This window comes from uncultured Stenotrophomonas sp., from assembly GCF_913778665.1.
In the GTDB taxonomy this organism is placed as follows: Bacteria; Pseudomonadota; Gammaproteobacteria; order Xanthomonadales; family Xanthomonadaceae; genus Stenotrophomonas.
On the sequence record NZ_CAJYVQ010000005.1, the window covers coordinates 1 to 55,020 of the forward strand.

Here is a 55,020-nt window from a genome sequence, read left to right on the forward strand (position 1 = left end):
ATCAGCTTTGCCGCCACACAACAGAAATCTGCGACATACGGTGGGATCGGGTACTGACGCCGGAACTTGGCACCTTGCAACTGTCCGCTTCTCAGACAACGCCATAGTGCGCGCTCGGCGTCGGTCATGGTGCGACGTAGGTGGCGTGCGTGTGCCAGTGTCGATGTGGGTAGTGGCGGTTTGATCGTCATGACCCCACCGTACCCTCACCCCAACCCCTCTCTCCCACAGGGACTTCCTTCGGTCGCCGATGGGAGAGGGGCTAATGCCGCTGTTCGAACTCTCCGCGCTGCGCTGTCAGCATCTGCCCTCAGAGCACGCCGCGCTTCATCTGGTCGCGCTCGATGCTCTCGAACAGCGCCTGGAAGTTGCCTTCGCCGAAGCCCTCGTTGCCCTTGCGCTGGATGATCTCGAAGAAGATCGGGCCGATGCAGTTCTGGGTGAAGATCTGCAGCAGCTTGCGCTGGTGGGTTTCCGGGTCGGCGTCGATCAGGATCTTGTTCTTCGCCAGGCGCGCCACGTCTTCACCGTGGTTGGGCACGCGCTGGTCGATCACGTCGAAGTAGGTCTCCGGCGTGTCGAGGAAGTCCACGCCCTGCGCGCGCATCGCTTCGACGGTCTCGTAGATGTTCTCGGTGAAGCAGGCGATGTGCTGGATGCCCTCGCCCTTGTACGCATCCAGGTACTCGTTGATCTGGCTCTTCGGGTCGGACGATTCGTTCAGCGGGATGCGCACGATGCCATCCGGCGCGGTCATCGCCTTGGACACCAGGCCGGTCTTCAGGCCCTTGATGTCGAAGTAGCGGATCTCGCGGAAGTTGAACAGGCGCTCGTAGTAGTCCGACCACTGCTGCATGTTGCCGAAGTACAGGTTGTGGGTCAGGTGGTCGATGAAGGTCAGGCCGAAGCCGAACGGATGCAGGTCGGCGCCGGCGATCGGCTCGTAGTCGCCATCGAAGATGCTGCCGGCCGCACCGTAGCGGTCGACCAGGTACAGCATGCAATCGCCGATGCCCTTGATGACCGGCGCGCTGACCGCCTTGCTGTCCGGCTTGAAGGCGATGGCTTCGGCACCGTTGCCCAGCGCGGTCTGGTAGACCTCCTGGCCCGGCTTCTTGAAGCGGATGGCGAAGCCGCAGGCGCACGGACCGTGCTTTTCGGCGAAGTCGGCGGCGAAGGAATCCGGGTCTTCATTGACCAGGAAGTTGACGTCGCCCTGGCGATAGACGGTAATCGGACGCTGCTTGTGCTTGAGCACCGCGCTGAAGCCCATCTTCCGGAAGTACTCGTGCAGCTCCTGGCCACGGCCGGCCGGGGCGGCAAATTCGACGAACTCGAAGCCGTCGATGCCCATCGGGTTCTCGAAGGTGGTGACCTGCATGCCGGGGTTGGGGTGCGAGGCGGTCGGGACTGCGGTATTCATGGCGTGGCTCCGAATCGGTACCGCATCGGTACAAACCAGGTGCGGGCAGGTAGGGACCCGGCGAGAATGCAGGGTCTGGACCTACTCCTTATAGTTACACTTGAAACCACCAGCAAGGTGCACCGCAACATGAGCCCCGCCGATCCTGCCTCGACCCGCCTGCGTGCCTCGCACGTCCTGCTCGACCTGGAACAGTTCCTGCCCTACCGGCTGAGCGTGCTGTCCAACCGGGTCAGCGGCAACATTGCCAAGCTGTACGGCGATCGTTACGGCCTGGCGATTCCCGAGTGGCGGGTCATCACCATCCTGGCCCTCTACCCGGGCTCATCGGCCAGCGAGGTGTCCGACCGCACGGCGATGGACAAAGTGGCGGTCAGCCGCGCCGTGGCCCGCCTGCTGGAGCGCGGCTTCATCAAGCGCGAGACCCACGGCGACGACCGCCGCCGCTCGGTGCTGGCATTGTCGGCCGCCGGTTTCGAGGTGTACGAGACCATCGCACCGATGGTGATCGAGATCACCCGAAAGCTGATGTCGGTGCTGAGCGAGGAGGAGGAGCAGCTGCTTGAAAAGCTGATCCTGCGCCTGGCCGGCGACGGCCTGGAGCGGATGGGCGAAGGGGTGTAACCATACCGAGCGCGGCGATGGGTAGATCCACGCCGTGCGTGGATGGCGACGCGCCAGCGCGGCTTCGGTGGGGTCAGCGCCCTTTCCTGCGGAAAGGGACCCGCCCCGGGGGCGCGCTGGGTCAGCTCAGATGCTTGCGACGTGCATGGATCCACGGCACCGCCAGCGCCGCGATGGCGCCACCGGCAAAGCCGAGCGAGGCGGCGACGGTCGCCGCTTCGACCGCCCCCGGCAACGCCAGCGCAGCAGCCACCAGCAGCAGCGACGGCAGGCCGACGAAGGTGCCCAGGAAGAAGTGCCAGCGCGGCGACCAGGTGTTGAGTTGCAGCAGGCTGACCGGCTGCCAGGCTTCGGAGGCGGCATCCTCGGCAATCTTTGCCACCGCTTTGGCCAGATCCACTTCGGGCAGCGCGCGCCCCAGCCGTGCGGTGGCCAGCAACTCGGCCACCGCATCCACCGGCGGGAAACTGGACGGCCACGCGACCGGTGCCGGCACGCCGTAGGCGGTCAGCAGCGGCACGCTCAGCCAAGGCGCCACCAGCGGGCGCATGCGGCGGCGGCCATGCACGCACCAGATCTGTGGCTGGCCATGCGCGGTAACGCTGTACAGCGCCAGCTCGTTGGCCGGCGGGTAGCCGAGCATGGTCACGCGTGCGGCCAGGCTGTCCTGGCCCATCGCGCGCAGGAAGCCCGGGCGGCTGCGCCCTTCCTGCATCCACGCCAGGCCGAGCGCCCCCACCAGGCAGGCTTCTGCCACGTCCTTGCTACCGGCGGTGGCGCGCTCGTCGCTGGCCAGGTACCACGCCAGCGATTTCGGTTCGGACACATCCTCCAAGCCCCAGCGGCTGTCGTCGCCCAGCACATGGCGAACCGGCAGGCGCGCCGGAGCGGTTTCACCACGCTCGCCCGGCTGCAGGAACGGCAACACCCCCTGGATGAAGGTGGACAGCTCGATCGCACGCACGCCGTGGCCCTGCCATTCCTGCGGCAGCAGCCCGGCCAGCTGGCCCTCGGCGGCCAGCGAGTCCAGTCGCGATTTCTGCTCGACCAGCGTCTGCACCGCGCCCTTCAGCACCACGTTGTCGGGCAGCGCGATCTGCGGCAGGCGGTGGCGTGGCGGCGCCAGTTCAACGGTATCCGCGCCGGTGCCGGCGTCGTCCAGCAACGCTTCCTGCGGCGGCAGGGTCACGCCCTCGCCGGCTCCGCCCTCGGCCAGCTCGCTGGCGGGTTCGGGCAATCGTTCGGCGTGGTCGCTGTGCATGGGCATTCCGGTAGGGTGCGTCGACGGAATGTCGACTTAGGTCCTTGCCGGTAGCGGCGAGCGCGCCGCGAAATTGAGCCACCGATTCAGGGAATGTGACCACGCGCAATAGATCCACGCGATGCGTGGATGCGACTGGGCATCAGTGCCGACCAGCGGCCGGCACCGCCCCCAGTTGCCGGCCAGCGGCTGGCACTACCGGGCGGGCGCCCATTTCTTGAGGAAGGCGCTGACCCGCGAGGCCTGGAACGCTTCGCCCCGGCGCAGCGCGTCGCTGGCCTGCGAGACCAGCAGGCTGCTGTCGGCGTCCAGCACCAGCAGGTGCGGGTAGTCGCGGTCCATCACCGGGAACTGGGCGAAGAAGGCGCTGTTGGGCTGCTCGTCGCTCGCGTTGATCTTCACCCATACGTAGTGGGCATCGCGGAAACGGCGCAGGTCACCGTCACCCTCTACGGTCTCGTCCAGCGACTGGCAGCGATCGCAGGCGGCATTGCCGACCTCCAGCAGGATGCGCTTCTTGCCGCGCTGGGCTTCCACCTTGGCGGTGGCCAGATCATCGGCGGGGTCGCGGGCCGGGTCGAACTGTGCGCCTAGCCCGGCGATGGCGGCGATATCCGCCGCCACCGGGGTGTTGCCCGAGGCCACCGGTTCGCTGGGGTCAGCGACCGGTGGCTCGGTGGGTCGGGTATCCAGAGGCTGCGTGGGCTCGGCGGCGGCAGGCGGTTGCGGTTGGGAACAGGCGCCGATCAGCGCCGCACAGACCACCACCACTGCACCCCCGAGCTTCATGCGCATGCCTTCTACCCTCTCATCGTTACTTGACGCCGTGCATCAGCTTGTTGATCAGCGGGGCGATCAGGAACAGCACCACGCCGGAGCCGATCAGGGCCCAGAACCCGAAGGTATACCCCTTCAGGGCCGACTCGACCGTCATGCCACCTTCACCACTGACCACGCCGGCGAAGATGCCCGACAGGTTGTTGCCGATGCCGGTGGACAGGAACCAGCCACCCATGCCGAAGCCGACCAGGCGCACCGGGGCCAGCTTGGTCACCATCGACAGGCCGATCGGCGACAGGCACAGCTCACCCACCGACTGGATGACATAGACCATGAACAGGGTCCAGAACGGGATCTTGCCGTCCACGACCATCTGCGACAGGGCGAACATCAGCAGCGCGAAGGCGGCGCCGTTGAACAGCAGGCCCAGGCCGAACTTGCGCGGGATGGACGGATTTGCACGGCCCATGGCCACCCAGATCCAGGCGATGATCGGCGCCAGGGTGATGATCGCGACCGAGTTGACCGACTGGAACCACGCGGTCGGGAAGGTCCAGTCACCGAACTGGCGGTTGACGATGTTCTCGGCCAGGAAGGTGAACGAGCTGCCGGCCTGTTCGAAGAACATCCAGAACATCACGTTGAACGCGAAGATGATCAGCATGGCGATCACGCGGTCGCGCTGCACCTTGCCCTCGCGGATGCCCTCGATCAGCAGCACCACGGCCAGCGCGGTGAACATCGCGCCCAGGATCCAGGCCAGCGCAGTGGCGCCGGTGGCCAGCAGGAAGTAAGCGATCGGAATCGCGACCAGGGCACCGATCAGCACCATGACAATGCGGCCGAAACCTTCAGCGCCGGCCGGCGGTGCACCGATGCCCTTCAGGCCGGCGCGACCGATGTAGAACCATACCAGCGAGATCAGCATGCCCACGCCCGAGGCGATGAACACGACCTTGTACGACGGCATCTCCGAGGTACCGAACACCTTGCGGGCCAGGTACTCGGTCAGCACCGGGGCGATCATCGCGCCGATGTTGATGCCCATGTAGAAGATGGTGAAGCCCGAATCGCGGCGCTCGTCCTTCAGGCCGTACAGCTTGCCGACCATGGTCGAGATGTTCGGCTTGAACATGCCATTGCCGACGATGATCGTGGCCAGGCCGAGCTTGAAGATGTGCTCCTGCGGCAACGAGATCATGAACAGGCCGGCGGCCATGATGATCGCGCCGGTCAGGATCGAGCGCTGGTAGCCCAGCACCCGGTCGGCCACGTAGCCACCGAAGATCGCCGCGGCGTACACCAGGGCCAGGTAGGCGCCATAGATGCGGCTGGCATCGCCTTCACCGGAAGCGTTGCCGTTGTAGAACTGGGCGACGATGTACAGCACCAAGGCCCAGCGGATGCCGTAGAACGCAAAGCGTTCCCAGAACTCGGTCATGAACAGCATCCACAGCGGGCGCGGATGGCCCAGCGTGGTCTTGAAGTCCGGCAGGGCCGGCTCTGGGGTGTTCGCAGTGGCGTTTACGCTCATGCGGGTTTCCTGGTTCGGTGGATGACGAGCACGTCCGCTGTGCAGTTGGAGCAACGCGCGAGGATCACCGACTTCTGGCGTTCACGTCAAATACACGCCGTTTGAGGCAGGTGCCAGCCTGCTCGCTGAACTTGCATCTGAAACGATCCAGCCAATGGCCGGGGTCCAAGCTGAATACGGATCAGCCCTGTACTGGCGGGGGCCCGGCCTGCAGGCTGGTGCGCACCTGGAACAGTTCGGGGAAGAAGGTCAGTTCCAGCGCCTTGGCCAGGAAGCCGACCCCGGACGAGCCGCCGGTGCCGCGCTTGAAGCCGATCACCCGCATCACGGTGCGCATGTGGCGGAAGCGCCAGAGCTGGAAGGCGGTCTCCAGGTCCACCAGGTCCTCGCACAGCGCGTACTCGCGCCAGTAGCGGTCGGTGTCCTGGTAGATGCGCTCGAAGACCGGCTGCAATGCGTCGTCGGCTACATGCGGCTGGGTCCAGTCGTGGTTTTCATACACGGCCGGTACGGCGTGGCCGAAACGGGCCAGGTACTTCAGGAATTCCTCGTACAGGCTGGGCGCTTCCAGCACGGTGCGCAGCTGCGCCTGCCCCCCCGCGTCGTGCTCGAACACCTGCAGCATCTGCGCGTTCTTGTTGCCCAGCAGGAACTCGATGTAGCGGTACTGCAGCGACTGGAAGCCCGACGAAGGACCCAGCACGTCGCGGAAGCCCATGTACTCGGACGGGGTCAGCGTTTCCAGCACCGACCACTGCTCGGTCAGCTGGCGCAGCACCTGCTTGCTGCGCGCCAGCACCTTGCGGCACTGCCAGACTTCATCGCGCTGCAGGAAACCGATCGCGGCCCGCAGTTCGTGGCCCAGCAGCTTCAGCCACAGCTCCGAGGTCTGGTGCTGGATGATGAAGAGCATCTCGTCGTGGTGCGGCGGGTTGGACAGCGGCTGCTGCGCGCTGAGCAGCTGGTCCAACCGCAGGTAGCCGCCGTAGGTCAGGCGTCCCTGCAGGTCGGTGTGGATGCCGGCTTCGAGATCGCGTTGGTTGTTGTCGACGGACATGGGTGCGGCCAGATCGGGGGCGGCAAGGGTAACGCGTTGCCGCCAGGCTGGCAGCCGCCACGTCCATACCGGGGCGTCCGGTTGGCCGTGGAGCATCGGCCGATACCGGGCCTGCGCGTGGAACCGCCCATGCCGTTGTACTGGCGGTCAGCCAGAGGCGTATTCTGATGCTTTGCAGCAACGACTGAATACGTTGTTGTTATTGGCCCCCCACCCGCCGGCAGGGGTAAAACGGGGAGTCGCCGTGTTGCGGCGCAGGAAGGCTATTCCGTACGCGTTCCTTAACATGGCGATTCATATCATTTGTAACTTCTCTGTCGAAGGTGCAGTACGCAATGACGGTTGCCGCTGAATTCAAGATCGAATACCTGCAGTACCTGGACGCGGACGGCAAGCTCGTCCGCGATGACCTGCCCGCGTCGCTGCGCGACCCCAAGGTCCTGGTACCGCTGTTCAAGCAGATGCTGTACGTACGCACGTTCGACAGCAAATCCATCGCGCTGCAGCGCACCGGCAAGCTCGGCACCTATGCCGCCTGCCTGGGCCATGAAGCCGCGCACGTGGGCATCGGTGCCGCAATGCAGAAGGACGACGTGTTCGCCCCGTCGTACCGCGAGTATGGCGCAATGTTCATGCGTGGCGTGCGTCCGCACGACGTGCTGATGTACTGGGGCGGCGACGAGCGCGGCAACGACTACGGCGGCAACGCGGCCAAGGACTTCCCGTTCTGCGTGCCGATCTCCACCCAGTGCCTGCATGCCGCAGGTGCCGCGCTGAAGTTCAAGCTCAACAAGGAACCGCAGATCGCCGTGGCCGTGTGCGGCGACGGCGGCAGCTCCAAGACCGACTTCTACGCAGCCCTGAACTCGGCCGGCGCCTACAAGCTGCCGCTGATCCTGTGCATCGTCAACAACGGCTGGGCCATCTCGGTCCCGCGTTCGGCCCAGACCGGCGCCGAGACGCTGGCGCAGAAGGGCCTGGCCGGCGGCCTGCACTGCCTGCAGGTGGACGGCAACGATCTGATCGCGGTGCTGGCGGCGATGGAGCAGGCGCGCGAACGTGCGCTGGCCGGCGACGGTGGCACCGTGCTGGAACTGATGACCTACCGCCTGTCCGACCACACCACCGCCGATGACGCGCGCCGCTACCGCGACGACGCCGAAGTGAAGGATGCCTGGCAGCGCGAGCCGATGCTGCGCCTGCGCAAGTACCTGACCGCCGCCGGCGTGTGGAGCGAAGAAGAAGAAACCGCTTGGATCGCCGAGTGCGGCACGCGCGTGGACGAGGAAGTGAACCTGTACCTCAACACGCCGGTGCAGCCGGTCGAGGCGATGTTCGACTTCCTGTATGCCGATCCGCCGCCGGACCTGCTGGCCCAGCGTGCCCAGGCGATCGCCCTGGAGAAGCGCCATGGATGAGATCAAGAACGGCGCGCCCGGCGCGCACACCAACGCCGCCGACAGCGCTGCTGTCGCGCGCGGAGAAGAGAGCATGACCACCACGCCGATCACCCTCATCGAAGCCATCACCCAGGCGCTGGCCTGGGAGCTGGAGCACGACCCGTCGGTGCTGGTGCTGGGCGAGGACGTGGGCGTCAACGGCGGCGTCTTCCGCGCCACCGCCGGCCTGCAGCAGCGCTTCGGCTCCGAACGCATCCTCGACACCCCGCTGGATGAAACCACCATCGCCGGCCTGACCATCGGCCTGGCCGCGCAGGGCATGAAGCCGGTGGCCGAAGCCCAGTTCGACGGCTTCATGTACCCGATGGTCGACCATATCGTCTGCCACGCCGCACGCCTGCGCTACCGCACCCGTGGCCGCCTGCACTGCCCGATGGTGCTGCGCGTGCCGTGGGGCGGTGGCATCCGCGCGCCGGAACACCACAGCGAAGCCAACGAGGCGATCTTCACCAACGTGCCGGGCCTGCGCGTGGTGCTGCCGTCGTCGCCGCAGCGTGCGTACGGCCTGCTGCTGGCCGCGATCCGCGAACCGGATCCGGTGATCTACATGGAGCCCAAGCGCATCTATCGCCAGTACAAGGAAGTGGTCGTCAACGACGGCGAAGCCTTGCCGCTGGACGTCTGCTTCGTGCTGCGCGACGGCACCGACGTGACCCTGGTGACCTGGGGCGCGCAGGTGAAGGAAGCGCTGGAGGCGGCCGACAAGCTGGCCGGCGAAGGCATCAGTGCCGAAGTCATCGACGTGGCCACGCTGCGTCCGCTGGACTTCGCCACCATTGCCGAGTCGGTGGCCAAGACCGGCCGCTGCGTGATCGTGCAGGAGGCCCCGAAGACGGCGGGCTTCGGCGCCGAGATCGCCGCGCGCCTGGCCGAGGAATCGATCTACGACCTGCTGGCCCCGGTCGAGCGCGTCACTGGCTACGACACCCACATTCCGCTGTTCCGCCTGGAAATGAAATACCTGCCGAGCGTTGAGCGGATCGTGGCGGCGGCCAAGCGCGCGGTGGCGGCCGGCTGACATGCGGGCCCGCCTTCTGGGGGCTTACCGCAGCCAGTATCCCAACCCGCTCCGGTTCCACACCGGCCAGATCGTCGAAGTAGGTGTCCGTGACGAGGAATGGCCGGCGTTTGCCTGGGTACGCACCAACGATGGGCGCGCTGGATGGGCGCCCATCGCCTGGTTGCAGCTGCTGGACGAGAGTCGCGCCGAAGCCTTGTGCGACTACGATGCCCGCGAGCTGGATGTGGAAAGTGGCGAGATGGTGAAGCTTCATCACGAACACGGTGGGTGGTGGTGGTCCGAGCGCGCCAATGGCGCGACGGGCTGGCTGCCGGCCCGCGAACTGGAACTGCTGGAAGAGAACTGCAAATGAGCCAGACCAAGAATTTCAACCTGCCCGACCTGGGCGAAGGCCTGCCGGACGCGACCATCGTCGAGTGGTTCGTCAAGGAAGGCGATGTGATCAAGCTGGACGAGCCGCTGGTCTCGATGGAGACCGCCAAGGCCGTGGTGGAAGTGCCCTCGCCGTTCTCCGGCAAGGTGCTGAAGCTGTCCGGCGGCGCCGGCGACATCATCCCGACCGGCTCGGTGCTGGCCAGCTTCGAACTGGACCCGAACCTGCCGCAGCGTGCCGATGGCCAGGACACCGGCCACAGCCATGGTCACGCCGCACCGGCGGCGCCGGCTGCCGCACCGACCCCGCCGCCGCTGCCGGCTGCGCCGGTCGCTGCGGAAGAAGCCAAGCCCGCCGCTGCCGAGCGTGATGACGCCGGTACCGTGGTCGGCGCGATGCAGAGCTCCAACACCGTGCATGCCGAACAGGCGCTGGCCGTCGGTGGCGTCAAGGCCGTGCCGGCCGTGCGCGCGATGGCGCGCAAGCTGGGCGTGGACTTGAGCCGCGTGCCGGCCACCGGCACCGATGGCGCCGTGACCATGGCCGACGTCAAGCAGGCCGCCGCCAATGGCACCGCCAAGCTCGGCGCTGCTCCGGCACCGGTCGCTGCCGCCGCCTATGCCGCGCCTGCCCCGGCGCAGGTGTCGGCCCCGGTGCAGAGCCAAGCGCGCACCCCGCTGTCCGCCGCCGGCAAGCCGATGCGTACCCAACCGCCGGGCGTGGTCGCCAAGGGCCAGCCGGAACCGCTGAAGGGCGTGCGCCGCAACATGGCCCGCGTCATGGCCGACGCGCACAGCAAGGTCGTTCCGACCACGCTGAACGACGACGCCGACATCCACGCCTGGCTGCCGGGCAACGACGTCACCGCGCGCCTGGTGCGTTCGATCGTGGTCGCCGCGCAGAAGGTGCCAGCGATGAACGCCTGGTTCGACGGTGAGGCGCTGACCCGCACCCTGCACGCACAGGTCGACATCGGCATCGCTGTGGACACCGACGACGGCCTGTTCGTGCCAGCGCTGCGCAATGCGGACATGCTCGACGCGCGCGGCATCCGCGAGGGCGTCAACCGCCTGCGCGAGCAGGTCGAATCGCGTTCGATCGCCGCTTCGGAACTGAGCGGCTACACCATCTCGCTGTCCAACTTCGGCATGTTCGCCGGCCGCTACGCCACCCCGGTCGTGGTGCCGCCGTGCGTGGCCATCGTCGGTGCCGGCCGTGCCCGCCACCAGATGACCCCGGTGATGGGCGGCGTGGAAGCGCACAAGGTGATTCCGCTGTCGGTCACCTTCGACCACCGCGCGGCCACCGGCGGCGAAGCCGCCCGCTTCCTGCGCGCGATGATGGACGACCTGGCGCTGGCCAGCTGATCGACCACCTGACCAGTGGGTGCCACCCTTGGTTGGCACGTGAATGGGAGAAACGCCGGGCACTGCCCGGCGTTTTTTTTGTTCCCGCATCCACGCATGGCGTGGATGTAACCCAATGCGGGCGATCAATCGCGCGCCACCATGCCTTCGGCGCGGCTGTAGACACGCAGGCGGTGGCCATCGGGATCGATGCCGACGAAGGTGTGGCCGAACTCCAGCGTCACCGGCGTCTGCAGGATCTGCACACCGAGTGCGCGCCAGGCATCGTGCATCTGCTGAACGGCATCAGGGCTGGCCACCACCATTGCAAGTTCAGCGGCACCGGCCTGTGCGGACACCGGCGGTTGAACGTCATCGCGCTGCCACAGGCCCAGCGCGGCACCATCGCCGAGCAGGAACAGGGCAAAGCCCGGCGACTGCTCGACCGGCGGTTTGCCGAGGATGCCGCTGTAGAAGGAGGCGCTGGCGGCGACGTCGCGCACGTACTGCAGCAGGGTGCTGGGCGTGAACATGGGGGAAGCTCCGTTGTCGGGAGCGTTCATGGTGGTACGGGCCTACTGACAGATTCTGTCAGCAGAGTCGACTGTCGGTAGAGTCGACTGCCAGTCGACTGCTCTTCCTTCAGCCTGCATAAAACACCGCGCTGCGCGCGATTGTCGGCTAACAGTCGACTCTCCCCCCCCCCGCTCCACGCTTCCCGCTGTTGCTGTGGTTATGAGCGATCCAGCCAGTCCGGTGCGATGCCCTGCGCTTTCTGCCAGCGCCGCAGCAGGGTCGCGCGTGGCACCCGATAGTGATCATCCAGAACGCGCACCTGGCGGATGCGGTCCAGCCTGAAATGGCGGAAGTCCTCGCGGCCCTCGCACCACGCCGCCAGCATCGGCACTTCATCGAAGTAGCCCAGCGCAAACGGCCAGACGATCCGTTCGCTGCGCTGGCCCTGCGCGTCCTGGTAGCCGAATTGCAGGCGCTGCTGTGAACCCACGGCTTCGCGCACGGCCTGCAGGCGTGCAGCCGGCACCTTGGCCGCAGCACGCGATGGGCCAACGCGCAGGCCGCTGTCACGCAGGGCCTCGCGGCGCGCCACGGGCAATACGTGCGCGATGCGCGCCAGGGCGTCACGTGCAGCCTCGGCCAGCGCCGGCTCGGTGCGCGCCGCGACCCAACGCAGTCCCAGCACCAGCGCATCGATCTCGGCCGGGGGCAGGGTCATCGGCGGCAGGGTATCGCCCGGCGCCAGCAGGTAGCCGATACCGGCCTCACCACGCAGGTCAGCGCCCTGCTCGCGCAGGGTCTCGATATCGCGGTACAGCGTGCGCAGGCTGATGCCCAGCGCGTCGGCCAGCACCTGCCCCGCCACTGGCCGCCGATGGCGGCGCAGCAGCTGCAGCAACTGGGTCAGGCGCAGCGCACGGGACATCAACCCACCAGATCCCGCGATGGCACCACGTGCTCGCCCGGTGCCGGCGCCAGCGCGGCATCCACCAGTGCTCTGGCGATACGCTCGGCGGGGTTGATCCGCCAGGCCCGGGGCAGCACCGGGTCCAACGCACCCAACACCTTCAGCGCGAACGCTTCGCCACGGCGCACCTGCTGCCGATGCCCGCCAATCAAGCCGGGCCGCACCAGGGTGAGCGAGGCGAACGCCAGCGTGCGCAGGTCGCGCTCCAGCTCGCCTTTCACCCGGCTGTAGAACACCGCCGAACGCGGGTTGGCCCCGGCCGCAGAGTTCAGCACGAATGCGCGCGCGCCCTGGGTGCGGGCCACGTTGGCGAAGGCCAGCGGGTAGTCGTGGTCAATCCGGTAGAACGCCTCGCGGCTGCCGGCCTGGGCCATGGTGCTGCCCAGTGCGCAGATGACCGCGTCCACCTGCGCCCAGTCCGGCGCCTCGGGCAAGGCGTCGAAGGACAGCACGGGCGCGTGCAGCTTGGCGTCGCGCAGGCCCAGCGGCCGCCGGGTGGGTGCCACCACTGTGCGGCAGCGCGGGTCGTCCAGCAGCATCGGCAGGGCCAGCCCACCCACCAGCCCGGTCGCCCCCAGCAACATCACGCGCATAACCACCTCCACTGCGGCATCCTGTCGCCCATCGTAGCCGTTCAAGCCATCGGCAGCCGCGCCGATATGCTGGAACCTGCCCCTGCCAGCCCCAGGATTCGCTCCATGACGGACCAGCCCGACCACCGCCCTGCTCCCGGTACCGCCCTTGGGCCGCCGGCACGCGTGCGCGCGGTGGTGGACGATGGGCTGGGCGACCGCGTGGTGCTGCAGGGCGGCGGCGGCGTGGCGCTGCAGCAGCTGTTCGCCGGTGCGGACGCGCCGGAGCCGCTGCTGGCGGCGTTCGCCAACGGCATGGCCACCCTGCCCGGCGAGCTGGGCGACATGGGCGACCGCCTGCAGTCGGCGCAGGCCAGCGCCGATTGGCCGCGCTACGGCCGCGCGATGCGGCAGCTGATCGACAAGTACATCCGCACCATCGAGCAGCATTCGCCGGACGGGCAGCCGGAAAGCCTGCGCCTGTCCGAGCACCTGCGGCTGCTGCTGAGCGGCGCGGTGGTGGCCCTGCTGCAGCATGACCCGGACCTGCGCGAGCAGGCACAGGCGCTGGCCATGCGCTTGCGCCAGTGGCAGCCGGGTACGGCGCTGGAACCGATCGAACAAGGGGTGCGCGAGCTCGGCCACCAGGTTGGCGTGCGCGCCGAAAGCTGGCAGGAGCAGCAGGCGCTGCTGCTGGAGCTGTTCGCGCTGCTGCTGGAAAACGTGAGCGAACTGCTGGACGACCGCAGCTGGCTGCAGGGCCAGATCGCCGCGGTACGGCAATTGCTGGATGGTCCGCTGGAAGCCGAAGCGGTCGAACGCACCCGCGCCGAGCTGCGCGAAGTGATCTACAAGCAGGGCCTGCTGCGCCAGGGCATCGACGATTCGAAGGCCGCGATGCGCGGGTTGATGGGCGAGTTCATCGAGCGCATGGATGGCATGGCCACCAGCACCGGTGAGTACCACGACCGCATCGGCAGTTACGCGCTGCAGCTGCGCGAGGCGCGCAGCATCGCCGACCTCAACCAGCTGCTGCAGGAGGTGATGCGCGATACCGGCAAGGTGCAGCAGCAGGCCGCGCAGGCCCGCGATCATCTGGCCAGCGCGCGGCAGGAAGTGGAACGCGCCGAACAGCGCATCGCCGAGCTGGAGCGGGAGCTGCGTGCTGCCGGTGATCTGGCGCGCATCGATCCGTTGACCCAGGCACTGAACCGTCGCGGCCTGGACGAACTGCTGCAGCGCGAGCTGGCGCGTGCCGCGCGCAACGACTCACCGCTGGGCGTGGCGGTGATCGACCTGGATGATTTCCACCTGACCAACGAGGCGCACGGCCACGCCGGTGGTGATGCTTTGCTGCAGCACCTGGTGGCCGTGTGCAAGCTGCTGCTGCGCGCCACCGACGGCATCGCACGGCTGGGCGGCGACGAGTTCGTACTGGTGCTGCCGGAAACCCAGGGCGCCGACAGCATGGCCACCGTGCAGCGCCTGCAGCGCTCGCTGGCGCACCGCGTGCTGACCGTGCAGGACCGGCGCGTGCCGGTGCACTTCAGCGCCGGGCTGGCGCAATGGCAGCCGGGCGACGATACCGAGACCCTGCTGCGGCGCGCCGACGACGCCCTGTATGCCGCCAAGCGACAGGGCAAGAACCGGGTGCAGGCGGGGTGATGATCCAGCATGCGGACGCTGTAGCGCCGTAGAACAGCCGAGCGTGGGCTCGGCTCTACAGATTACTTCCCGCGCAGCTTCTGGAAGCCGGTCACCGCCGCCAGTACGATGGCACCGGCGATGATGCCCACCACCATGTTGGCCGCGGCACTGATCAGCCAGCCCCACGCCCCTTCGCCTCCCAGCGCCTGCACCGCGTGGTGCAGCGCCGGCACGTTGTGCACCAGGATGCCGCCGCCGACCAGGAACATGGCGATGGTGCCGGCCACCGACAGGAACTTCATCAGCCACGGCGCCGACGCCACCAGGCCACGACCGAAAGCCGCAAGCGCGCCGCCCTTGCGCGACAGGTACAGGCCGACGTCGTCCAGCTTGACGATGCCGGCCACCAGGCCGTAGACGAAGATCGTCATCGCCAGCGCCACCACGCTCAGGGTCAGGATCTGGTTGGTGAACGAGGCGGTCGCCACCACGCCCAGGGTCAGCACAATGATCTCGGCCGAAAGGATGAAGTCGGTGCGGATCGCGCCCTTCACCTTGTCCTTCTCCCACGCCACCATGTCCACCTGTGCATCGGCCAATGCCTTGCGGCGCTCGGCCTGGCGCTCAGCATCGTTGTCGGCGGAATGCAGGTAGCGATGCGCCAGCTTTTCCACGCCCTCGAAGCACAGGAAGGCACCGCCGATCATCATCAGCGGCACGATCAGCGGCACGTTCCAGCCACGGCTGTGCAGCCAGGCCTCCAGCGCGCTGATCGCCAGCGCCGCCGGCACCAGGATCACCTTGTTCAACAGTGAGCCCTTGGCCACCGCCCACACCACCGGCAGCTCGCGGTTGGCGTCGACCCCGGTGACCTGCTGCGCGTTCAACGCCAGGTCGTCGCCCAGCACGCCGGCAGTCTTCTTCGCGGCGACCTTGGTCAGTACCGAGACATCGTCCAGCAGGGAGGCGATATCGTCGAGCAGGGCAAACAGGCTGGCACCGGCCATGGCACATCCAGAGAGGGAATAAGCGGATTCTGACCGATCCGCCGGTCCCTGCGATAGCTGCGGGTTCACTGCGCGCCTACCGTGACCCGGCGACACTGCCGAACCCGGACAGTGTCGGCCAGGGGCCGGCACTACCGTCCTTGCCGCATGGGAGTCCCGCTTGAGCAATCCGCCCACCGCCAATGGCAATCCTCCGCTGGTCAAAGGCATGAACCGGCGCAGCCAGATCCTGCGCCTGCTGATGCGCTACCGCCATTCGGGCGTGTTCTCGGGCATGAACCTGGACGCCGCCGGCAGCCCGGGCGAAGTGCCCCCCGACGGCAATCCGGAACAGTTCGTCAGCGACCTGGAAGCGTTGGGGCCGACCTTTGTCAAGCTGGGCCAGATGCTGTCCACCCGTCCGGACATGGTGCCGGTGGAGTTCGCCACCGCACTGGAACGCATGCAGGAAAAGGTGGCCGAGGTACCGGTCGAACGCATCCACGCCATCGTCGAGCAGGAACTGGGCGCGCCGGTGAACAAGCTGTTCGCCTCGTTCGATCCCGAGCCCCTGGGCTGCGCGTCACTGGCGCAGGTGCATCGCGCGGTCCTGCACGATGGCCGCCAGGTCGCGGTTAAAGTCCAGAAACCCGAGGTCGCCGCACAGGTCCGTTCGGACCTGGAGGCGCTGCGCAGCTTTGCCCTGGCCGCCGACCACCTGACCCAGGTGGGCCGCCGCGTGCGCCTGCGCGACTGGCTCAACGAGTTCGCCAAGACCCTGATGCAGGAGCTGGACTACCACGCCGAGGCCGAGAACCTGTCCCGCTTCGGGCGCCACCTCAAGCCGTTCCGCCGGCTGTGGGTGCCGCAGCCAATCTGGGATTACAGCAGCCAGCGCGTGCTGACCATGGAGCTGGCCACCGGCGTGCGCGTGGATGCAATACCCGGCGTGCGCCGCACCGAGCAGTCGATGGACCCGCTGGCGGCAGCGCTGATCCGCGGCTATCTCGACCAGATCTTCGTGCACGGCGAGATCCATGCCGACCCGCACCCGGGCAACCTGCGGGTGATGCCCGACGGGCGTTTGGCGATCTTCGACCTGGGCATGGTCGCGCACATGCCGCCACGCCTGCGCGAGCGGCTGCTGAAGATCCTGTTCGCCGCCGTTGATGGCCGCGGCGAGGAAGTGGCCGATGACCTGATCAGCATCAGCACGCGGCTGGAAGCCTTCGACGAGGAGCGCTACCTGCGCGAGACCGGCCAGCTGATTGCACGCTACGCCGCCAGTGGCAGCTTCTCCGAAGGCCGCGTGGTGCTGGACATGGTGCGCATCGCCACCGCCTGCGGGCTGCGCACACCGCCAGAGCTGAGCCTGGTCGGCAAGGCCCTGCTCAACCTGGAAGCCGTGTGCCGCCTGCTGGCGCCCGACCTGGACACACGCCGCATTGTCGAGCGTCAGCTGCAGCACGTGATGCGCGCACGCCTGAAGAAATCCCTGTCGGCAGCCAACATCGCCAGCGAAGCAATGGAGCTGCAGCAACTGCTGCGCGATGGGCCGCGCAAGCTGTCGGACATCATGGCGCTGATGGCCGAGAACCGCCTGCAGATGAAGGTGACCGGCCTGGAAGAATCGCGGCTGATGGAGAACCTGCAGAAGATCGCCAACCGCGTGGCCGCCGGCATCATCAGTGCGGCACTGATCATGGCCTCGTCGCTGATGATGAAGCTGGAAACCGGCTGGCACGTGTTCGGCTATCCGGCGATCGCGCTCGTACTGATGCTGATCGGCGTAGTGCTCGGTCTGGGGATTGTCACCAGCGCGCTGCTGTTCGACCGTCGTGCACGCGCACGCGAGGAACGCGGCCATCGCTGAATGACGGCGGCAAAGCCGTCGCATTCATGCGGCTTTTAATGCAATCAAGCCAACCCTTTCACGCTCGTTTTACCTTCTGGGCGTGATTTCGCACGCGTCATTTCAACAAACATTTCAGTCAGGTTCGTGCATGCATCATCGGGTCATCGGCCTGTCATGTGCATGTGTTTGGGGCAGCGTCGGTCGGATGGACACGCGTCGGTACGACGTCCATCACCACCACCCCATCACTGCCGAAGCTGCCTATGCTCTGGATACTGCTGCTGTCGTTGTTGCTGCTGTGCTGGTTGTTCCTCGCGTCCGCAAGGTGGGTGTGGTGGAAGGCCGCGGCGCTCTCGCTGCTGCTGCTCTCGCTCAGTGCGTGGTGGCTGATCGACAAGCTGTCCGGTGATGGGCTCAATGCCGCCACCCTGTATCACCTGGGCGCGGACATGGAAGGCGCCGGTGTCTCCGACTTCAAGGGCTACATCGCGGGCTTCATCGTGCTGGCGCTGGTCTCGCTGCTGCCGCTGTTCGCTACGCGTGTAAAGCGCTGGCGTCGGCCCGGCCATGGCGGTGCCTGGTTTGCCGGCTTCGCGGTAGTGTGGGTGACTGCGATCATGGTCAGCCCGCTGGCCCGTGATGGCCAGCGTCTCTACCAGCAGCTGCGCCCGGTCGATTTCGCGCGCATCGCGCCCGAGTACCAGGTACCGACGCAGCCGCTGCAACGCCCGCGCAACATCGTATGGATCTACGGTGAAAGCCTGGAGCGCACCTACCTGGATGAAACCGCCTTCCCCGGCCTGATGCCCAACCTCAATCGTCTGGCGACGAAATCGCTGGACGTGCGTGGCCTGGCCTCGGCCGAAGGCAGTGGCTGGACCATCGCCGGCCTGGTGTCGTCGATGTGCGGCGTGCCGCTGACCACCTCGCAGGGCGACGAGAACAGCATGGATCGCATGGGCAGCTTCCTGCCCAAGGCCGTGTGCCTGGGCGATTACCTCAAGCAGCAGGGCTACACCAACCACTACCTGGGCGGTGCCAACGGCCAGTTCGCCGGCAAGGGCCAGTTCCTGGCCAGTCACGGCTTCGATGAAGTGCACGACCTGGCCTGGTTCAAGCAGCAGAAGAAGATCGGCCGCATCCACTACTCGGCATGGGGCGTGCACGACGACGTGCTGCTGGACACCGCCTACCAGCGCTTCGAGCAGCTCTCGCGCGCCGGTGCGCCGTTCATGCTGACCACGCTGACCATGGACACCCACCACCCCGCCGGTCATCTGCCGGTCTCGTGCAAGGGCGAGCGTTACCAGAGCCAGTACGGCAACATCGGGCTGCTCAACGCGCTCAAGTGCAGCGACCGCCTGATCTCGCAGCTGGTTCAGCGCATCCAGGCCAGCCCGTACGGCAAGGACACGCTGATCGTGATCGCCTCCGACCATCTGGCGATGCCCAACGACCTCAGCCACATCCTGGCCAAGCAGAAGCGCGAAAACCTGCTGCTGTTCCTCGGCGATGGCGTGGCACCGCAGCAGCTGGCGGTGGAGGACGGTTCGACGCTGGATTCGGGCGCGACCCTGCTCAGCCTGCTTGATCCGGGACTGCAGACCCTGGGCTTCGGCCGTTCGCTGCTGGACGAGAAGCGCGCACCGAGCGCCAGCATGGCTGCACAGCGCGACGGTGGCCGCGACTATCCGCAATACCTCGCCTTCGCCCGTTCGCTGTGGCTGGGCGAACCGACCCGCGAACTGAAGATCGATGGCGACGACCAGGTGGTGGTCGGCATGCAGCACGTGCAGCCGCCAGTGCTGCTTGAGTACGACAAGGACTGGGGCCTGAAGTCGGTGTACCTGGAGAACACCTCCCGTCAGTTCGATGATGCCGACCCGGACAACACCCTGGCCTATGTCGATCGCTGTACCGCGTTCGAGGACGGCTCCGCCGACGGCGACTGGTGCGCGTTGCTGGTCAACCGCGATAACGGCATCAAGCTCTACCGCGACGACGACCTGCGCGGCGGCATTGCCGTGGATGCGCCGCTGGACGCCTTCCAAGGCCCGCGCCCGAGCGTGCGCCAGGCGCACATGATCACCCAGAAGGGCCGCCGCACCCGCGCCGGCCAGTACATGCTGCAGCTGGTGGCGAGCACGCGCCCGGACCGCGGCTTCTGGATCGAGGCAGTGTCCTCTCAGCGCAAGGTGGTGCTGGCCCAGCAGTGGGTGCAGCCCGATGCCAACGGCAAGATCAACGTGTCGTTCGGACTGGACCACGAAGTGGACGATCTGGAGATCCGCGCCTGGTTGAACCATGCCGAGAAGCTGGCGGTGGATACGTTCGCACTGGTGCCCTCGCGCAGCCGACCGCGAGGGTAGGGTTCTTTGCAGGGCTGCGCCCTGCACCCGTGGTAGTGCCGGCCGCTGGCCGGCAACCTCAGAAGCAACGGCAACAGCGTGCATTCCGTGGTTGGGCGGGGCGGTGTCGGAGTGCGGGGACGCCGTAAATCCGTCCATGGAGGCTTGTCAGCCGCATCCATGCGGCTGACACCCCGCACTCCGACACCGCCCCACCTCTGACAGATTCCTGCGGCTGTCGGTAGGTGTCGACCTTGGTCGACACTTCTGTCAGATATCGAAATCAATCTGGGGTCAGATCCGTTTTCCGCAGGAAAACGGATCTGACCCCAATAGTATTTCCAACAGATCGCGGAAAACTGTCGAAGGCGGGGTGGGTCCGGTTGCGGGAGTGTCCGCGGCATGGATGCCGCGGACAAGCCCCCATGGATGGGTTTACGGCGTCTCCCGCAACCGGACCCACCCCGCCATCCCACGGAATGCACGCTGTTGCCGTTGCTGTTGCTTCGGCCGTTGCTTCGGCGGGTGCAGGGCGCAGCCCTGCAAATAAACCCCTACTCCTGCGGATCGCGGGTGATGTGGATATCGGTCGGGGTCGACAGCGGGATGTTCCGCTCGGCCAGGATCTGCAGCAGGCTGAAGTACAGATCGCTGCGGGTGGCGTAGACCTGCCGCGGGCTGGCCACGTACGCGAAACTGTTGATGGTGATCTGGCCACCGGCAATGCTGTCGATGTAGACCGTCGGTGCCGGCTGCTCCAGCACGTTGGTGTGCGCAGTGTACGCATCCAGCAGCGCCTGCCGCAGGTTGCCGACGTCGGTACTGGGCGGCACCGCGAACTGGATCTGGATGCGGCCCTGGTTGTTGCCCATCGTCATGTTGCGCACGGTCTTGGTGACCAGTTCGGAGTTGGGCACGATCAGGGTCGACTTGTCACCCACTTGGATCTCGGTCGAGCGCAGGCTGATGCGGCGGATGTCACCCTCCTGATCGCCCAGCTTCACCCAGTCGCCGATCTTCACCGGGCGCTCGGCCAGCAGGATCAGGCCGGAGACAAAGTTCTGGGTGATCACCTGCAGGCCGAAGCCGATACCCACCGACAGCGCGCTGACCAGCAATGCCAGCTTGCTCAGCTGCAGGCCCATCGCGCTCAGCGCCCAGATCACCGCGATGATGATGCCCACATAGCGGGCAACCGTACTCACCGAATTGCGTGCCCCCAGGTCCAGTTCGGTCTTGGGCAGATAGGTGTCGGTCAGCCAGCGCTGCACCAGTTGACTGACCGCCAGGCCGGCCAGCAGCACCAGCACGGCCAGCACGATGCGCACCGGCTCCAGCTTGGTTCCGCCAATATCGAACCCAGAGGTGAACAGCGACGAAAACCGCTCGACCACTGCGCCGATGTTGCCGAATGGCGCCACCAGAGCCAGCAGCGCGATCAGCACGACGATGGTGCGCAGCGCTGCCGACAGCAGCACGCCGGCCTGCTCCAGCCGCGATACGCTCAGCCCGGTGCTGAGCAGGATGGTCTGGCCAACCTTGCTGTCGGCATTGAGCATCCAGGTGCTCAGGTCATCGACAAACTTGAACAGCAGCGTCGCCGCCAGCACCACGATGCTGCCGCCGATCAACTGCTGGTTCACGAACTTGGCAAAATTCAGATAGCCCAGCAGCGTGGCGATGATGGCCGCCACCACCGCGATGTTGCCTGCCACGCGCGCCAACACCAGCCAACTGCTGCGGCGCACCGGCGTACTCGGACCCTGCCCGTCGGCCTGCGCTTCCAGTTTGGCTTCGGCCTCGGCGGTCTGCCGGCGGTGCAGGCGCGCCAACGTCACCAGCATGGCCATGATCAGGCCGAGGTAGGTCAGCGCAATCAGGCCATCCAGCGCCACCGTAGTGACGTCACTGGTACGCGTGGCCTGGTCGAGGGCGACCAGCACCGTGCTCAGCCAGGCCAGCGCCGCCGCGCCCCAGGCGTACTTGCGCAACTTGAGTGCGGCGGTGTCGTCCAGGTTCAACAATCGCCATGAGGGGCGCTTGGGCACCAGCAGGCAGGCGCTGAGCGCAGCGATGAACGCGGCGCGGAAGGTCGCGGTTTCCAACCCGTCGGCCACCACCTGCAGGCGCGGCGCGATCGCATCAACGGCATCCAGCGCCGCCATCAGCACCACTACGGCATAGCCGGGCAGCAACGTGCCCACCAGCAGCAGCCACATGGCCAGCCCAGACCGGCGCAGGCGGCCATCAGGCGCGCGGTCGGACGCGGCGAACTGCCGCCCCAGGCGGCGCAACCACAACCGCAGCGGGAACATCATTACCAGCGCGGCCACCAGGCCCAGCAAGGGCGTGCCCCAGCCATTGGCGCGAATGCCGGCGATCAGCGTGTCACGCCCCTGCCCGGCCAGCGGCACAACACGTGCGATATCAATCGGCAGACGCTCGGCCACCTTGCTCCACAGCGCAGGCGACAGCGGCGAGGCCACCTTCTGCCCCAACTCTTCGGTACGTTGCGCGGCGCGTTGCTGGTCGATGTCGGTCGCCAGCTGCTGCGCACGCACCGCACTGGTCTTGGCCTGCGCCACCGATGCGGCCAGTCCATCGCGCTGCTTGTTGAGGGTGCGCCGTTGCGCCGCCAGTTCAGGCGGCTCGGTGGCGCCCTCGGCAGGCGTGCCCAGCTGCGCCAGCTGTTCGTCCAGGCGGTCCAGCTGCGGCTGCAGCGACTTCTCCAGCGCCTCGGCGTCACGCCGGGCCTTCGAAGCATCCTCGGACAACATGGCCAATGTTTCGATGGCCGCGGCATCACCGCGCTTGCGGTCGACTTCCTTCAGCTTCGCATCGATATCGGCCAGCTGCTGCTTTGGCGTGGGGTCCTCATCCTGTGCCAGCGCCGGTCCGGGCAGCAGGACGGCAGTGCATAGCAGCAGGGCCAGCCAAGGCCCCCGTGCACGGATCGATCGAAGGAAAGAAAACACGCCAGCCATACCGTTTCGCGCGGACCACCGCGCCTGCGCGCGACTATACGGCACATGCGGTAAAGGCCGGATGGTGGCGCGGAGGACTACACCCGCGTGGATGGGGGCTTCGACAGGGTGATGGCGCTGGGTGGTCACCACTGGGCTTCGACGGCCCGGCGATTGCGGCGGGGTGATCGTGGCCGGGCGAATCGACGGGGTAGGGTCGACTCTACCCCGCCGGTTTGCCCCGCCGGTTTGCCCCGTCGATTCGCCCGGTCAGTTCACCCAGCCCACGTTTCCGCGCGCCCGCATGCCTCCCCGGCGAAATCAGTACTTCAGCCGCAGCTCTTCCACGGCCGGCTGCTGCAGCGCGTACCAGTCCTGGAACTCTTCCTCGGTGATCTCATCAGGCGCATACACCGCCACCGGGTGCCAGTCGTGGTCAGTCGGCAGCGGCTGGCGCGGGCCGGCGCGCAGGCTGTAGCTGACGCCCTCGTAGTCCACCAGGTCGTCGACCTGCGGCCACTGCTCGCGCGCAAACGCGGTTTCACTCTTCAACAGGATCACCTGGTACATCGGCACCTCCACCTCGGTTGGATCAGGAAAACACGGCGCTGGCGGCAGAATACCGCCGCACCGGTGACAACGGGCACGCCGCAGCGGCGACGCAATGTTCTGGACATTGCCATCGCCACGGCTTCACCCGCCCATGGCAAGCCCATCGGCATCGTGGAGGCCCACCCCCACCACGACCGCCGATGACCGACCACCCGCCGCTGAAGACCGTCGCCGACCTCAAGCTGCCCCGCTACCTGGGCACCTGGTACGAGATCGCCCGCCTGCCGATGCGCCACGAGCCGGAGGGCTGCACCGACGTGTCGGCGCACTACACCCTGCTCGACAACGGCAACGTCGGCGTCACCAACCGCTGCCGCATGGACGGCGAGGTCGAGGAGGCCACCGGCGAGGCCTGCGCCGTGGACAACGACAGCGCGCGGCTGGAGGTCAGCTTCCTGCCCAAGGGCCTGCGCTGGCTGCCGTTCGCCAAGGGCGACTACTGGGTGATCCAGGTCGCCCCGGACTACAGCGTCGCGCTGGTCGGCAGCCCCGATCGCAAGTACCTGTGGCTGCTGGCGCGCGAGCCGCGGCTGGACAGCACCGTGCAGGACCATTATCTGGCGAGCGCGCGCCTGCAGGGCTTCGATCTGTCCGAACTGATCCAGACCCCGCACACCGGCCGCCCCACCGCCTGAGCCCGCGCACGCCGATGGACCTGAAAAGTGGCTACCCGTGGTGGGCGGTGCGCAACGGCCTGATCCACGCCTTCCCACCGCTGGAGAAAGACCTGCGCTGCGACGTGCTGGTGGTCGGCGGCGGCATCACCGGCGCGCTGATTGCTGATGAGCTGTCCCGGCATGGGCACGAGGTGGCAGTGATCGAGCAGCGCGACATCGGCTGGGGCAGCACCGCCGCCAGCACCGCGCTGCTGCAGTACGAGATCGATACGCACCTGCTTGAACTGGCGCAGCGCTACGGTCATGACGCCGCTGCGCTGGCCTACCTCGCCTGTGCCGAAGCGATACCGGCGCTGGGCGATGTGGCGCGCGGCCTGAAAGACGTGGACTTCCAGCGCATGGACAGCCTGTATCTGGCCAGCCGCGCGCGCGACGTGCCGCGCCTGATGGCCGAAGGCGATGCCCGTCGCGGCATCGGCCTGGACGCGCGCTGGCTGGACGCCGATGCGCTGAAGGAGCGTTTCGACGTGGACGCCGGCGGCGCGCTGCTGACCCGCCAGGCCGCGCGGGTCGATCCGTATCGGCTGACCTATGCCTTGCTGCAGCGCCTGCGGCGACGTGGCGGCCATGTGCATGACCGCACGCTGCTGCACACGCTGACGCCCGGCGCACGCGGCGTGACCGCCGTTACCGAGGCCGGTGCCACGATCCGCGCCCGCCACGTGGTGCTGGCGATGGGCTATGCCAACCAGCGCTGGCTCAACCAGCGCGTAGCCCGCAACCGCAGCAGCTACGCCTTCATCACCGACCCGATCGATGCCGAGGTGCTGGGCCAGCTGCGCACCACGATGGTGTGGGAAAGCGCGCGCCCCTACCTGTACCTGCGTGCCACCGGCGACCAGCGCCTGCTGGTCGGCGGGCTGGACGACGCCATCGACATCCCCGCCCGCCGCGACCGGCGCGTGGACCGGAAGGCCGCCAAGCTGATGAAGCAGCTGCGGCACTGGTTCCCGCGGCTGGACCCGGTTGCGGCCTTCTCCTGGGGCGGCACCTTCGCCGAAACCGCCGATGGCCTGCCGTTCTTCGGCCCGCATGAACAGTGGGGCCCGCGGGTGCACTTCGCCATGGCCTACGGCGGCAATGGCATTACCTATTCAATGATCGGCGCCCAGCTGCTGCGGGCCCGGATCGAGCGGCGCAAGCATGCACTGGACGCGCTGTTCGGGTTTGAACGGTTGCCGTAACGCCCGCTTCTTGTAGAGTCGAGCAAGCTCGACGCTGCGGGGCGCCGACAGGCATCATTCAAGCAGCCCCTGCTAGCGTCGGCCTGTACCGCCGCGTGTTGCGTGGCCACCTGTCCGCTGGAGCGCTGTCATGATCCGCCCCTTGACCCTGCTGCTGTGCCTGGCCCTGCCGGGAACCGTACTGGCCCAGTCCGCTGTCGGCGCCACCGCGCCGCAGGCCGCTGGGCTGGATCTGTCGCTGCCGCAGGCACCGATGCGCTATCTGAACGACACCAGCCTGAGGCAGGACCCGCCGGGCACCTATTACGGCGACAAGAGCGGCCCGCGCGTGCACGACGACGCCAGGATCGCCGACGTGACCGACGACAAGGTCAAGGTCTCCGGCAGCTTCACCACCGGCATCGGTTACTCGAAGAACGGCGGCAACAGCCACTACAACGCGGCCACGCTGAACCTGAGCAAGAACTACACCACCGATGAAGGCAAGACCCACGGGGTCAACGTCAACATCCACGTGAGCGAAGGCAAGGGCCCGGGCTTCTTCGGCCCGTACGGCGGCTACTACGGCCGTGGCCCCGGCTACTGGGACTACCCGCCGCCGTACGGCTGGTAACCGCACGGCAGCGTCGGCCGCTGGCCGGCGGAACGGTCATGTTGTTGTGCCGGCCAGCGGCCGGCACCCACCGGCACGCGAATCAATCCAGCCAGCCATCGCGCTCGCTGTGCAGAATGCGGCCGTCATAGCCGCTCAGGCGCACCTCCACCTTCTGGTTGCGGGCGTTGCGCGCTTCCAGCGACCAGGTCGCGCCATCACGTTCCAGCGAGTGGATCTTGCGCAGGCCATGCGCCTGCGCCCGTGCCAGCACCTGTTCGGCGCTCAACAACGCGCGGCCGCTGTGCTCGTCGAAGATCTCGCCGGTCTTCGGGTCCACGTAGACTTCGCTGAAGCGGCCATCAGCACGGCTGACGTCCGCTTCCCACAGGCCGTCATCGCGCTCGATCTCGTGGATCTGGGTGTAGCCGGCCTTGCGCAGGGCCTGTTCGACCTGGGCCATGCCCAGCGGTGCGGCCTGCACGGCCGGGGCGAGGGCCAGCATGGCAACAGCGGCGAGAGTGAGCGACTTCAACATGGGGGTTCTCCTGTTCGTGGCCGGACCATCCCGGCACCACCACGATGCGCGCTCGGGTTAACAGCCCCTTAGCCGCCACTGTTAGCCGGCTGTTAGTCGCCAATGGCACGCTCCCGCCTGTTCCCCTGCCCCGGCGCGCCCGCGATGCTCTCGACCCTGCCCCTGCTGCTGGCCCTGGCCAGCGCCCCGACCGCCGCCGCGCCCGCGCAGGACCCGGCGCAGCAGGTCGCACGCCGCGCCGTTCAGCAGGGCCGCTATGTGCCGTTGGAAGGCGTCGTGCGCGATGCGCTCCAGCGCTATCCGGGGCAGCTGCTGGAAGTAGAGCTGGACGACGGCGTCTACGAGGTGGAGATCCTGCGCAGCGACGGCGTGGTGGTCGAGCTGGACTATGATGCGCGCAATGGAAAGCTGCTGAAAACGGAGCTGGACGACTGATGCGCATCCTGTTGGCCGAAGACGACGCCGCGCTGGCGCAGCGCCTGGTGCCTCTGCTGGAGCAGGCCGGTTATGTGGTGGCAGTGGTGGCCGACGGGCGCCAGGCCGAGGAGATCGGCCAGATCGAGGACCTGCAGGCGGCCATCGTCGACCTGGGCCTGCCCGGGCTGGATGGACTCTCTGTCATCGAGCGCTGGCGCGGCAACGGTCGCCACTTCCCGGTACTGGTGCTGACCGCGCGAGGACGCTGGCACGACAAGCTGGCCGGCTTCGATGCCGGCGCCGACGACTACCTCACCAAGCCCTTCCAGGCCGACGAACTGGTGCTGCGCCTGCGTGCCCTGATCCGCCGCAGCCACGGCCACGCCAGCCCGCGCCTGCACTGCGGCCCGCTGCAGCTGGATGTCAACGCCGGCCGTTTTGAACTGGAAGGGCAGGCACTATCGCTGAGCCCGCAGGAGTTCCGTGTGCTGAGCTACTTCATCCACCACGCCGGCAACCTGATCAGCCGCGACCGTCTCGGCGAGCAGGTCTTTGAAGGCGGCTACGATCCCGACTCGAACGCGCTGGACGTGCTGCTCGGGCGGGTACGCCGCAAGCTGGGCGTCGACCTCATCCACACCGTGCGTGGCCAGGGTTGGCGGCTGGCTGAAGCATGAGCGCGCGGCAACCGTCATTGCGCCGGCGCCTGCTGCTGGTGGCCGGCATCGGCCTGGTGCTGGTCTCGGTGCTGGCCAGCGTGCTGCTCGGCGAGCTGTTCAAGCGCAGCGCGCGCGACCGCCTGGACGGCGAGCTGCAGCAGGACATGCTGACCCTGCTGGCGCAGGCCGAGATCGATGCGGACGGGCAGCTGCGCCTGCGCCAGGAACCCAACGATGCGCGCTTCCAGCGGGTGTTTTCCGGCGCCTACTGGCAGATCGCCGACAGCCACGGCAAGGTGCTGCTGCAGTCGCGCTCGCTGTGGGACCAGACCCTGGCCGCCGGCGCCGAGGGGCCGGCAGAGCGCAATCTGCCGGGACCGATGCAGCAGGCACTGCGTGCCCGCGTGCAGCAGGTGCGCCTGCCCCGCGCCGGCGCGCCGTTCATCGCGGTGGTCGCCCACGACCGCAGCGCGCTGGAGGCCGATGTCGCCGCGTTCCGCCGCCGCAGTGCGCTGGCGCTCGGCATCCTGGTCGCGGCCTGGCTGGCGGTACTGGCCAGCCAGGTGCACTTCGGCCTGCGCCCGCTGCGCGGGCTCGGGCAGCAGCTGGAACGCATCCGCCGTGGCGAGGCAGAGCGCATCGACCGGCAACGGCTGGACCGGGAAATCGCCCCGCTGGCCGATGAGCTCGATGCTCTGCTCGACCATCATCAGCGCATGGTGGCGCGTGCACGCAGCAGCGCCGAAGACCTGGCCCACGCCCTGAAGACACCGCTGAGCGTGCTGGCCGCCGAAGCACAGGGCGAAGGCCGCGACTGGCGCCGCACCCTGCACGAACAAGGCGCGCGCATGCGTGCCAGCATCGACCGCCATCTGGCCGCGGGCCTAGCGGTGGACCATCGCCAACGCAGCGAGGTGGCACCGGCGGCCGAAGCGCTGTGCCGGCTGATGACCCGCGTGCACGCCGGCCGCCGCATCCACTTCCAGATGGACGTTGCGCCGGGCCTGGCCTTTGCCGGCGCCTGCACTGATCTGGAAGAAATGCTCGGCAACCTGCTGGACAACGCCGGCAAGTGGGCGCGCAGCGAAGTGCGCCTGCGTGCGCTGGCCCAGAACGAACGGCTGCACATCGAAGTCCGCGACGATGGCCCCGGGTTGGACAAGGCCAAGCTGGAAAGCGTCCTGCAGCGCGGCGTGCGCCTGGACGAACGGGTGGAAGGCAGCGGCCTGGGCCTGGCGATTGCGGCGGAGATCGCAGCCAGCCACGGTGGCTCATTGCGCCTGTCGAACGAGAACCCGGGATTGCGTGCACGGCTGGAGCTTCCGCTGTCGGCGTGATCGCCGGGCGCGGCCAGCACCGCAGCCGGGCGCAGGCTCGGCTCAGCGGTGATGCATCCACCAGCAATCGATGGCATCCAGCACGATGTGGATCATCAATCCAATGCCCACCAGCCGCGTCTTCTTCGGCACGCACAGGCCGGCATAGACCGCGATGGCCGGGGCGGTGTGCAACGGGTGGAAACCGATGCTGCAGCGGTTCGGCGCGTAGATCGGGTCGGCCAGCAGATGGTCCAGATCGATGATCCAGCCCAGCAGCATCAACAACCATGCCGAGGCGAAACGCTTGCGCCAGAACAGCCACGCCAGCAGGGCTGGCACGGCGGCATGCAGGAACAGGTGGAAGATCGCGCGCGCGCTCATGGTGACCGGTAGCGCCGGGCCATGCCCGGCGTTCCCGTAATCATCAGACCAGCGGTTCGTCGGACAGGTACGTGTAGCCGGTCAGGCCCGCTTCCAGCGCTTCGGAAAGTTCCTGCGCACGTTCCGGCGACAGCTCGGCCGCCGCCACGCGCTGGGCATAGGCCGCACGCAGGTCGTCCAGCCTGTAACCCACGTAGTCCAGCATCACGTCGGTGGTGTCGCCACGGCGCTGCTGGGTGATCGCGTAGCCATCGGCATCGGCCAGCACTTCCACCGCGTCGGTGTCACCAAACAGGTTGTGGATGTCGCCCAGGATTTCCTGGTACGCACCGACCATGAAGAAACCGATGCGGTAGCTTTCGCCGTGCTTGATCGCGTGCAGCGGCAGCGAGCTGTCCAGGCTCTCGTTCTCGACATAGATCTTGACCATGCCATCGGAATCGCAGGTCATGTCGGCGATGATGCCGCGACGGTCCGGTGTCTCGTTCAGGCGCTCGATCGGCACGATCGGGAACACCTGGTCGATCGCCCACGCATCGGGAATCGATTCGAACACGCTGAAGTTGACGAAGTACTTGTCGACCAGGCGCTCGTTCAGTTCATCCAGCGCCGGGCGGTGGCTCTTCTCGTCATAGCTCAGGCGCGCACGCACGCCGTGGGCGATGGCATAGAACAGATCGTCGATGCGCGCACGCTGCGGCAGGTCGATCTGGCCCAGCGCGTAGCTGGCCAGGCCTTCGGCGTGGAAGTGCTGCGCTTCCTGGAACAGTTCCACCGCCGGGCGCACGTCCAGTTCCTCGTGGATCTCGCGCAGGTGACGGATCGCCGCCGGCTCGTCGTCGTGCTGGTCCGGCACGCGGCCTTCCTGCGCCTGCTCCACTTCAGAAACATTGGCGATCAGCACTGCATGGTGCGCAGTCATCGCGCGGCCGCACTCGGTGACGATGCGCGGCGGGGCCAGGCCGTGCTCTTCGCAGGCGTTGGCCAACGGTTGCACGATGTTGCTGGCATACGAATTCAGGCCGTAGTTGATCGAGCAGAAGCTGCGCGAACGGGTACCTTCGTAATCCACGCCCAGGCCGCCACCCACGTCGACGTGGGTGATCTTCGCGCCCAGCTGTGACAGCTCGACGAAGTAGCGGGTGGCTTCGCGCATGCCGTTGGCGATGTCGCGCACGTTGGAGATCTGCGAGCCCATGTGGAAATGCAGCAGGCTAAGGCAGTCGGCGTACTCGGTATCGCGCAGCGACTTCCACAGGTCCAACAGCTGGCGCGGGGACAGGCCGAACTTGGCCTTGTCGCCGCCGCTGTTCTGCCACTTGCCGGCGCCCAGCGAGGCCAGGCGCATGCGCACGCCCAGGCCCGGCTTCACGTCCAGCGCCTTGGACTCCTCCAGCACCAGCTTCAGCTCGGACGGCTTCTCGATGACGATGAAGGTCTGCAGGCCCAGCTTGCGGCCGATCAGGGCCAGGCGGATGTACTCGCGGTCCTTGTAACCGTTGCAGACGATCAGGCCACCCGGGCGCGACAGCGCCAGCACGGCCATCAGTTCCGGCTTGCTGCCCGCTTCCAGGCCGAAGCCCTCACCGTGGTGGCTGGCCAGAGTGCCGGCCACGCCGCGGTGCTGGTTGACCTTGATCGGATACACGGCGGTATAGCCGCCGGCATAGTCCCAGTCCTGCTGGGCCTGGGCGAAGGCGGCCTGCAGCTTGCCCAGGCGCTGGCCGAGGATGTCCGGGAAGCGCACCAGCAGCGGCAGCTTGGCGCCGGCAGCACGCGCGGCGTCCACCACCTTGGGCAGCGACACCACCGGGCCGTCCGCCCCGGTCGGTCTCACCACCATGTGCCCGGCCTGATCCACGTCGAAGTAACCATCCGCCCAATGCGGGATCGAGTAGGTCTTGCGGGCTTGGTCGAGGGACCAATCGGTCATTTCAGTCGGCCTTGTTGGCAATAAAAGGGGGGGCATGATAACGCCTATATGCCCACAGGTTCGTTATCATGCGCGCCCGCGCCCGTGACCCCGGCTCCTGCCGGACCTGAACAGGCCGATCCGTCCGGATGTGGCTTGCGCCACGCGGCACCGCGCCGCCAGCCCGGCTTCACTTCCCTCCGAACAGGACCGTACTTCCATGACTGACAGCAACAACTGGTACATCGAACACTTCGAGCGCACCGGCTCGGCCATCGGCTACCGCATCACCGGCAAGCTGGACGAGGTGCAGTCGCCGTTCCAGAAGATCGAGATCTTCCAGACCACCGACTGGGGCAACCTGATGACCATCGACGGGGCCATCATGCTGACCAGCAAGGACAACTTCTTCTACCACGAGATGATCAGCCACCCGGTGCTGTTCACCCACGCCGCGCCCAAGCGCGTGGTGATCATCGGTGGCGGCGACTGCGGCACCCTGCGCGAAGTGCTCAAGCACAAGGGCGTGGAGAGCGTGACCCAGTGCGATATCGACGAGCAGGTGACGGTGATGGCGCGCAAGCACTTCCCGGAACTGTGCGATTCCAACGACGACGCCCGCGCCGAGCTGCTGTTCGACGACGGCGTGGCCTACATGGCCAACTGCCCGGCCGGCAGTGTGGACGTGGTGATCGTGGACTCGACCGATCCGGTCGGCCCGGGTGAAGGCCTGTTCAACAAGGCCTTCTACGAGAGCTGCTTCAAGGCCCTGAAGGACGACGGCATCCTGGTGCAGCAGTCCGAATCGCCGCTGATGCAGCTGGAGCTGATCAACGAGATGCGCGCCGAGATGGGCAAGGCCGGCTTCGGTTCGTTCAAGACCCTGCCGTTCCCGCAGCCGTGCTACCCGACCGGCTGGTGGAGCGTGACCATGGCGCGCAAGGGCGACAGCAGCTTCGACTTCCGCCAGGCCGACTCGGCCGCCAAGACCTTCAACACCCTGTACTACACCGCCGCGCTGCACACCGGCGTGCTGGTGACCCCGCCGTTCGTGCAGGCGGCATTGAAGTAAAAGAAAAAACCCGCGCTGGCGACAGCGCGGGTTTTTCATGTTCCGGTAGTGCCGGCCGCTGGCCGGCAACCCGATCAGACCCAGCGCTTCACAGCGCCCAGATACCCGCAATCACCGCCACCACCAGGCCCCACTTGATCAGCTGGTAGGCCACCACGCTGCGCTCGCGCAGGGCCTTGGCCTTCAGACGCACCTTGTACAGGCCACCGAAGGCCTTGTTGACGCCACCGGTCGGGTCACCCGGCAGGTTCGGCGAGGCACCGCCGGCCAGCAGCGTGGCCGCCACTGCACGGTTGAACAGGCCCGGCAGGCCGAAGCGCAGCGGACGCGCGATATCGCAGAACAGGATCACGCGATCCTCCTGCGTCTCGTTGTGCGCATGGTGGATGTAGGTCTCGTCGAACATCATCCACTCGCCATCGCGCCAGCTCTTCCTGATGCCGTCCACCTCGATGTAGCAGCCATCGTCGTTGGGCGTGGTCAGGCCCAGGTGCAGGCGCAGCGAACCGGCGAACGGGTCGCGGTGCGGGCGCAGCTCGCTGCCCGGCGGCAGCTGCGCGAACATCGCCGCGCGCACGTCCGGAATCGACTCGATCAGCTCCACGGTCTTCGGGCACAGCGTCTTCGCCGACGGGTGCGACGGGCCGTACCACTTCAGGTAGAAGCGCTTCCAGCCGCGGCGGAAGAACGAGTTGAAGCCGGCATCGTTGAAGCTGCTGGAGGCGGCGATCTTCTGCGCATCGCGCAGCGCCAGCGCCTCGTCACGGATCATCTGCCAGTTCTGGCGCAGCGGCTCCAGCTGCGGGAATTCCTTGCCCGGGTCCAGGAACGGCGTGGTCGGCACCTTCGAGAACATATACATGACCACGTTGATCGGGGCCATGAAACTGGAGTGGTCCAGCAACTGGCGCGACCAGCGCGCACGGACCTTGCCACGGAAGTGGATGTAAAGCACGCAGGCCACGAACAGCACTGCAAGGACGATCTTGATGGTCAAAGCACTTTCCTCCAGCCGTGGCCGGAACGGGAAACGGGGGCGATGCACGGCCAGGCGGCCAGCACCGGTGGGGAACGCGGCAGGGGACGGGGACGTGCCGGAGAGGGGCGGCCGCCGATGTCGCGGGTTAACAGCTTATGGTCGGCAGGCCGTGCGCCGGGGTCAAGCCGGGCGAACGCGGCGTTCAGCGGAACGCCGATGAATGGGAAGAAAGCAGGGCCAAGCCATTGATATTCAAAGCACTCCGAAACAAGTGAGACATTACTGTCCGATTTGGTGTGACGAACTGTTCCAGCCACGTCCCCGACATTTCTCCGACAAATCGTGGAATAGCGAACTGGCGAGTACTAAAATTAACGAAAACTGAGTAACTCCCTGTAACGCCGGTTCGCTTGACGCTTTGCGCCACCCACCGGGTCGTCCGAGACCCCAACATGTACCTCCCTGCAACGCCCCCCTCTGCCTGCGGCGACGACGCCGCAGCGCCGCTGCTGCTCAAGCGCGGCGAACGCTTCCTGGCCCCCGACGTCTACCGCACCTGCCTGGACGGGCGCGAGGCGGTCGTCAAGGACTATTCCCGTTATCGCGGCACTCCGCTGTCGCCGGTCGCGCGGCTGATGGTGCGCCGCGAAGCGCGCATGCTGCAGCGCCTGGGCGGCTGGAAGCACGCCCCGGCCCTGCTCGGCACCCTCGGTGGTCTGGCACTGGGCATGGAATTCATTCCCGGCCAGACGCTCAGCACCGCGCAGGCGGTAGGCAATGAGGTGTTCGAGCAGCTGCAGCACGCGCTCAGCCGCCTGCACGCCGCCGGCATCACCCACAACGACCTGCATGGCACCAATGTGGTGGTCAGCGCCGGCGTTCCGGTGCTGCTGGACTTCACCTCGGCCTGGCGCGTACCGCGCTGGCTGCGCCGCAACCCGCTGAGCCGGCAGCTGCGCCGCAGCGACATGAAGAACCTGCTGAAGATGCGCCAGCGCGTAACCGGCCAGGCCCCGAGCCCCGCACAGGCCGCACTGGTGGCCGACCCGGGCTGGGTGACCGCCGTGCGCCAGGGCTGGAAGCGCTTCTACAAGTGGGCCAAGCGCCGGTAGGGGTCGAGCTCGCTCGACCGCTTTACCGCTCTTGTAGAGCCGAGCCCACGCTCGGCTGCTGTTCCTGCATCGCGCGAAATGCAGCCGAGGATCGGCTCGGCTCTACAACATCCCGCCGAACGGGTTACAACGCGTCCGCGTCCAGCTCACCGGTGCGAATACGCACTACGCTGCCCAGGTCGTACACGAACACCTTGCCGTCACCAATCTTGCCGGTGCCGGCGGCCTTCACGATGGCCTCAACCACCGCCTCCACCTGGTCATCGGTCACTGCCACTTCCAGCTTCACTTTCGGCAGGAAATCGACCACATACTCCGCGCCACGGTACAGCTCGGTATGGCCCTTCTGGCGACCAAAGCCCTTTACTTCCGTCACCGTGATCCCGGTAACCCCACGCTCGGCCAGCGCTTCGCGCACGTCGTCGAGCTTGAACGGCTTGATCACCGCCATGACCATCTTCATCGTCGATCTCCTGTATTCCGGCGTGGAGGATAGCGCCTGAACGCGGCCCGTGCGAAGCCGCTGCGGCCTGTCCGGGCGGTGGGTGCCGGCAGTATCCTTGTGCCCGACCGGCCTGCCCGCGCTGGATGCGCGGGCCCACCCCCACGGAGCACCCCATGATCGACCTGAACCAAATCGATGACCTCGCCCGTCGCCTCAGCGACCTGGTGCCGCCGGGCCTGCGCGAATCGCGCGAGGAACTGCAGGCCACCTTCAAGAGCGCGCTGCAGGCCGGCCTGGCCAAGCTCGACCTGGTCACCCGCGAGGAATTCGAAGTGCAGCGCGCCGTGCTGCTGAAGACCCGCGAGAAGCTGGACGCGCTGGAAACGGCCGTGCGCGAACTGGAAGGGCGCTCGACATCAGATTGAGTTGACGCCACTTTCGCCAGACAGCGGGGCGAAAAGCAGACTACCGCTCATCGTCAAACGCGAAGTGCCTCACGTCCTCGAGATCGAACACGGCACGATCCTGCGTCAGCCGAATCCGCCCGGATACCTGCACGCTGGCAGAGATATTGCACAGGCCAGGACTGTTACGCTCCAGGCATATACGCTTCTGTTCGGCGTAAAAACGTGCGACCGAACTAGCGGCCCCATGCTTGCCGATATCGAGGATTCGTGCGCCATCGCTGCAGCGGGAGTTGCGCAGAACCTCTTCGTGGCGGTTATCCGTTACATATCGAGCTGACAACACGACCTCGTCCCGATCATATTCGCCGGGATTCTTAGCGATGGCACACAGCACTTCATCATGAGGATCGTCTTTTACGGTTGTCGCCCCCCCACTGGCACATGCAGATAGCAGCAGGCCCAGCATGGGCACTAATGACGCTGATTTCATAGTCAGTTGTCCTTCTCGGTCTTGGGCTGACGCGCTTCCCAGTTTGCAACAGAACCCTCCACCCCCTTGGCCTGTTCACTCTTGCTGATGTTGATCCCAAGGCCTTTAGCAACAACCGCCTCCGTGCCGTAAGCATTCCGCTCTGTGGCACGAACCTCATCACTGGTGGCCGCGGGGCGTCCACGCTCCGCCGTATCAATATCGTGCTGATCTTCATGGGCTATCACCTGCGCGCCCGTCTTCGGGCTGTCGACCTTGCTGAGATCGGATCTGCGCGATTGCCGAGGGCGTGACACTGGCGACGGATCGTCCTGCCTCTCCCGACCGAGCGCGCCATAAAATGGTCCTGGTGCACTTGGACGTAGATGAGCTGGTGGCGAAAAACCCTCATCACTTTCTCAACTCCACGCGCTCAATCGTCGTCCATGTGTCTGCATACCCTTTCATGAGTCGCTCGATGCGGTGCAGACCACAGGCTTGACCCTGCTCCAGCACGTCGTGCCACACACGGCGCGCGCCGTAGGTGCGGTCGCTGCGCACGAAGCTCTGGTAGACCTGCGCGCCCAGCACTTCATCGCTGAGGCTGCGCTGGCTCCTGGGCCGTGTGAGCCACGCGCAGAAGCCACCCCGCGAGACACCGAGCGCCTCGCACATCAGATTGACCGGCCAGGCCCCTCGGTGTTTCGCCACAAAGCCGAACTTCACATCGACTCCTTCGCGAAGTAAGCCGCGGCTCCTTTCAGGATGTCGCGCTCCATCTTGAGCTTGCAACCTCCTTGCGCAGTCGCGCTATCTCCGCGTCCTGGGTGCCAAGAAACGCCCCCTGAGGCTCCTCTCGCAACTCACGAACCCACTTGCGCAGCACATTCGCGTGAACGTCCAGGTCCTTGGCGGCCTAGGCCACAGCCACGCCACGCGCGGTGACCAACCTGACCGCCTCGATCTTGAACTCGCGGCTGAATGTCCTTCTTCTCTCGATGAACCGCCTCCGGGTCTCATCTTCCATCTTGAAAAAGTGTCTTTGAAACTGGCAGCAGCCCACATCCCGTGAATAGCAATCGTGATTTATCCGATTGATCGTATCCGTACTCTCTCGCAGGCGGATGGCTGCACATATATCGGAATCATCTGGACCGCGGTTCTGCTTTCGGCCAAGAGCAGATGCCAACCGAGATGATTCATTCAGGCGCCTGCCAATCGTTCACCATGAACGGTCTTCTGCGTGTGGCATCGAAATCGATCTGAGAAACCCGAACTTCCGCCCTCTGCGCTGAACAGCGCCCTTTCAGATACTCCTCAATATGACCCACTCCAAGGGCAGTGTCGAGATCCACCAAATAAACTCGATAGAAGAACTCATACTCATCCAAGTCGCCATTAAACTTGCTATCGAATATCCAGACTCGCTCATCCTCAGAGCGGACTGCGATGAGCCGGGGAACATCATGGAAGTCTCGATAGTCGACGATTTCGAAAAAATGATCATTGCTCATTAGTTGATCCTTTCGACCTTGGAGACAGGATTTGCCCTAGCTTCGCCAAAGGTACTAGCTCCGCCACCTTCTCTCACGTTCACATGCTGCCCGTTCATTTGACCACTCCGTGTCGGCTCCGGTGCAACGTCGACTCGTCCGCCTGACGCACGGATCTCGCCCGCAGTAGATGTTCTAATTGTTCCATGAGGCACTCTGGCACCAGCCTCCTGCACACTACGGCCTTGAGAGCCGGAGAACACAGTCCCTGACGAGGGCATTTCCCAGTCCCTCCTCTAACAATGATTGTGGCATCAGGAGCGTCGCCGGGGGCATGCAGGTCACCCGGCCCCTTCCCTGTTTAACTCGGCGGGGTGAAGATCGAACCGGCTGTTACCCCACGGCCCCCTCCCCATGATCGACCTGAACCAAATCGATGACCTCGCCCGTCGCCCTCAGCGATCTGGTGCCGCCGGGCCTACGCGAATCGCGCGAGGAACTGCAGGCCACCTTCAAGAGCGTGCTGCAGGCGGGGCTGGCCAAACTGGACCTGGTGACACGCGAAAAGTTTGAAGTGCAGCGTGCCGCGCTGCTGAAGACCCGCGAGAAGCTGGAGGCGCTGGAAACCGCCGTGCGCGAGCTGGAAGGGCGCGGCGCCGCAGAATGAAAAAAGGAGGCGCACCGCGCCTCCCACTTGCAGAGTATTTCGCGGATGGGGCCTTGCCGCAAGGCCCACCGGGCGCCGTAGACTCGCCGGCCTGTCGATCCGGCAGCACAGAGAGGGGCAGAACCGATGGTGCAGGACACCGAATGGACACCCGTTTCGCATGCCACCTGCGACCAGGTCGCCGGGCCGTTCTATCACGGCACCCGCGCCGACCTGGTGGTGGGCGAGCTGCTGAGTGCGGGCTTCCGCTCCAACTATCGCGACAGCGTGGTGATGAACCACATCTACTTCACCACGATTGCCAAGGGCGCCGGGCTGGCTGCGGAGATGGCTAGAGGTGACGGGCGGCCACGCGTGTATGTGGTGGAGCCGACCGGACCGTTTGAAGACGACCCGAATGTGACCAACAAGAAATTTCCCGGGAACCCGACGCGGTCGTATCGGAGTGCGCAGCCGTTGAGGGTTGTGGGGGAGATTACAGAGTGGGAGCTGTATGACGCGGAGTTCGTTCGACAGTTGAGGGCGTTTGTCGCGTCGGGGAGCGGGGAGATCATCAACTGATGCTGATAAGGAGGAAGATCAGTGCTCTCCTGCGGCCTTGCAGGGCGTGCTACCCGGTAGCTCGCCCTTCAGCCGTCGCATCGTGGAGTCGAGCGCTCCAAGGAACGGCGCATCGCCGTCCGTCACAAGCGTGCGCGCGCGCACCAGCATCACTTCAGCCCGGTGGCAATTCTCGGTCCCGCCCAACGAGATGAGATGGGAAGCGAGGCGCTGCATCGCTGCAGGATCTTCTCTGGAGACTCCCTCCTCCATCCATTGCCTGTACAACGCCGCATTGCCTATCTCGCGAAAGTGATTCTCGACGAGCGCCTGAGCGTATCTGTCACCGGCGCGGGCCCGGGATTCCATCTGCGCGGCGGACTCGGGCCCGTAACTTCCGCTTCTGCTTCCTGCAACCACACCGTTGGTGGTGCTGCCGGGTTGCGCGCAGGCCAGAAGGCATGGCGTGAGGCACGTGAGCAACGCCAGTTTCGACAGCCCGCGCATTCTACCGCCTCGAATGCTTGATCGATGCCGATGGCACGACGAAGCGCGGTGCATTGCATTCAAGCCTGCTGTAACGATGCTTCCATCGTCGCCGACCAGGGCAGGCCGGATCATTTGCCACAACTGCCATGTTCGTTGGCTACGACGGCGGTGCAGATGAAGCCACCATCGGGATCTTTCTTGCACTCTTCGATCTTCGCTGGCGTGTAGCAGGTTCCATCGGTGCCGCTGATCCCCTTCTTCTTTGCGATCTCGGCAGCTCTCCGGTTGGCATCGTCGGCCGCCGCAGACTTGGTCGGTCCACTTCCGGTAACCGGCTCACCGGCGAACGCCGGCGCAGACAAGGTAAATACACTGGCGCACAGCAGGAGCGCTTCGCATAGGTATTTCATCGCTGATTCCTCTTCGATGGGACGTGTTTATCCATGAAACACCCTCACACCCAGGGGCAACCGATTCCAGATGAACCGCTATTCCGCCAATTGGTCATGCACTGAAGTTTCCCGCCGCAGCTTGAAGAAGCGGTAGAAAGTCAGGCCTTTGTCACCTTCTTTATTACTACGAGGGTTGGACTGCACTGAACAAGTGCGAACTGGAACTTTTGACTTTCATCCTCCGTGAGTAACATGCGCGAAGGAACGGTTCCATTGATGAAATCAACGTATACGGCATAACTGTTGGTGTTCTTCATGACCACTGTGGTGATGCTCTCCCCGGGATAGCACCTGAGCGTCACCCCATCCATGTTCGCGTATGCCTCAACATCCACTAGATTCATGTGTGGCTCCGATAGAATATTGAACGCGCACCTTGATGCACGCAGCGGGCTCAAGCCCTTGGTCATCCAATCACCGTTCAGACGGCCCCGTGGCTCGGCGTCCATGACCTGCGCACAAAGCACCGCATACTGCGGCCTTCCTCTTGGTAAGGCCCGATCTTAGGGGGGCAGGGGCCGGCTAACAAGCCGACGTATATCAGAAACCAGAAGTAAAGCGGGAGACCTCGCTTGTTCGGTCTGACTGGCAGGTGGATTTCCGCTTCGAGCCGGAAGCGGCCATACCCGTTATCCTGTAAATCGATCCAATTCCCTGGCTCTGTCTGGTTTACGCCAGAAACCCGCTTTGGCGATATCTCAGCCGCACTCAACCGCGCACAAGCGTTCGCTTGATGAATATGCGGGGACCAGTACTGTCCCCACCCACCACACGTGCGACGAAGTGGCCCTGATGCGCTTGAACGTAGATCGGCTGACGGCGTGAAATCCTCATCATCCTCCCAGCTCCACACGACCAACGGCCGTCCGTGTTTCTGTCGTGCGCAACAGTCAACGCGCGGGATGCGTCGTCAGCTCATTGGGGCGCCTGCGCAGCAGGTACAACGCAACCAGGAATGGCCACAGCGAATTAATCGACGAGAACACGCGCTGAGTCAGCCCCCTGAAGCCATCCGGGTCCGCGCCCACCAGGTTCAGCCAGAGATAGACGATGCTCGCGATGCTCACCAATGCGGTCACGGCATACGCCCTTCGGTTGGCCGACCACGCGCTCAACTCGATGTGCGACATCGCGGGTGCAATGATGTTGGCGATGCCGATGGTGTAGAAGCCGTGCATCGGATGGCCCATGGGCCAGAGCCCGTTGGTCAGCATGGAGATGCCAAAGACCATCCAGCAGATCGCGCCTATGGCAATCCGGCGGCCGGACTCCCGCCATACCCCTAGGGAGAACGCCACGAAGCCGGCGCCGACGCCCATGGCGGCGATCCTGCCGCAGATGCTTGCAAGCGTTGGCGCCTGCAGCAGCTCGCTGGCGTGCTGTGCAAGCGGGTTGTAGCCCGGCGCGAATACGGCGGCAACGCTGGTCCAGAACAGGAACCACGGAAGCGGGACCAGACCCGCGCAGAGAAGCAGTCGGCTGCGGCGTGACACGTGCAGTGGTCCTCGTTTGGCCTGCGCCAGTGGGTGGAATCCGTTCAAGTGCTGCCGGACCTTCCTGCTTCGGGCAGGATCGTCCGGTTCTGACTACAGCGGTAGTCACATTGTGCGTAGCTCCCCGTGGGGTCAATAGGCAGAAAGTCACCCACGCCTAAGTGAAGCGGAAAACAACCTCTCGGCCGGCTCGCGCCAAAGCTGTCCGTTCTTTGCATCAAGGGAAAGACTGCGACAGAGAAAATCAGGGCTCCGCGCCCAGCCCGACCTGACCTGCGCTCGTCTCGGCTGAAACGGTACAGTTGGGGTGTCTCATGCTCAGGTTTGCCATGCACGCAATCGACCCGAATGACATTGCCGGTGCTCAGCACGAAGTACAACGGCTCCTCGGCCGTTGCATCCTCCGCCTTCAACAATGCGAGCAACTCCTGAAGTCCATGCTGGCATTTCAGAAGCTGTCCGGTACAACGGAAACACTCCCAAGGAGCCTGGGCAAACGCAGGGCTGAAATCAGCGGCAAGACCATGGGCATGTTGGTGGGCCACCTGACCAGCGAATGCATCCTGACGGAAGGCAGCGAAGTCCCCGACGTCCCATCCGGTGTCGACCATGATTCAAGCTTTATTGGCCTGCACATTGGGCTCAATCTTTCAGCGCAATCCCATGCGGCGCTACAAACCGATATGCGCGGGCTGGTGAATCTCAGGAACACACTCGTTCACCATTTCATCGAGCAATACGGCATCCGGACCGTCGACGAATGCCTCAAGGCTCAGGATGCGCTCAGGCACGCTTCCACCGAGATCGATCGACAGTTTGAACAACTGCGCACGCTCGCCGCAGGTATGGCACAGGGGGTGACAACCTTTGCTGGCCTGGTTCAAACCCCGGAGTTCCAGGACTTTCTGGTCAACGGCATCGCGCCTGATGGGAAGATCCATTGGCCGATCGCAGGCATTGTCAGTGCGCTGAAACAGGCTATCCGGGAACGAGCGATCGACGGCTGGGCGAATCTGGATACAGCCATCATGTGGATGAGAGAGCACCATCCGGAACAGACACCCAAGAGGTACGGTTGCGCCCGATGGCGGCACGTCATCCACGAATCCGGTCAATTCGAGCTGCGCGACTTCGCGCACAACGGTGAACGTGGCGCGTGGTTCCGCGAGCGGCCTGAGTCGACGGGCTGAGCAGACGCCGCTGTTGGTAGAAGCCATGCGCTGTCACCATCCAAGCGATGTCGCAATTGCCGCGCCTTGCATCTCTTGCCGCAGGATCTGACGACTCCGTCCCAGAAGTGCCGCTACGCCTAGCCCGCCAAGGCTCTCGCCCCATTCGGCGCTATGCGACAATGCCGAAAGCGTCTCGGGTTTTGGCGGCATTGGCCCCACCCCCTTGGCATTCCACACAGCGGCGCGTAATCGTTACTGCGCCACCGTGCATCGGTGGTCGGGACTCGAAAACCCGTCGTTGTGATGAAGTTTGCGCTTGTCAGCCGGCATCAACTTGCTTGGTGCCGGCTGGCAATCCGTCTGCCGGCTATGGCGGGCGGGGCGTGGGGGCCTCGCGCCCGCCGGCGATCATCACACACCGGTTTTCGAGCCACGCCCTGTCCGCCACCTTTATCGGTGGCGGCTTCTGCCTGCTTGCACGGAGCCCGCCATGACCACGCCGCACTCCCCTCGCCCGCGCCCGATCCAGGAAGCACCGTCACCCGCGCCTGCGCTCGACCCCACCAGCCTCATCGCCGTCCTGCACGCCATCGGTGCCGGCGCTGCCGCCGACGGCCGACCCTGGCCCGAGCGTCACCTGTTGCGCAGCCGGCAGATTGCGATGTCCGACGCCGACTGCGCGGCCACCGGCCAGCGCATCGTGCAGGAGATCCTGCTGGCCGCCGAGCGCACGCGCCAGAACGGCGAGCCCGAGCAATACCTGGGCGACCGGGTGATGGAGGGACTGGTGATGGCCGATATGGCACTCACGGCCTTCATCCACGAACGGATGCGTGCCAAGGACTGAGCGCCCGCGTGCGGCGCCTGCCGTTCTGGGTCTGGGGGTGACCAATGATGAAGTACTGCTTTGACGCAGCGGCGGGGTGCGCCGCGATTACGGCGCGGTGTGGATGGGGTGGCCCGAGCCAGCGGGCGATCAGGTGTGAGCTGTTCAAGCCCCGGGCTCGCCCTTGACCAGAATCCTCCTAGCCATTTCCCCCGCAATGCCCGATGGCGTCATGCGGAACACCTGCCGCACCATCGAGCAACCCTCTGCAGGAATCCACACATGAGCCTCGCGCTGGTCCACAGCCGTGCCCGCGCCGGGGTCGATGCCCCGCTGGTGCGGGTGGAAGTGCACCTCTCCGGTGGCCTGCCTGCCACCCAGATTGTCGGACTGGCCGAGACCAGCGTGCGCGAATCGCGCGAGCGCGTGCGTGCTGCCCTGCTCTGCGCGCGCTTCGACTTTCCACAGCGGCGCATCACCCTGAACCTCGCACCTGCCGATCTACCCAAGGAAGGTGGGCGTTACGACCTGGCCATCGCGCTGGGCATTCTTGCGGCCAGCGGACAGATCGAGCCGCAGTCGCTGCTTCAGTACGAGTTCCTGGGGGAGCTGGGGCTGACCGGCGAGCTGCGGCCGGTGGCGGGTGCGCTGCCGGCGGCGATTGCGGCGGCCGAGGCCGGGCGCATCCTGGTCGTGCCGCCGGGGAATGCCGCAGAAGCAGCGTTGGCGGAGCACGCTGATGTACGCGTGGCCCGCACGTTGCTGGAATGCTGTGCCGGGCTGGGCAATCCGCGCCTGCTACCACGCGTGGAGCGCGTAGACACGACGCCGTTGCCCCTGCCAGATCTGGCCGACGTGCGCGGGCAAGCGCATGCGCGGCGCGCGTTGGAAGTCGCCGCTGCCGGTGGTCACCATCTTCTGCTGATCGGCAGCCCTGGCTGCGGCAAGACGCTGTTGGCCTCGCGCCTGCCCAGCCTGTTGCCGGATACCGAGGAAGCCGAAGCTTTGCAGCTGGCCGCGATTGCCTCGGTGAGTGGCGAAGGGCTGGACCCAAAGCGGTGGCGGCAGCGTCCCTTCCGGGCTCCCCACCACAGCGCGAGCGCGGCGGCGCTGGTCGGCGGCGGCAATCCGCCCTGCCCCGGCGAGATCTCGCTGGCCCATCACGGTGTCCTTTTCCTCGATGAGCTTCCCGAGTGGAACCGCAGTGCATTGGAGACTCTGCGCGAGCCGCTGGAGTCCGGCCACATCCGCATCGCCCGCGCGGCGCGCAGCGTCCAGTATCCTGCGCGTTTCCAACTGGTGGCGGCGATGAATCCCTGCCCGTGCGGCTGGGCCGGTGACCGCAGCAATCGCTGCCTGTGCAGCGATGAACGGATCAACCGCTATCGCGCGCGGGTGTCCGGCCCGCTGCTGGACCGTATCGACCTGCACATCAGCGTGGCGCGCATGGATGCGGTCGAACTACGGGAGAGCACGCCGCTGGGGGAGCCCAGTGCGGCGGTACGTGCACGGGTGGAAGCTGCCCATGCCCGACAGCAGGTGCGTGGCGGGCTCAACGCGCATCTGCCGCCGGCGGCGCTGCGGGCCTGCACGAAACTGAGCGAGGGCGATCAGGACATGTTGGAGCAGGCCATTGAGCGCCTGCAGCTGTCCGCACGTGCGATGCACCGGATTCTGCGGGTGGCGCGCACGATTGCCGACCTGGCGGGTTGCGAAACGATCCAGACGACGCACCTGGCCGAAGCAATTGGCTACCGGCAGCTGGACCGCGGGAAGGCGAGCACGTAATCGCATCGGCCGGGATCAGGGTGCGTCATGCGGGCACACGTTCAAAGAGATCCGGCAGCCATTCCGGCTTGAACAGGGAAGCAGGCTGTTCTCTCATCTCTTCTACGCGCCACCATTTCCACGCCCTGATCGTGGCATTTTCCTCCTCCGTCCACCCGCCACGCTGGATGTCGGGCTGGTTGAGGCTGCGGACCAGAAAATACTCTTCCAGCCACCGCGCAGGCGTTGATCGGGCGACCGCGTAGACGGCGTCGCGCTTTTCCAGCCGCACGCCTATCGGCAGATCCAATCCAGTCTCCTCCCGAAGCTCACGCCGTGCGGCGTCCGCATATCCCTCCCCGGGCAGAAGCTCCCCGCCCGGTGTCGCCCAGAAGGGGGCGTGGTGTTCATCGTGATACCGGAACAGCAGCACCGCATCCTCAGCAACGATCACAAGGCGTGCAGATCGTCTGATTTCCATCGTTTCCCGTCCTTACCGGCCCGCCCCAGAATAAGCCAGAAGCAGGCAGGCCGAGAGAAAGTCATCAACGCGTGTCGATTCCTTGCCAGTGATTCACTTTCCCGGGAGGGGCGCCTGTCGCCGGACGGCAACGGACGCCATGCGGCGGCTGACAAGGCCGAAGAGGTCCTGCAGTTCGGCTGCACGCTCGGGCGTGCTGTTGCTGCCGAAAAGCACACGCGCCAGCGCGGCTTCACGGGTGTCATGCGGGAACCGCAGGCGGTCCCGATACACCTTCTGGCACACCAGCCAAGCATTGCGCAGCCCACCGCCGGGCAGCGGTCGGACCACGCGTTCGTAGACGTGCCAGAACTGGTACTCGGCCTGCAGGTCGATCACAGGTGCCACGGACGGCGCCTGCCGGGTCCGTCCTGGGCCTCGGATGCCGAACAACCGGGTTGGCGGGGTCTGCTGTGCCATGCCAACAGGATGACCCAGCAACATTGTGGGAACCTTGCGTCACTGCCGGAAAATCGCTGCCGGCCGCGCAAAGCTGGGTCTGGGGTCAAAGCCCTTTGCTGCGTAAAGGGCTTTGACCCCGACCATCATTGGCTCAGAACACCATCGAGGTGCTGAGCATCAGCTGCCGGGGCGCGCTGCGCTGCAGGGTCTGGTAATCCCCCGAGAATGAAGAGCCGGCGATGGTGGCGGTGCCGATGTTGTGGCGGTTGAACAGGTTGCTCACGTCAAGCCGCAGCTCCAGCCCCGGCACCGCGCTGTCCGCACCAAACCGGTAGGCGGCGTAGGTGTTGACCTGCCAGAAGCTCGGCACGCGGATGTCGTTCTCGTAGGTGAACGGCTGGCGCAGGTACGAGGTACTGGTGGCACCGAAACGCCAGTCGCCGAAGTGCGCCGACAGATCACTCACCAGCGAGATCTGCGGGTAGCCCGGCTGGGCGTTGCCCTTGATCGGGTACACGGTGTCGCCCACCACGAAATCGCTGCCGTAGTACGAACGGGCCACGGCCACGCCCTGGTAGAACTGCAGGTGGTCGGTCAGGTCGGCGGTGATGCCGAGGTCGGCACCGATCACATGCATCTTCGGCATCAGCCGCACGGTGTTGATCTGCGCGAACTGGGTGCCGATGGCGGCCGACAGCAGGCGGTTGCGGATGTCGTTGTAGAACACGTCGCCGGTGATCGTCAGCCGGTCGAAACGATGCGATGCGCCCACGGTCAGGTTCCAGTTCTTCTCCGGGCGCAGCGTGCCGGCCACGCGGTTGAACTCCTCCTGGTCGGTGATGGTCCACGCCGAGGCGGTGTAACCGATGTTGCCGCGCTGGGCGACGCGATAGCCGTTCATGGTGTTGGCCAGGTCGATGAAGGCGTCGGTGGATTCGGTCGGGCTCCAGAACAGCGAAACATGCGGCAGGAAGTTGCTCTTGGCGCGCAGCGTACCGTTCACCGGCCGATCCTCGGCATCGCCGAGGCCGCCGCCGTTGGTGCGGAAGTCCACGGCCTTGAAGCCAACACCCAGCTTCAGCGTGTCACTCAGCACGATGTCATCCTGCAGGTAGAACTGGCGCGAGCGGGTTACCCAGCTTGATGCGTTGTCGGTCTTGAACGCCGGCCCGTACACATCGAACGGACCGGTGGCCTTCAGCGGTGGGCCCTCGCCCAGCAACGGCTGCTGGTACCACTCAGTCTTGGCGGCGGCCTTGCTCTTCTCCTGCCAGAAGCCGGCGGTGAAGGTGTGCGCGCCGGCCTCGAACTGCAGGTTGAGCATGCCACCGAGCCGGTTGAGGCGCGGCGTCTGCACCTGCTCGGAGAACGGCGCGCCGTTGGGCGACGGTACGGTGGGGTCGGTCAGCGTGGCTTGGGTGTGGCTGTTGGCGTTGTACAGCTGCACGTTGCCGCGCAGCGCAGGCGTGATCTGGAAGCGATGATTGATCGAGGACACGCGATCGCGGGTGATCTGGCCGGTGTCGTACGGAATCAGTTCGGACAGCTCACCGCAGGTGTAGGCGCCGCAGGATTTGTCTGCGTTCTCCGGCGAGGCCACATACCAGGCCCACGCGTAGTCCGGGTAGAAGATGTCCGCCTTCCAGCCCAGCTTGCGGATCATGTCGAAGGAAATGTTGTTGTAGCCCCAGACCTTGGCCTTGCTGTCGGACAGGAACACGGTGAAGTCACCCCAGGCGACGTCCTGCTGCAACTTCAGGTCGCCGCGCAGGAAGTTCTGGGTTCCCTCGCCCTGGTACTTGTCAGCCGATACGCGCTGCAGGTCGACCAGTACTTTCGGGCCGTGCTCGCCAAGCTGGCCGCTCTGGCCGGACACGGTGGTGACCAGCGTGCTGTTGCTGCCCACGCCCTGCTTCACGCGCAGGCTGGGCGTGTCCTGTGGCTCGCGCAGGCGGTATTCCAGGCTGCCGCCGTTGATGCTGCTGGAGAACACGCTGACCGGTGCGCCGCCGGGGCTGACCGTGATCGCGCCGATGCCATCGGGCACCCCCACGTTCACCACGCTGGTACCGGTGAGCGAAAGGAAGCCGTTGTCGTTCAGCGGCACGCCTTCGAAGGTAATGCCCATTTCGTTCATGCGGAAGCCGCGCACGAACAGGCTGGTCGCCGAGATATCCAGGCCCAGCCCATCGGTGGCGGTGTAGCTGGCGCCGGGTACCTGCTTGAGCATGGCCAGGCCGTTGTTGCCGGTGATCATCGCGTCGAGGTCTTCGGCCTTGATGATGTAGCGGTTCGGGCCAACCACCTGGGTCGGTGCAACGGCGGCGCCGCGCGGTGTGGCGATCACCTGCAGGGCGTTGAGCGTGGTGGGCGTGTCGTGTGTGGTCTCGGCCGAGTCGGAGGCATACGCAGGGGCGGCAATGGCGGCGAGGATCGCCAGGGCGAGGCGCGTCGTGGGCGGGGTGTTCATGAGCAGATCCAGGGTGCAGGGGGAGAGCGGCGCAGGCGCACGCCCAGCGCGATGCAGCGCCGGTGTCGGCGCCCTGGCTGGTGATGCGATTGCGTTGAGGGGATGACCGCGCGGTGCGCGCCGGTCAGTGGCAGACGAGGACGATCATCTGTCGTGGGATTCGATGGCGTGATCTCGACGTGCGAAAGTCTTGCATCGCACTGCCGCATCCGCCATTGCACCGTGGTACAGCGCCGATGGCGGTGGGGATGGGGGGGCTATACGTAGGTATAGCGCCAGTCAGCGCTTACGGCCTGCGTGTGCCGACCAGGGTTGGCACACGCCAGGGCATCGAGACGCGCGGCTACTGCAGTACGAAGCGCTCGATCGCGCGCGCCACGCCTTCATCGGCATTGCTGGTGGTCTCGAACCGCGCCACTGCCTTCACCGCATCGATGGCATTGCCCATCGCCACGCTGGTACCGGCGTACTGCAGCATGGTCAGGTCGTTCTCCTGGTCGCCGATGGCCATCACGTTGGCGCGGTCGATGCCCAGATGCTCGGCCAGCGTCTGCAGGCTAGGCCCCTTGCCGGCGCGGTGGTCGAACACTTCCAGGAAGAACGGTGCGCTCTTCAGTACCGCGAAGCGCCCGGTCAGCGCGCTGGGCAGGCGCGTGATGGCAGCGTCCAGCACCTCGGGCTTGTCGATCATCATCAGCTTGATGAAGGACATCGACGGTTCCATGTCCTCCACGCGGCGATACGACAGCGGCATCCGCGAAAGGTGCGAGTCGGCCACGGTGTAGTAGCTGATGTCCTGGTTGGGCGTATAGATGCGCTGGCTGTCCAGGGCCTGGAAGTGCACGCCCAGGTCGCGGGCCACCTGCTCGCAGAACAGGAAGTCGTCGAAGCTGAGCGGATACTCGACCACGGTTTCGCGCGTGCCGATGCGCTGCACCAGGCCGCCATTGCAGGCGATGCAGTAGTCGTCGCTGCCGGTGATGCCCAGCTCGTGCAGGTACGGCGCCAGGCCCGGAACCGGGCGGCCACTGGTCAGCACGATGTGCACGCCCAGCGCGCGCGCCTGCGCGATCGCCTGCTTGGCCCGGGCAGTGAGCCGATGGGCTGGGTCCAGCAGGGTGCCATCCATGTCGATGGCGACCAGTTCGATGGTCGATTGCCGGCGGCCCATGTCCATTGCGTTCAACTCGTGCGGGGCACGCCAGTTTACCCCCTCATGCCCGGTTCACCTCTTTGCCCACGTTGGCCGGGATACTGCAAGGGCCTGTGCGTCCCCCACCGCAGGACGGCCCGTTGACCGCCCTTCCCTGGAGAACCTTGCGACGCATGACCTACCGTGCCCCCGAAACCAACGACAGCGCCCCCCTGGCCCAGCAGATCGAGCAGATGATCGACGAACTGCCCGGCGACCAGGTAAGGGTCGGCACTTTGCTCAGCGCGCTGGGCGATGAGGGACTGCTGCTGATCGTGATCCTGCTCTCGGCCATCTTCATCATCCCGGTGTCGATCCCCGGGCTGAGTACGGTGTTTGGCGCCTCGATCCTGCTGATCGGCCTGAGCCGGGTGCGCAACCGTCCGCTGTGGGTGCCGCAGAAGCTGGCGCGCCGCGAGATCGCCACCGACAAGCTGAAGGCCAACCTCGGCCGTGCGCTGAAATGGGTGCACCGCATGGAGCGGCTGTCGCGGCCGATGCGGCTGGCGGTGATGGTGCGCTCGAAGAAGATGATGCGCCTGAACAACCTGATGCTGGTGTTCGCGACCCTGCTGCTGATGGCCCCGGCCGGGCCGATTCCCTTCAGCAACACGCTGCCGGCGTTGGCGTTGATGTCCTTTGCGATCGGCTTCATCCAGCGCGATGGCGCGGCAGTGGCAGCGGGCTACGCGTTCGTGGTGGCCACGATGGTGTATTTCGGCGTGCTGCTGGGGGGCGTGGGATTTGCTGCCGAGTCGGTGTTCAGCGGGTTCCGCGCACGCTGAACCCGGCTGTAGAGTCGACTGTCAGTCGACTGCTCTGCGTTGCCCACCGGGAAGCACGCGCTGCGCGCGAGTCGACTGACAGTCGACTCTACCCGTTGTCCTTCGGTCACGGCTCGACGCTATGCAGCTACTTCGCTGATACCCGCCACACCACGTCGCCCACGTCGTCGGCCACCAGCAGTGCACCTTCGGCGTCCATCGCCATGCCCACCGGTGCGCCCATCAGGGTCTTCTCGTCCTTCGAGGCGAAGCCGCTGACCACGGTCTGCGGCCGCCCGGTCGGCTTGCCGTCCTTGAACGGTACGTACACCACTTCGTAGCCGCTCAGCGGTGAGCGATCCCAGCTGCCGTGCTCGCCGATGAAAGCCCCGCCGCGGTATTGCGGCGGCAGCGCCTGGCCGGTGTAGAACAGCAGGCCCAGCGGTGCCACGTGCGAGCCGATGGCGTAGTCCGGCACGATCGCCTTGGCCACCAGGTCCGGGCGCTGCGGCTGCACGCGCTCGTCCACGTGCTGGCCGTAGTAACTGTAGGGCCAGCCGTAGAAGCCATCTTCCTTCACCGAGGTCAGGTAATCCGGCACCAGATCGGCACCGATTTCATCGCGCTCGTTGGCCACCGCCCACAGCTGGCCGGTGCTCGGCTCCCAGTCCAGGCCGGTGGGATTGCGGATGCCCGACGCGTAGATGCGGCTGCCACGCGTGGCCACGTCCACTTCCAGCACCACCGCACGGCGGTACTCGACCGCCAGGCCATTCTCGGTGATGTTGCTGTTGGAGCCCACGCCCACGTACAGCTTGCTGCCATCGCGGCTGGCCAGCAGTTCCTTGGTCCAGTGGTGGTTGATGGTGCTGGGCAGGTCGGTGAATTCGCGCCCCTTGTCGGACATGCGGGTTTCGCCGGGCACGTAGTGGTACTGCATGATGTTGCCGGTGTTGGCCACGTACAGCGTGTCACCGATCAACTGGATGCCGAACGGCGAATGCAGGCCCTCGATGTAGACGTGCTGGGTCCAGGTGGTGGTGCCGGGCGTGCGCCGCAGCAGGGTGACCCGGTTGCCACCCTTGCCGGCCTTGCCCGAGCGCGCCTTCACCTTGCCCGCGATCCACTGCTTGGGCGTGGTTACCGGCTCTTCACCGGGGCCGTTGCCCTCCACCACCAGCACATCGCCGTTGGGCAGGGTCAGCAGGCGGCGCGGGTGCAGCAGGTTGGCGGCAATGCGCTCGATCTTCAGGCCCTCGGCCACCGTGGGCGACTGGCCTTCGGCCCAGCCGACGCCCTTGGGCACCTGCATCGGCGGCATCAGGAAGTTCTTCGGCGCCGGCAGCGGCGGCTTCGCGCCGGACTGGTCGGCGGGATGGTATTCGGCCTTGCCGGCACAGGCGGACAGCATCACGGCCAGCGAAAGTACCGCCATGGTGGGCAGGAGCGGCTTAGCCATGACGACCTCCGTGCAGCACCGGCGGCTGCAGCGACAGCAGGATGAAGCCCAGGCCGATCAACGCGACAGTCAGCGCCGACAGGATCGTGCCCGGCACGGCGACGGCGTAGGCATCGCGGCTGTGCACGAAGGCGTTCCAGATGGCCACCAGTACCGCCACCAGGTTGAGGAAGAAGTCGATGCGGTCGATGCGCGTGGCGGTACCGTTGCGGCGCCAGACCGCGAACAGGTTGATCAGGCGCGGAAGGATGGCGATCAGCAGGCCGAAGGTGATCAGCCAGGCGGCGGACTTGCCCCACATCACCTCGGCGCTGTTGAGGTAGATCGCATCGAAGATCAATGCGCCGACGAAGAAGCCGAACGGTATCGGGTTCAACAGGCTGAACAGGGTGGTGCCGAGGCCGCGGTGGGCCTGGGCCAGGGGGTTGACCATCGTGGTGCTCCGTGCGGAAGGGTGCAGGAGCCGTAGTAGCACAGCCGGATGTGAAGCCGCGCGATGACGCGGTAGATCCACGCCACGCGTGGATACGCGGCCCCGGTAGATCCACGCCATGCGTGGATACGCGCACCAACCCGATGCCGGCATCCACCCGATGCAGGCCACCGCTGTCGTAATTACCACGCGGCATAAGCGTTTGTGACGCAATCGGCAAATCTGCACATTGCAGGCGTGAAGAGGTAGGGGGTTCTTCGTTGTGTCGCGTTTGGCTCATTGCGATGGGGCAGTCCCGCCCCGCCGTCTGCCATGCCGATTCACAACAGAAGGACTCGTGTATGAAGCGACACACGCAACGCTCCACACCACCTCGCTCCGCGCGCTTGGCTCTTGCCACTGCCCTGGTGCTGGGCAGCCTGGTGGCTACGGCCCAGGCCCAGCAGGCCGATCCGCTGGCGGGGCGGCAGTGGCACCTGCTCAACACCGGGCAGGCCGTGCTGGGCGATACCCTGCCGGTGGCCGGCAACGATCTGAACGTAGATGGCCTTTTCCGCAATGGCATCCGTGGCCAGGGCGTCACCATCGCCATCGTCGATGATGGCCTGCAGATCGCCCACCCGGACCTGGCCGCCAACGTGGCGGCGGTGGCGGGCAAGAACTTCGCCAACGGCTCCAACAACCCCAGCCCGTCCAACCCCGATGTCGACAACCACGGCACGATGGTCGGCGGCATCGCCGGTGCGGTGGGCGGCAACAATCTGGGCGTGCGCGGCGTGGCCTCGGCGGCGACCCTCAAGGGCTTCAACTTCCTGGCATCCAATGCGCAGGGCAGTTCAACGTCCAACATCGAGTATTCGTGGTGGGACGGTGCCGAAGTGGCCGACGTGCAGGTGTTCAACAACAGCTGGGGATCCGTTCCAGGTAACCCGAACCTGCCGCCGGCCTACAGCCAGAACGAAATTTCAGCCTACGAGCAGGCGATGTCCGGCACTCGCGGCGGTCGCGGCGGCATCTATGTGAAAGCGGCCGGCAACAACCACGACAACGGCTACCGGCCGGACGGCAGCGATATCTGCTCGGCTGACACGAAGAACCGCAACACCGGCTGCGTTCCGGCCGGCCGTGACCCGCGCAACAACCTGTTCACCGTGATCACCGTGGGCGCGGTGCGTGCCGATGGTGTGCGCTCCTCGTACTCGTCCACCGGCTCGGCGCTGTGGGTGTCCGGCTTCGGCGGCGAGAACGGCTGGCAGCGGCAGGTCGTGCCCGGGCAGCTGCCGATCCGCTACGATCCGGCCATCCTTACCACCGACGTCACCGGTTGCCTGCAGGGCAGCAACAAGAACAGCAGCCTGCGCAACACGCTGGACGGCGCGCAGTCCGCCATCGACAGCACCTGCAACTACACCGGCAAGATGAACGGCACCTCGGCCGCCACGCCGATGGTCTCGGGTGTGGCGGCGCTGGTGCTGGAAGCCAATCCGAACCTGTCCTACCGCGACGTGAAGTACATCCTGGCCACCACCGCCACCCGCAACGACCCGAACCGTGCGGCGGTGACACTGGCTGACGGCCGCGTGCTGGTACCGGGCTGGACGGTGAACGCCGCCGGCCGCGCCTACAGCAACTGGTACGGCTTCGGCGTGGTCAATGCCGCACGCGCGGTGCAGGTCGCGGAGAACTTCCAGTCGCTGGGTGCACTGGTCGACAGCGGCTGGCGTACCACCACGCGCACCGTGGCCATCGGCAATACCCCGGCCGCCGCGGCACGCCTGACCTTCCAGGTCGCCAACGGTGCGCGCAACATCGAGAGCGTGCAGCTGGGCTTCCGGGTCAACCACAGCAACACCCGCCAGCTGCAGTTCGTGCTGGTCTCGCCCAGCGGCACGCGCAGCGTGGTGCAGCCGGCGTTCACCGCGATCGGCTCAGGCACCGGCGGCGTGCAGCGCAATTTCACCAACTGGGACCTGCTGTCCAGCAATGCCTTCCTGGATGAGAACGCCACGGGCACCTGGACGCTGGAAGTGACCGACCTGGGGCAGGCCGCGAATGCTGCATCGCGTGGCAACCTCGAATCCTTCAAGATCCGCGTTCTGGGGCACTGATGATGAAGAAGACCATTCTGTTGAGCACCCTCGCCCTGGCGGCGATGACCACCACTGCCTGGGCCCAGAGTTCCGGCCAGGCCCCTGCCACGAGGACCTTGTCGACTGTGGATGCACAGGCGTTGAAGGCGGCGGCCACTGGCCGTTCGTTCGATGTGGGCGGTTCGCGCTTCCAGCTGGCACCGTCGGCGACCGTGCAGCCGGCCAGCGGCGGCCAGTTCAGGATCACCCCTGCGGCTGATGCCGGCGCGGCGGCCACCAGCACGCGCAGCAAGCGCTCCACCGATGCCGGCAGTGCCGGTGCGGCGGCACGCGTGGATGCCGGTGCCAGCAAGTTCGCTGCGGCTGTTTCCAGCGATGGCGCACCGGTAGTGGCGACCTCGCGGGTCAAGGTGTTCTTCACTGACGCCGCCTCGGCGCAGCGCGCGGCGACTGCCACCGGCGGCACCGTGGTGAAGGTGTCCAAGGCGGCGGGCCGGGCGATCGTTGAGTACCCGTCGGTGAATGCGGCCCTGGATGCAACCACCAAGCTGTTGTCGACCGCTGGCATCCGTGCGGCCGAGCCGGACGTGGTGCAGTGGGAAGAAACCAAGTAAGCCGTTGAGTGGTGCCCTCGGCCGGTTGGCTCTCCTGGCCGGCCGAGGGATTGGTGCAGGAAATGTGCCGGCGTATGGTCGGCACACACCCGCATCATCCAGCAGCGGCGGCGAGAGTGCCGCTGCGATTGAGGTGGCAGCTGGCCAGCGCGTCGTTGCCGGCAGCCGGGTGGCCGGGCTCCAGCAGCAGGCGCTGCACGTCGGAGAACAGCTCCTGCACCGGCATGCCATACGGTGCGAACAGGCGCAGGCGGCCCTGGCGATCGAACACGTAGCCGCCGGCGATGTGGCTCATCGTGTAGGTCTCCGGTACCTGGCCGGGTTCCTTCTCGTAGAACGCCTTGAAGTCGCTGGCCATCGCAGCCAGTTGTGCTTCGTTGCCGACCAGCGCGATGGCCTTGGGATCGAAGGCTTCCACATAGGTGCGCGCGACCTCGGGCGTGTCGCGCGCCGGGTCGACGCTGACGAACACGACCTGCAGCTGATCGGCATCCTTGCCCATCAGGTGCTTGACCTGGCTCAGCTCGACCATCGTGGTCGGGCACACGTCCGGGCAACTGGTGAAACCGAAGAACAGATAGGTCACCTGCCCCTGCAGGTCCTTCGCGCCACGCACGGTGCCGTGGCTGTCGGGCATCGACCAGTGCTGGCCAAGCCCTTCGCAGGCGA

At 66.0% G+C, this 55,020-nt stretch carries 55 protein-coding genes and 2 pseudogenes (1 of these 57 only partly in view); 25 read left to right on the top strand and 32 right to left on the bottom strand.

The window, feature by feature from the left end; genetic code table 11:
• Window positions 1-191 (bottom strand): DUF559 domain-containing protein (locus QZ853_RS06570; RefSeq protein WP_295571484.1); only part of this gene is annotated, 191 nt, incomplete at its 3' end.
• A 119-nt stretch (window positions 192-310) separates the two neighbouring features.
• Window positions 311-1,423 (bottom strand): 4-hydroxyphenylpyruvate dioxygenase, encoded by a 1,113-nt coding sequence (hppD, locus tag QZ853_RS06575; protein WP_295571486.1) that lies wholly within the window; start codon window positions 1,421-1,423, stop codon window positions 311-313.
• Between the two features lie 129 nt (window positions 1,424-1,552).
• Between hppD and QZ853_RS06580 the strand changes: the two genes are divergently transcribed.
• Window positions 1,553-2,047, top strand: coding sequence for a MarR family winged helix-turn-helix transcriptional regulator (locus tag QZ853_RS06580; RefSeq protein WP_010482680.1), 495 nt, complete (start codon window positions 1,553-1,555; stop codon window positions 2,045-2,047).
• A 121-nt stretch (window positions 2,048-2,168) separates the two neighbouring features.
• On the opposite strand, the gene QZ853_RS06585 is transcribed toward QZ853_RS06580, so the two are convergent.
• The 4 genes from QZ853_RS06585 to QZ853_RS06600 all read right to left on the bottom strand — a co-directional run bounded on the left by QZ853_RS06585 (window position 2,169) and on the right by QZ853_RS06600 (window position 6,679).
• Window positions 2,169-3,308: a hypothetical protein gene (locus tag QZ853_RS06585; protein WP_295571488.1), complete on the bottom strand. Its 1,140-nt coding sequence runs from the start codon at window positions 3,306-3,308 to the stop codon at window positions 2,169-2,171.
• A 195-nt stretch (window positions 3,309-3,503) separates the two neighbouring features.
• Window positions 3,504-4,103 (bottom strand): thioredoxin family protein, encoded by a 600-nt coding sequence (locus QZ853_RS06590; RefSeq protein WP_295571489.1) that lies wholly within the window; start codon window positions 4,101-4,103, stop codon window positions 3,504-3,506.
• Window positions 4,104-4,122: 19 nt separating this feature from the next.
• Window positions 4,123-5,622, bottom strand: coding sequence for an oligopeptide:H+ symporter (locus QZ853_RS06595; protein ID WP_295571490.1), 1,500 nt, complete (start codon window positions 5,620-5,622; stop codon window positions 4,123-4,125).
• 181 nt (window positions 5,623-5,803) lie between these two features.
• Window positions 5,804-6,679, bottom strand: a complete 876-nt coding sequence (locus QZ853_RS06600; RefSeq protein ID WP_295571491.1) for a tryptophan 2,3-dioxygenase family protein — start codon at window positions 6,677-6,679, stop codon at window positions 5,804-5,806.
• A 335-nt stretch (window positions 6,680-7,014) separates the two neighbouring features.
• On the opposite strand from QZ853_RS06600, the gene pdhA reads away from it, so the two are divergent.
• Genes pdhA through QZ853_RS06620 form a run of 4 tightly spaced genes read left to right on the top strand, consistent with a single transcriptional unit; the run spans window position 7,015 to window position 10,900 of the window.
• Window positions 7,015-8,097, top strand: coding sequence for a pyruvate dehydrogenase (acetyl-transferring) E1 component subunit alpha (pdhA, locus tag QZ853_RS06605; RefSeq protein WP_049428059.1), 1,083 nt, complete (start codon window positions 7,015-7,017; stop codon window positions 8,095-8,097).
• Window positions 8,090-9,157 carry an alpha-ketoacid dehydrogenase subunit beta gene (locus QZ853_RS06610; protein WP_019338598.1) on the top strand — a complete coding sequence of 356 codons (1,068 nt, stop codon included), beginning with the start codon at window positions 8,090-8,092 and terminating at the stop codon, window positions 9,155-9,157. Before pdhA ends, QZ853_RS06610 begins: the two co-directional genes overlap by 8 nt.
• A 1-nt stretch (window position 9,158) precedes the next feature.
• The gene (locus QZ853_RS06615) at window positions 9,159-9,512 is read left to right on the top strand and encodes an SH3 domain-containing protein (RefSeq protein WP_295571492.1); all 354 of its coding nucleotides are present in this window, start codon (window positions 9,159-9,161) and stop codon (window positions 9,510-9,512) included.
• Entirely contained in the window at window positions 9,509-10,900 is a 1,392-nt protein-coding gene (locus QZ853_RS06620; RefSeq protein ID WP_295571493.1) for a dihydrolipoamide acetyltransferase family protein, read from the top strand. Before QZ853_RS06615 ends, QZ853_RS06620 begins: the two co-directional genes overlap by 4 nt.
• 125 nt (window positions 10,901-11,025) lie before the next feature.
• On the opposite strand, the gene QZ853_RS06625 is transcribed toward QZ853_RS06620, so the two are convergent.
• The 3 genes from QZ853_RS06625 to QZ853_RS06635 form a co-directional block, all read right to left on the bottom strand.
• A complete protein-coding gene (locus tag QZ853_RS06625) occupies window positions 11,026-11,412 on the bottom strand; it encodes a VOC family protein (RefSeq protein WP_295571495.1) in 387 nt (128 codons plus the stop codon).
• A gap of 200 nt (window positions 11,413-11,612) precedes the next feature.
• Window positions 11,613-12,320 carry a YafY family protein gene (locus QZ853_RS06630; RefSeq protein WP_295571496.1) on the bottom strand — a complete coding sequence of 236 codons (708 nt, stop codon included), beginning with the start codon at window positions 12,318-12,320 and terminating at the stop codon, window positions 11,613-11,615.
• Window positions 12,320-12,955, bottom strand: a complete 636-nt coding sequence (locus tag QZ853_RS06635) for an NAD-dependent epimerase/dehydratase family protein (RefSeq protein ID WP_295571497.1) — start codon at window positions 12,953-12,955, stop codon at window positions 12,320-12,322. The genes QZ853_RS06630 and QZ853_RS06635 overlap by 1 nt, the downstream gene beginning before the upstream one ends.
• A gap of 105 nt (window positions 12,956-13,060) precedes the next feature.
• Here QZ853_RS06635 and QZ853_RS06640 point away from each other — a divergent pair, with 105 nt between their 5' ends.
• Window positions 13,061-14,599, top strand: coding sequence for a GGDEF domain-containing protein (locus tag QZ853_RS06640; protein ID WP_295571499.1), 1,539 nt, complete (start codon window positions 13,061-13,063; stop codon window positions 14,597-14,599).
• 62 nt (window positions 14,600-14,661) lie between these two features.
• Here QZ853_RS06640 and QZ853_RS06645 read toward each other — a convergent pair whose 3' ends face one another.
• Window positions 14,662-15,588 (bottom strand): DUF808 domain-containing protein, encoded by a 927-nt coding sequence (locus tag QZ853_RS06645; RefSeq protein WP_295571500.1) that lies wholly within the window; start codon window positions 15,586-15,588, stop codon window positions 14,662-14,664.
• A gap of 160 nt (window positions 15,589-15,748) precedes the next feature.
• On the opposite strand from QZ853_RS06645, the gene QZ853_RS06650 reads away from it, so the two are divergent.
• Both QZ853_RS06650 and QZ853_RS06655 read left to right on the top strand, forming a co-directional pair.
• A complete protein-coding gene (locus QZ853_RS06650) occupies window positions 15,749-17,440 on the top strand; it encodes an AarF/UbiB family protein (RefSeq protein WP_345777890.1) in 1,692 nt (563 codons plus the stop codon).
• Window positions 17,441-17,685: 245 nt separating this feature from the next.
• Window positions 17,686-19,791 carry a phosphoglycerol transferase I gene (locus QZ853_RS06655; RefSeq protein WP_295571501.1) on the top strand — a complete coding sequence of 702 codons (2,106 nt, stop codon included), beginning with the start codon at window positions 17,686-17,688 and terminating at the stop codon, window positions 19,789-19,791.
• A gap of 533 nt (window positions 19,792-20,324) precedes the next feature.
• Here the strand turns inward: QZ853_RS06655 and QZ853_RS06660 are convergent.
• Window positions 20,325-22,754, bottom strand: a complete 2,430-nt coding sequence (locus tag QZ853_RS06660) for a DUF3772 domain-containing protein (protein ID WP_295571503.1) — start codon at window positions 22,752-22,754, stop codon at window positions 20,325-20,327.
• A 300-nt stretch (window positions 22,755-23,054) separates the two neighbouring features.
• On the bottom strand, window positions 23,055-23,303 hold the full coding sequence (locus QZ853_RS06665) for a hypothetical protein (protein ID WP_295571505.1): 249 nt from the start codon (window positions 23,301-23,303) through the stop codon (window positions 23,055-23,057).
• Between the two features lie 182 nt (window positions 23,304-23,485).
• On the opposite strand from QZ853_RS06665, the gene QZ853_RS06670 reads away from it, so the two are divergent.
• The 3 genes from QZ853_RS06670 to QZ853_RS06680 all read left to right on the top strand — a co-directional run bounded on the left by QZ853_RS06670 (window position 23,486) and on the right by QZ853_RS06680 (window position 25,819).
• On the top strand, window positions 23,486-23,980 hold the full coding sequence (locus QZ853_RS06670) for a lipocalin family protein (protein ID WP_295571506.1): 495 nt from the start codon (window positions 23,486-23,488) through the stop codon (window positions 23,978-23,980).
• Window positions 23,981-23,994: 14 nt separating this feature from the next.
• Entirely contained in the window at window positions 23,995-25,206 is a 1,212-nt protein-coding gene (locus QZ853_RS06675; RefSeq protein ID WP_295571507.1) for an FAD-dependent oxidoreductase, read from the top strand.
• 130 nt (window positions 25,207-25,336) lie between these two features.
• The gene (locus tag QZ853_RS06680) at window positions 25,337-25,819 is read left to right on the top strand and encodes a hypothetical protein (protein ID WP_295571509.1); all 483 of its coding nucleotides are present in this window, start codon (window positions 25,337-25,339) and stop codon (window positions 25,817-25,819) included.
• Between the two features lie 82 nt (window positions 25,820-25,901).
• Here the strand turns inward: QZ853_RS06680 and QZ853_RS06685 are convergent, their stop codons facing one another.
• Complete coding sequence (locus tag QZ853_RS06685; protein ID WP_295571510.1) at window positions 25,902-26,336, bottom strand: PepSY domain-containing protein; 435 nt, start codon at window positions 26,334-26,336, stop codon at window positions 25,902-25,904.
• A 144-nt stretch (window positions 26,337-26,480) separates the two neighbouring features.
• Here QZ853_RS06685 and QZ853_RS06690 point away from each other — a divergent pair, with 144 nt between their 5' ends.
• The 3 genes from QZ853_RS06690 to QZ853_RS06700 are packed head-to-tail and all read left to right on the top strand — an operon-like array spanning window position 26,481 to window position 28,749.
• The gene (locus QZ853_RS06690; RefSeq protein WP_345777893.1) at window positions 26,481-26,771 is read left to right on the top strand and encodes a PepSY domain-containing protein; all 291 of its coding nucleotides are present in this window, start codon (window positions 26,481-26,483) and stop codon (window positions 26,769-26,771) included.
• A complete protein-coding gene (locus tag QZ853_RS06695; RefSeq protein WP_295571513.1) occupies window positions 26,771-27,430 on the top strand; it encodes a response regulator transcription factor in 660 nt (219 codons plus the stop codon). Before QZ853_RS06690 ends, QZ853_RS06695 begins: the two co-directional genes overlap by 1 nt.
• Window positions 27,427-28,749 carry an ATP-binding protein gene (locus tag QZ853_RS06700; protein ID WP_295571514.1) on the top strand — a complete coding sequence of 441 codons (1,323 nt, stop codon included), beginning with the start codon at window positions 27,427-27,429 and terminating at the stop codon, window positions 28,747-28,749. Before QZ853_RS06695 ends, QZ853_RS06700 begins: the two co-directional genes overlap by 4 nt.
• Before the next feature lie 42 nt (window positions 28,750-28,791).
• Here QZ853_RS06700 and QZ853_RS06705 read toward each other — a convergent pair whose 3' ends face one another.
• Window positions 28,792-29,112 carry a DUF6122 family protein gene (locus tag QZ853_RS06705; RefSeq protein WP_012512348.1) on the bottom strand — a complete coding sequence of 107 codons (321 nt, stop codon included), beginning with the start codon at window positions 29,110-29,112 and terminating at the stop codon, window positions 28,792-28,794.
• 43 nt (window positions 29,113-29,155) lie between these two features.
• Entirely contained in the window at window positions 29,156-31,045 is a 1,890-nt protein-coding gene (speA, locus tag QZ853_RS06710) for an arginine decarboxylase (protein ID WP_295571516.1), read from the bottom strand.
• Between the two features lie 199 nt (window positions 31,046-31,244).
• On the opposite strand from speA, the gene speE reads away from it, so the two are divergent.
• Window positions 31,245-32,096, top strand: a complete 852-nt coding sequence (gene speE, locus QZ853_RS06715; protein ID WP_111174003.1) for a polyamine aminopropyltransferase — start codon at window positions 31,245-31,247, stop codon at window positions 32,094-32,096.
• Between the two features lie 88 nt (window positions 32,097-32,184).
• Here the strand turns inward: speE and QZ853_RS06720 are convergent, their stop codons facing one another.
• Window positions 32,185-33,093 carry an aspartyl/asparaginyl beta-hydroxylase domain-containing protein gene (locus QZ853_RS06720; protein WP_295571519.1) on the bottom strand — a complete coding sequence of 303 codons (909 nt, stop codon included), beginning with the start codon at window positions 33,091-33,093 and terminating at the stop codon, window positions 32,185-32,187.
• Between the two features lie 434 nt (window positions 33,094-33,527).
• Here QZ853_RS06720 and QZ853_RS06725 point away from each other — a divergent pair, with 434 nt between their 5' ends.
• A complete protein-coding gene (locus tag QZ853_RS06725; protein WP_295571520.1) occupies window positions 33,528-34,187 on the top strand; it encodes an RIO1 family regulatory kinase/ATPase in 660 nt (219 codons plus the stop codon).
• 124 nt (window positions 34,188-34,311) lie between these two features.
• Here the strand turns inward: QZ853_RS06725 and QZ853_RS06730 are convergent, their stop codons facing one another.
• Window positions 34,312-34,650 carry a P-II family nitrogen regulator gene (locus QZ853_RS06730; RefSeq protein ID WP_005411374.1) on the bottom strand — a complete coding sequence of 113 codons (339 nt, stop codon included), beginning with the start codon at window positions 34,648-34,650 and terminating at the stop codon, window positions 34,312-34,314.
• A 155-nt stretch (window positions 34,651-34,805) separates the two neighbouring features.
• Between QZ853_RS06730 and QZ853_RS06735 the strand changes: the two genes are divergently transcribed.
• The gene (locus QZ853_RS06735; RefSeq protein ID WP_049441951.1) at window positions 34,806-35,057 is read left to right on the top strand and encodes an accessory factor UbiK family protein; all 252 of its coding nucleotides are present in this window, start codon (window positions 34,806-34,808) and stop codon (window positions 35,055-35,057) included.
• Window positions 35,058-35,097: 40 nt separating this feature from the next.
• On the opposite strand, the gene QZ853_RS06740 is transcribed toward QZ853_RS06735, so the two are convergent.
• The 4 genes and pseudogenes from QZ853_RS06740 to QZ853_RS06755 all read right to left on the bottom strand — a co-directional run bounded on the left by QZ853_RS06740 (window position 35,098) and on the right by QZ853_RS06755 (window position 37,022).
• Complete coding sequence (locus tag QZ853_RS06740) at window positions 35,098-35,505, bottom strand: hypothetical protein (RefSeq protein WP_295571522.1); 408 nt, start codon at window positions 35,503-35,505, stop codon at window positions 35,098-35,100.
• Window positions 35,506-35,531: 26 nt separating this feature from the next.
• Window positions 35,532-35,756 (bottom strand): hypothetical protein, encoded by a 225-nt coding sequence (locus QZ853_RS06745; protein WP_295571523.1) that lies wholly within the window; start codon window positions 35,754-35,756, stop codon window positions 35,532-35,534.
• A 214-nt stretch (window positions 35,757-35,970) separates the two neighbouring features.
• Window positions 35,971-36,535 (bottom strand): annotated as a pseudogene (locus QZ853_RS06750) (transposase); the annotation flags it as partial.
• A 172-nt stretch (window positions 36,536-36,707) separates the two neighbouring features.
• Window positions 36,708-37,022, bottom strand: a complete 315-nt coding sequence (locus QZ853_RS06755) for a hypothetical protein (protein ID WP_295571524.1) — start codon at window positions 37,020-37,022, stop codon at window positions 36,708-36,710.
• A gap of 393 nt (window positions 37,023-37,415) precedes the next feature.
• Between QZ853_RS06755 and QZ853_RS06760 the strand changes: the two are divergent.
• A pseudogene (locus tag QZ853_RS06760) lies at window positions 37,416-37,668 on the top strand (accessory factor UbiK family protein).
• A gap of 126 nt (window positions 37,669-37,794) precedes the next feature.
• The gene (gene arr / locus QZ853_RS06765; protein ID WP_295571525.1) at window positions 37,795-38,229 is read left to right on the top strand and encodes an NAD(+)--rifampin ADP-ribosyltransferase; all 435 of its coding nucleotides are present in this window, start codon (window positions 37,795-37,797) and stop codon (window positions 38,227-38,229) included.
• 18 nt (window positions 38,230-38,247) lie between these two features.
• Here arr and QZ853_RS06770 read toward each other — a convergent pair whose 3' ends face one another.
• The 4 genes from QZ853_RS06770 to QZ853_RS06785 form a co-directional block, all read right to left on the bottom strand.
• A complete protein-coding gene (locus QZ853_RS06770) occupies window positions 38,248-38,715 on the bottom strand; it encodes a hypothetical protein (protein WP_295571526.1) in 468 nt (155 codons plus the stop codon).
• Window positions 38,716-38,825: 110 nt separating this feature from the next.
• On the bottom strand, window positions 38,826-39,107 hold the full coding sequence (locus QZ853_RS06775; protein WP_295571527.1) for a hypothetical protein: 282 nt from the start codon (window positions 39,105-39,107) through the stop codon (window positions 38,826-38,828).
• 140 nt (window positions 39,108-39,247) lie between these two features.
• Window positions 39,248-39,493, bottom strand: coding sequence for a hypothetical protein (locus QZ853_RS06780; protein ID WP_295571529.1), 246 nt, complete (start codon window positions 39,491-39,493; stop codon window positions 39,248-39,250).
• Between the two features lie 546 nt (window positions 39,494-40,039).
• Entirely contained in the window at window positions 40,040-40,642 is a 603-nt protein-coding gene (locus QZ853_RS06785) for a DUF998 domain-containing protein (RefSeq protein ID WP_295571530.1), read from the bottom strand.
• 329 nt (window positions 40,643-40,971) lie between these two features.
• Here QZ853_RS06785 and QZ853_RS06790 point away from each other — a divergent pair, with 329 nt between their 5' ends.
• The 3 genes from QZ853_RS06790 (at window position 40,972) to QZ853_RS06800 (ending at window position 44,428) form a co-directional block, all read left to right on the top strand.
• The gene (locus QZ853_RS06790; RefSeq protein ID WP_295571531.1) at window positions 40,972-41,832 is read left to right on the top strand and encodes an OST-HTH/LOTUS domain-containing protein; all 861 of its coding nucleotides are present in this window, start codon (window positions 40,972-40,974) and stop codon (window positions 41,830-41,832) included.
• Window positions 41,833-42,304: 472 nt separating this feature from the next.
• Window positions 42,305-42,661 carry a hypothetical protein gene (locus QZ853_RS06795; RefSeq protein WP_295571532.1) on the top strand — a complete coding sequence of 119 codons (357 nt, stop codon included), beginning with the start codon at window positions 42,305-42,307 and terminating at the stop codon, window positions 42,659-42,661.
• 261 nt (window positions 42,662-42,922) lie between these two features.
• Window positions 42,923-44,428: a YifB family Mg chelatase-like AAA ATPase gene (locus tag QZ853_RS06800; RefSeq protein ID WP_295571533.1), complete on the top strand. Its 1,506-nt coding sequence runs from the start codon at window positions 42,923-42,925 to the stop codon at window positions 44,426-44,428.
• 25 nt (window positions 44,429-44,453) lie between these two features.
• On the opposite strand, the gene QZ853_RS06805 is transcribed toward QZ853_RS06800, so the two are convergent.
• From QZ853_RS06805 to yidA, 4 genes are all read right to left on the bottom strand, one after another.
• A complete protein-coding gene (locus QZ853_RS06805) occupies window positions 44,454-44,888 on the bottom strand; it encodes an NUDIX domain-containing protein (protein ID WP_295571535.1) in 435 nt (144 codons plus the stop codon).
• A gap of 93 nt (window positions 44,889-44,981) precedes the next feature.
• Window positions 44,982-45,371, bottom strand: a complete 390-nt coding sequence (locus QZ853_RS06810) for a hypothetical protein (protein ID WP_345777891.1) — start codon at window positions 45,369-45,371, stop codon at window positions 44,982-44,984.
• Window positions 45,372-45,480: 109 nt separating this feature from the next.
• A complete protein-coding gene (locus tag QZ853_RS06815) occupies window positions 45,481-47,799 on the bottom strand; it encodes a TonB-dependent receptor (RefSeq protein WP_295571537.1) in 2,319 nt (772 codons plus the stop codon).
• Between the two features lie 343 nt (window positions 47,800-48,142).
• Complete coding sequence (yidA, locus tag QZ853_RS06820; RefSeq protein WP_295571538.1) at window positions 48,143-48,976, bottom strand: sugar-phosphatase; 834 nt, start codon at window positions 48,974-48,976, stop codon at window positions 48,143-48,145.
• 149 nt (window positions 48,977-49,125) lie between these two features.
• Here yidA and QZ853_RS06825 point away from each other — a divergent pair, with 149 nt between their 5' ends.
• Window positions 49,126-49,776: an exopolysaccharide biosynthesis protein gene (locus tag QZ853_RS06825; RefSeq protein ID WP_295571539.1), complete on the top strand. Its 651-nt coding sequence runs from the start codon at window positions 49,126-49,128 to the stop codon at window positions 49,774-49,776.
• A 127-nt stretch (window positions 49,777-49,903) separates the two neighbouring features.
• Here QZ853_RS06825 and QZ853_RS06830 read toward each other — a convergent pair whose 3' ends face one another.
• Window positions 49,904-51,214, bottom strand: coding sequence for a sorbosone dehydrogenase family protein (locus QZ853_RS06830; protein WP_295571540.1), 1,311 nt, complete (start codon window positions 51,212-51,214; stop codon window positions 49,904-49,906).
• Window positions 51,207-51,647 (bottom strand): DUF2231 domain-containing protein, encoded by a 441-nt coding sequence (locus QZ853_RS06835; RefSeq protein ID WP_295571541.1) that lies wholly within the window; start codon window positions 51,645-51,647, stop codon window positions 51,207-51,209. The genes QZ853_RS06830 and QZ853_RS06835 overlap by 8 nt, the downstream gene beginning before the upstream one ends.
• Before the next feature lie 341 nt (window positions 51,648-51,988).
• Between QZ853_RS06835 and QZ853_RS06840 the strand changes: the two genes are divergently transcribed.
• Window positions 51,989-53,755 (top strand): S8 family serine peptidase, encoded by a 1,767-nt coding sequence (locus QZ853_RS06840; protein WP_345777892.1) that lies wholly within the window; start codon window positions 51,989-51,991, stop codon window positions 53,753-53,755.
• Window positions 53,755-54,351: a DNA breaking-rejoining protein gene (locus tag QZ853_RS06845; protein ID WP_197581490.1), complete on the top strand. Its 597-nt coding sequence runs from the start codon at window positions 53,755-53,757 to the stop codon at window positions 54,349-54,351. The genes QZ853_RS06840 and QZ853_RS06845 overlap by 1 nt, the downstream gene beginning before the upstream one ends.
• A gap of 94 nt (window positions 54,352-54,445) precedes the next feature.
• Here QZ853_RS06845 and QZ853_RS06850 read toward each other — a convergent pair whose 3' ends face one another.
• Window positions 54,446-55,020: the 3' portion of an SCO family protein gene (locus QZ853_RS06850; protein ID WP_295571545.1), read on the bottom strand. The gene runs 112 nt beyond the window's last position; 575 of the gene's 687 nt are visible here — the last part of the coding sequence; its start codon lies off the right edge, out of view — the gene reads right to left on this strand; its stop codon occupies window positions 54,446-54,448.

Coding starts and splice junctions, on each gene's coding strand:
- QZ853_RS06655 (WP_295571501.1), top strand. CDS start 17,686: ATGCTCTGGATACTGCTGCTGTCGTTGTTGCTGCTGTGCTGGTTGTTC.
- QZ853_RS06640 (WP_295571499.1), top strand. CDS start 13,061: ATGACGGACCAGCCCGACCACCGCCCTGCTCCCGGTACCGCCCTTGGG.
- QZ853_RS06730 (WP_005411374.1), bottom strand. CDS start 34,650: ATGAAGATGGTCATGGCGGTGATCAAGCCGTTCAAGCTCGACGACGTG.
- QZ853_RS06700 (WP_295571514.1), top strand. CDS start 27,427: ATGAGCGCGCGGCAACCGTCATTGCGCCGGCGCCTGCTGCTGGTGGCC.
- QZ853_RS06815 (WP_295571537.1), bottom strand. CDS start 47,799: ATGAACACCCCGCCCACGACGCGCCTCGCCCTGGCGATCCTCGCCGCC.
- QZ853_RS06660 (WP_295571503.1), bottom strand. CDS start 22,754: ATGGCTGGCGTGTTTTCTTTCCTTCGATCGATCCGTGCACGGGGGCCT.
- QZ853_RS06775 (WP_295571527.1), bottom strand. CDS start 39,107: ATGAAATACCTATGCGAAGCGCTCCTGCTGTGCGCCAGTGTATTTACC.
- QZ853_RS06645 (WP_295571500.1), bottom strand. CDS start 15,588: ATGGCCGGTGCCAGCCTGTTTGCCCTGCTCGACGATATCGCCTCCCTG.
- QZ853_RS06585 (WP_295571488.1), bottom strand. CDS start 3,308: ATGCACAGCGACCACGCCGAACGATTGCCCGAACCCGCCAGCGAGCTG.
- QZ853_RS06695 (WP_295571513.1), top strand. CDS start 26,771: ATGCGCATCCTGTTGGCCGAAGACGACGCCGCGCTGGCGCAGCGCCTG.
- QZ853_RS06795 (WP_295571532.1), top strand. CDS start 42,305: ATGACCACGCCGCACTCCCCTCGCCCGCGCCCGATCCAGGAAGCACCG.
- QZ853_RS06635 (WP_295571497.1), bottom strand. CDS start 12,955: ATGCGCGTGATGTTGCTGGGGGCGACCGGGCTGGTGGGTGGGCTGGCC.
- QZ853_RS06840 (WP_345777892.1), top strand. CDS start 51,989: ATGAAGCGACACACGCAACGCTCCACACCACCTCGCTCCGCGCGCTTG.
- QZ853_RS06835 (WP_295571541.1), bottom strand. CDS start 51,647: ATGGTCAACCCCCTGGCCCAGGCCCACCGCGGCCTCGGCACCACCCTG.
- QZ853_RS06800 (WP_295571533.1), top strand. CDS start 42,923: ATGAGCCTCGCGCTGGTCCACAGCCGTGCCCGCGCCGGGGTCGATGCC.
- QZ853_RS06825 (WP_295571539.1), top strand. CDS start 49,126: ATGACCTACCGTGCCCCCGAAACCAACGACAGCGCCCCCCTGGCCCAG.
- hppD (WP_295571486.1), bottom strand. CDS start 1,423: ATGAATACCGCAGTCCCGACCGCCTCGCACCCCAACCCCGGCATGCAG.
- QZ853_RS06780 (WP_295571529.1), bottom strand. CDS start 39,493: ATGAATCTAGTGGATGTTGAGGCATACGCGAACATGGATGGGGTGACG.
- QZ853_RS06740 (WP_295571522.1), bottom strand. CDS start 35,505: ATGCTGGGCCTGCTGCTATCTGCATGTGCCAGTGGGGGGGCGACAACC.
- arr (WP_295571525.1), top strand. CDS start 37,795: ATGGTGCAGGACACCGAATGGACACCCGTTTCGCATGCCACCTGCGAC.
- QZ853_RS06630 (WP_295571496.1), bottom strand. CDS start 12,320: ATGTCCCGTGCGCTGCGCCTGACCCAGTTGCTGCAGCTGCTGCGCCGC.
- QZ853_RS06625 (WP_295571495.1), bottom strand. CDS start 11,412: ATGTTCACGCCCAGCACCCTGCTGCAGTACGTGCGCGACGTCGCCGCC.
- QZ853_RS06705 (WP_012512348.1), bottom strand. CDS start 29,112: ATGAGCGCGCGCGCGATCTTCCACCTGTTCCTGCATGCCGCCGTGCCA.
- yidA (WP_295571538.1), bottom strand. CDS start 48,976: ATGGACATGGGCCGCCGGCAATCGACCATCGAACTGGTCGCCATCGAC.
- QZ853_RS06685 (WP_295571510.1), bottom strand. CDS start 26,336: ATGTTGAAGTCGCTCACTCTCGCCGCTGTTGCCATGCTGGCCCTCGCC.
- speA (WP_295571516.1), bottom strand. CDS start 31,045: ATGACCGATTGGTCCCTCGACCAAGCCCGCAAGACCTACTCGATCCCG.
- QZ853_RS06770 (WP_295571526.1), bottom strand. CDS start 38,715: ATGCGCGGGCTGTCGAAACTGGCGTTGCTCACGTGCCTCACGCCATGC.
- QZ853_RS06810 (WP_345777891.1), bottom strand. CDS start 45,371: ATGTTGCTGGGTCATCCTGTTGGCATGGCACAGCAGACCCCGCCAACC.
- QZ853_RS06665 (WP_295571505.1), bottom strand. CDS start 23,303: ATGTACCAGGTGATCCTGTTGAAGAGTGAAACCGCGTTTGCGCGCGAG.
- QZ853_RS06680 (WP_295571509.1), top strand. CDS start 25,337: ATGATCCGCCCCTTGACCCTGCTGCTGTGCCTGGCCCTGCCGGGAACC.
- QZ853_RS06790 (WP_295571531.1), top strand. CDS start 40,972: ATGCACGCAATCGACCCGAATGACATTGCCGGTGCTCAGCACGAAGTA.
- QZ853_RS06620 (WP_295571493.1), top strand. CDS start 9,509: ATGAGCCAGACCAAGAATTTCAACCTGCCCGACCTGGGCGAAGGCCTG.
- QZ853_RS06725 (WP_295571520.1), top strand. CDS start 33,528: ATGTACCTCCCTGCAACGCCCCCCTCTGCCTGCGGCGACGACGCCGCA.
- QZ853_RS06590 (WP_295571489.1), bottom strand. CDS start 4,103: ATGCGCATGAAGCTCGGGGGTGCAGTGGTGGTGGTCTGTGCGGCGCTG.
- QZ853_RS06675 (WP_295571507.1), top strand. CDS start 23,995: ATGGACCTGAAAAGTGGCTACCCGTGGTGGGCGGTGCGCAACGGCCTG.
- QZ853_RS06670 (WP_295571506.1), top strand. CDS start 23,486: ATGACCGACCACCCGCCGCTGAAGACCGTCGCCGACCTCAAGCTGCCC.
- QZ853_RS06735 (WP_049441951.1), top strand. CDS start 34,806: ATGATCGACCTGAACCAAATCGATGACCTCGCCCGTCGCCTCAGCGAC.
- QZ853_RS06805 (WP_295571535.1), bottom strand. CDS start 44,888: ATGGAAATCAGACGATCTGCACGCCTTGTGATCGTTGCTGAGGATGCG.
- QZ853_RS06690 (WP_345777893.1), top strand. CDS start 26,481: ATGCTCTCGACCCTGCCCCTGCTGCTGGCCCTGGCCAGCGCCCCGACC.
- pdhA (WP_049428059.1), top strand. CDS start 7,015: ATGACGGTTGCCGCTGAATTCAAGATCGAATACCTGCAGTACCTGGAC.
- QZ853_RS06600 (WP_295571491.1), bottom strand. CDS start 6,679: ATGTCCGTCGACAACAACCAACGCGATCTCGAAGCCGGCATCCACACC.
- speE (WP_111174003.1), top strand. CDS start 31,245: ATGACTGACAGCAACAACTGGTACATCGAACACTTCGAGCGCACCGGC.
- QZ853_RS06610 (WP_019338598.1), top strand. CDS start 8,090: ATGGATGAGATCAAGAACGGCGCGCCCGGCGCGCACACCAACGCCGCC.
- QZ853_RS06615 (WP_295571492.1), top strand. CDS start 9,159: ATGCGGGCCCGCCTTCTGGGGGCTTACCGCAGCCAGTATCCCAACCCG.
- QZ853_RS06755 (WP_295571524.1), bottom strand. CDS start 37,022: ATGAGCAATGATCATTTTTTCGAAATCGTCGACTATCGAGACTTCCAT.
- QZ853_RS06595 (WP_295571490.1), bottom strand. CDS start 5,622: ATGAGCGTAAACGCCACTGCGAACACCCCAGAGCCGGCCCTGCCGGAC.
- QZ853_RS06580 (WP_010482680.1), top strand. CDS start 1,553: ATGAGCCCCGCCGATCCTGCCTCGACCCGCCTGCGTGCCTCGCACGTC.
- QZ853_RS06845 (WP_197581490.1), top strand. CDS start 53,755: ATGATGAAGAAGACCATTCTGTTGAGCACCCTCGCCCTGGCGGCGATG.
- QZ853_RS06830 (WP_295571540.1), bottom strand. CDS start 51,214: ATGGCTAAGCCGCTCCTGCCCACCATGGCGGTACTTTCGCTGGCCGTG.